At 69.4% G+C, this 57,671-nt stretch carries 46 protein-coding genes and 8 pseudogenes (2 of these 54 cut by a window edge); 28 read left to right on the forward strand and 26 right to left on the reverse strand.

Annotation, left to right across the window (positions count from 1 at the left end; translation table 11 throughout):
- The 6 genes from D1369_RS44310 to D1369_RS44825 form a co-directional block, all read right to left on the reverse strand.
- A protein-coding gene (locus tag D1369_RS44310; RefSeq protein ID WP_007379336.1) for a peptidoglycan-binding protein crosses the window boundary here: on the reverse strand, nucleotides 1-745 show its 5' portion. Its footprint begins 8 nt before the window's first position; 745 of the gene's 753 nt are visible here — the first part of the coding sequence; its start codon is at nucleotides 743-745; its stop codon lies beyond the left edge, outside the window.
- Nucleotides 746-904: 159 nt separating this feature from the next.
- Nucleotides 905-1,585, reverse strand: a complete 681-nt coding sequence (locus D1369_RS41075) for a peptidoglycan DD-metalloendopeptidase family protein (protein ID WP_007379335.1) — start codon at nucleotides 1,583-1,585, stop codon at nucleotides 905-907.
- 24 nt (nucleotides 1,586-1,609) lie between these two features.
- Nucleotides 1,610-3,139, reverse strand: a complete 1,530-nt coding sequence (locus D1369_RS41080) for an alpha/beta fold hydrolase (protein WP_037898577.1) — start codon at nucleotides 3,137-3,139, stop codon at nucleotides 1,610-1,612.
- A 13-nt stretch (nucleotides 3,140-3,152) separates the two neighbouring features.
- Nucleotides 3,153-3,821 carry an SH3 domain-containing protein gene (locus D1369_RS41085; protein WP_202476899.1) on the reverse strand — a complete coding sequence of 223 codons (669 nt, stop codon included), beginning with the start codon at nucleotides 3,819-3,821 and terminating at the stop codon, nucleotides 3,153-3,155.
- Between the two features lie 37 nt (nucleotides 3,822-3,858).
- Nucleotides 3,859-4,338 (reverse strand): hypothetical protein, encoded by a 480-nt coding sequence (locus D1369_RS41090; protein ID WP_007379332.1) that lies wholly within the window; start codon nucleotides 4,336-4,338, stop codon nucleotides 3,859-3,861.
- Nucleotides 4,339-4,445: 107 nt separating this feature from the next.
- Nucleotides 4,446-4,868, reverse strand: coding sequence for a bacterial transcriptional activator domain-containing protein (locus D1369_RS44825; RefSeq protein ID WP_346426748.1), 423 nt, complete (start codon nucleotides 4,866-4,868; stop codon nucleotides 4,446-4,448).
- A gap of 663 nt (nucleotides 4,869-5,531) precedes the next feature.
- On the opposite strand from D1369_RS44825, the gene D1369_RS41100 reads away from it, so the two are divergent.
- Nucleotides 5,532-6,059, forward strand: coding sequence for a hypothetical protein (locus tag D1369_RS41100; protein ID WP_007379330.1), 528 nt, complete (start codon nucleotides 5,532-5,534; stop codon nucleotides 6,057-6,059).
- 116 nt (nucleotides 6,060-6,175) lie between these two features.
- Here D1369_RS41100 and D1369_RS41105 read toward each other — a convergent pair whose 3' ends face one another.
- Nucleotides 6,176-7,039 carry a hypothetical protein gene (locus D1369_RS41105; RefSeq protein ID WP_007379329.1) on the reverse strand — a complete coding sequence of 288 codons (864 nt, stop codon included), beginning with the start codon at nucleotides 7,037-7,039 and terminating at the stop codon, nucleotides 6,176-6,178.
- A 169-nt stretch (nucleotides 7,040-7,208) separates the two neighbouring features.
- On the opposite strand from D1369_RS41105, the gene D1369_RS41110 reads away from it, so the two are divergent.
- Nucleotides 7,209-8,471, forward strand: coding sequence for an enkurin domain-containing protein (locus D1369_RS41110; protein ID WP_237557577.1), 1,263 nt, complete (start codon nucleotides 7,209-7,211; stop codon nucleotides 8,469-8,471).
- 85 nt (nucleotides 8,472-8,556) lie between these two features.
- Here the strand turns inward: D1369_RS41110 and D1369_RS44315 are convergent.
- Nucleotides 8,557-9,268, reverse strand: a pseudogene (locus tag D1369_RS44315) (transposase family protein).
- A 248-nt stretch (nucleotides 9,269-9,516) separates the two neighbouring features.
- Here D1369_RS44315 and D1369_RS41120 point away from each other — a divergent pair.
- From D1369_RS41120 to D1369_RS41150, 7 genes are all read left to right on the forward strand, one after another.
- Nucleotides 9,517-9,825 (forward strand): hypothetical protein, encoded by a 309-nt coding sequence (locus tag D1369_RS41120; RefSeq protein ID WP_158680099.1) that lies wholly within the window; start codon nucleotides 9,517-9,519, stop codon nucleotides 9,823-9,825.
- 117 nt (nucleotides 9,826-9,942) lie between these two features.
- Entirely contained in the window at nucleotides 9,943-10,329 is a 387-nt protein-coding gene (locus D1369_RS41125) for a hypothetical protein (protein ID WP_158680098.1), read from the forward strand.
- A gap of 9 nt (nucleotides 10,330-10,338) precedes the next feature.
- Nucleotides 10,339-10,677, forward strand: a complete 339-nt coding sequence (locus D1369_RS41130; protein ID WP_007379325.1) for a hypothetical protein — start codon at nucleotides 10,339-10,341, stop codon at nucleotides 10,675-10,677.
- A 29-nt stretch (nucleotides 10,678-10,706) separates the two neighbouring features.
- Nucleotides 10,707-11,780 (forward strand): WD40 repeat domain-containing protein, encoded by a 1,074-nt coding sequence (locus D1369_RS41135; protein ID WP_118083070.1) that lies wholly within the window; start codon nucleotides 10,707-10,709, stop codon nucleotides 11,778-11,780.
- Nucleotides 11,781-11,785: 5 nt separating this feature from the next.
- The gene (locus D1369_RS41140) at nucleotides 11,786-14,683 is read left to right on the forward strand and encodes a DUF6603 domain-containing protein (RefSeq protein ID WP_118083071.1); all 2,898 of its coding nucleotides are present in this window, start codon (nucleotides 11,786-11,788) and stop codon (nucleotides 14,681-14,683) included.
- A 40-nt stretch (nucleotides 14,684-14,723) separates the two neighbouring features.
- The gene (locus tag D1369_RS41145) at nucleotides 14,724-17,246 is read left to right on the forward strand and encodes a hypothetical protein (protein WP_118083072.1); all 2,523 of its coding nucleotides are present in this window, start codon (nucleotides 14,724-14,726) and stop codon (nucleotides 17,244-17,246) included.
- Nucleotides 17,247-17,277: 31 nt separating this feature from the next.
- Nucleotides 17,278-23,268, forward strand: coding sequence for a hypothetical protein (locus tag D1369_RS41150; protein WP_118083073.1), 5,991 nt, complete (start codon nucleotides 17,278-17,280; stop codon nucleotides 23,266-23,268).
- 35 nt (nucleotides 23,269-23,303) lie between these two features.
- Here the strand turns inward: D1369_RS41150 and D1369_RS44320 are convergent, their stop codons facing one another.
- Nucleotides 23,304-23,822, reverse strand: coding sequence for a glycoside hydrolase family 3 C-terminal domain-containing protein (locus tag D1369_RS44320; protein WP_240436139.1), 519 nt, complete (start codon nucleotides 23,820-23,822; stop codon nucleotides 23,304-23,306).
- 566 nt (nucleotides 23,823-24,388) lie between these two features.
- On the opposite strand from D1369_RS44320, the gene D1369_RS44325 reads away from it, so the two are divergent.
- From D1369_RS44325 to D1369_RS44330, 3 genes and pseudogenes are all read left to right on the forward strand, one after another.
- Nucleotides 24,389-24,592 (forward strand): hypothetical protein, encoded by a 204-nt coding sequence (locus D1369_RS44325; RefSeq protein ID WP_037898564.1) that lies wholly within the window; start codon nucleotides 24,389-24,391, stop codon nucleotides 24,590-24,592.
- Nucleotides 24,593-25,122: 530 nt separating this feature from the next.
- Nucleotides 25,123-27,108, forward strand: a complete 1,986-nt coding sequence (locus D1369_RS41160) for a beta-galactosidase (protein ID WP_118083074.1) — start codon at nucleotides 25,123-25,125, stop codon at nucleotides 27,106-27,108.
- A 186-nt stretch (nucleotides 27,109-27,294) separates the two neighbouring features.
- Nucleotides 27,295-27,387, forward strand: a pseudogene (locus tag D1369_RS44330) (AAA family ATPase); the annotation flags it as partial.
- A 33-nt stretch (nucleotides 27,388-27,420) separates the two neighbouring features.
- On the opposite strand, the gene D1369_RS41175 reads toward D1369_RS44330, so the two are convergent.
- Nucleotides 27,421-27,972 (reverse strand): adenylyl-sulfate kinase, encoded by a 552-nt coding sequence (locus D1369_RS41175; RefSeq protein ID WP_007379318.1) that lies wholly within the window; start codon nucleotides 27,970-27,972, stop codon nucleotides 27,421-27,423.
- A 351-nt stretch (nucleotides 27,973-28,323) separates the two neighbouring features.
- On the opposite strand from D1369_RS41175, the gene D1369_RS41180 reads away from it, so the two are divergent.
- Entirely contained in the window at nucleotides 28,324-28,938 is a 615-nt protein-coding gene (locus D1369_RS41180) for a class I SAM-dependent methyltransferase (protein ID WP_007379317.1), read from the forward strand.
- A gap of 302 nt (nucleotides 28,939-29,240) precedes the next feature.
- Here D1369_RS41180 and D1369_RS41190 read toward each other — a convergent pair.
- Nucleotides 29,241-29,324 (reverse strand): annotated as a pseudogene (locus tag D1369_RS41190) (YebC/PmpR family DNA-binding transcriptional regulator); the annotation flags it as partial.
- Nucleotides 29,325-29,657: 333 nt separating this feature from the next.
- Between D1369_RS41190 and D1369_RS41195 the strand changes: the two are divergent.
- A pseudogene (locus tag D1369_RS41195) lies at nucleotides 29,658-29,921 on the forward strand (XRE family transcriptional regulator); the annotation flags it as partial.
- 61 nt (nucleotides 29,922-29,982) lie between these two features.
- On the opposite strand, the gene D1369_RS41200 reads toward D1369_RS41195, so the two are convergent.
- Both D1369_RS41200 and D1369_RS41205 read right to left on the reverse strand, forming a co-directional pair.
- A complete protein-coding gene (locus D1369_RS41200) occupies nucleotides 29,983-30,951 on the reverse strand; it encodes a helix-turn-helix domain-containing protein (RefSeq protein ID WP_037898562.1) in 969 nt (322 codons plus the stop codon).
- Between the two features lie 10 nt (nucleotides 30,952-30,961).
- On the reverse strand, nucleotides 30,962-31,240 hold the full coding sequence (locus D1369_RS41205; protein ID WP_007379314.1) for a hypothetical protein: 279 nt from the start codon (nucleotides 31,238-31,240) through the stop codon (nucleotides 30,962-30,964).
- A 1,247-nt stretch (nucleotides 31,241-32,487) separates the two neighbouring features.
- Between D1369_RS41205 and D1369_RS41215 the strand changes: the two genes are divergently transcribed.
- The gene (locus D1369_RS41215; protein ID WP_342364936.1) at nucleotides 32,488-33,609 is read left to right on the forward strand and encodes an IS630 family transposase; all 1,122 of its coding nucleotides are present in this window, start codon (nucleotides 32,488-32,490) and stop codon (nucleotides 33,607-33,609) included.
- Here D1369_RS41215 and D1369_RS41220 read toward each other — a convergent pair whose 3' ends face one another.
- Entirely contained in the window at nucleotides 33,610-34,077 is a 468-nt protein-coding gene (locus D1369_RS41220; protein WP_007379312.1) for a GNAT family N-acetyltransferase, read from the reverse strand. It lies immediately after the preceding gene.
- Nucleotides 34,078-34,352: 275 nt separating this feature from the next.
- Between D1369_RS41220 and D1369_RS41225 the strand changes: the two genes are divergently transcribed.
- A complete protein-coding gene (locus D1369_RS41225; RefSeq protein ID WP_007379311.1) occupies nucleotides 34,353-34,544 on the forward strand; it encodes a hypothetical protein in 192 nt (63 codons plus the stop codon).
- Nucleotides 34,545-34,644: 100 nt separating this feature from the next.
- A complete protein-coding gene (locus tag D1369_RS41230; RefSeq protein WP_007379310.1) occupies nucleotides 34,645-35,160 on the forward strand; it encodes a putative immunity protein in 516 nt (171 codons plus the stop codon).
- Nucleotides 35,161-35,331: 171 nt separating this feature from the next.
- Here the strand turns inward: D1369_RS41230 and ligA are convergent, their stop codons facing one another.
- From ligA to D1369_RS41255, 5 genes are all read right to left on the reverse strand, one after another.
- The gene (gene ligA, locus D1369_RS41235; protein ID WP_037898558.1) at nucleotides 35,332-37,416 is read right to left on the reverse strand and encodes an NAD-dependent DNA ligase LigA; all 2,085 of its coding nucleotides are present in this window, start codon (nucleotides 37,414-37,416) and stop codon (nucleotides 35,332-35,334) included.
- 209 nt (nucleotides 37,417-37,625) lie between these two features.
- The gene (locus D1369_RS44665; RefSeq protein WP_007379308.1) at nucleotides 37,626-37,748 is read right to left on the reverse strand and encodes a hypothetical protein; all 123 of its coding nucleotides are present in this window, start codon (nucleotides 37,746-37,748) and stop codon (nucleotides 37,626-37,628) included.
- A 299-nt stretch (nucleotides 37,749-38,047) separates the two neighbouring features.
- Nucleotides 38,048-38,557: a hypothetical protein gene (locus D1369_RS41240; RefSeq protein ID WP_007379307.1), complete on the reverse strand. Its 510-nt coding sequence runs from the start codon at nucleotides 38,555-38,557 to the stop codon at nucleotides 38,048-38,050.
- Between the two features lie 496 nt (nucleotides 38,558-39,053).
- Nucleotides 39,054-39,707 (reverse strand): dihydrofolate reductase family protein, encoded by a 654-nt coding sequence (locus D1369_RS41250; RefSeq protein WP_007379305.1) that lies wholly within the window; start codon nucleotides 39,705-39,707, stop codon nucleotides 39,054-39,056.
- Between the two features lie 588 nt (nucleotides 39,708-40,295).
- Complete coding sequence (locus D1369_RS41255) at nucleotides 40,296-40,652, reverse strand: STAS domain-containing protein (RefSeq protein WP_050789647.1); 357 nt, start codon at nucleotides 40,650-40,652, stop codon at nucleotides 40,296-40,298.
- A 198-nt stretch (nucleotides 40,653-40,850) separates the two neighbouring features.
- On the opposite strand from D1369_RS41255, the gene D1369_RS41260 reads away from it, so the two are divergent.
- Complete coding sequence (locus tag D1369_RS41260; protein WP_118083075.1) at nucleotides 40,851-41,330, forward strand: ATP-binding protein; 480 nt, start codon at nucleotides 40,851-40,853, stop codon at nucleotides 41,328-41,330.
- Nucleotides 41,331-41,709: 379 nt separating this feature from the next.
- Complete coding sequence (locus D1369_RS41265; RefSeq protein WP_007379302.1) at nucleotides 41,710-42,555, forward strand: RNA polymerase sigma factor SigF; 846 nt, start codon at nucleotides 41,710-41,712, stop codon at nucleotides 42,553-42,555.
- Nucleotides 42,556-42,764: 209 nt separating this feature from the next.
- Here D1369_RS41265 and D1369_RS41270 read toward each other — a convergent pair.
- Nucleotides 42,765-43,349 (reverse strand): annotated as a pseudogene (locus D1369_RS41270) (class I SAM-dependent methyltransferase); the annotation flags it as partial.
- Between the two features lie 317 nt (nucleotides 43,350-43,666).
- Here D1369_RS41270 and D1369_RS41275 point away from each other — a divergent pair.
- Together D1369_RS41275 and D1369_RS41280 are read left to right on the forward strand one after the other, a co-directional pair.
- Nucleotides 43,667-44,962 (forward strand): pentapeptide repeat-containing protein, encoded by a 1,296-nt coding sequence (locus tag D1369_RS41275; protein WP_205574510.1) that lies wholly within the window; start codon nucleotides 43,667-43,669, stop codon nucleotides 44,960-44,962.
- A gap of 340 nt (nucleotides 44,963-45,302) precedes the next feature.
- Nucleotides 45,303-45,521 carry a hypothetical protein gene (locus D1369_RS41280; protein WP_037898556.1) on the forward strand — a complete coding sequence of 73 codons (219 nt, stop codon included), beginning with the start codon at nucleotides 45,303-45,305 and terminating at the stop codon, nucleotides 45,519-45,521.
- 39 nt (nucleotides 45,522-45,560) lie between these two features.
- Here D1369_RS41280 and D1369_RS41285 read toward each other — a convergent pair whose 3' ends face one another.
- The gene (locus D1369_RS41285) at nucleotides 45,561-46,178 is read right to left on the reverse strand and encodes a hypothetical protein (RefSeq protein WP_037902803.1); all 618 of its coding nucleotides are present in this window, start codon (nucleotides 46,176-46,178) and stop codon (nucleotides 45,561-45,563) included.
- A 357-nt stretch (nucleotides 46,179-46,535) separates the two neighbouring features.
- Between D1369_RS41285 and D1369_RS44335 the strand changes: the two are divergent.
- A pseudogene (locus D1369_RS44335) lies at nucleotides 46,536-46,828 on the forward strand (DUF6009 family protein); the annotation flags it as partial.
- 150 nt (nucleotides 46,829-46,978) lie between these two features.
- On the opposite strand, the gene D1369_RS41295 reads toward D1369_RS44335, so the two are convergent.
- From D1369_RS41295 to D1369_RS41310, 4 genes and pseudogenes are all read right to left on the reverse strand, one after another.
- Entirely contained in the window at nucleotides 46,979-47,950 is a 972-nt protein-coding gene (locus D1369_RS41295) for a gluconate transporter (RefSeq protein ID WP_272920839.1), read from the reverse strand.
- A gap of 147 nt (nucleotides 47,951-48,097) precedes the next feature.
- Nucleotides 48,098-48,229, reverse strand: a pseudogene (locus D1369_RS41300) (IS110 family transposase); the annotation flags it as partial.
- Between the two features lie 334 nt (nucleotides 48,230-48,563).
- A complete protein-coding gene (locus D1369_RS41305; protein WP_007379296.1) occupies nucleotides 48,564-49,463 on the reverse strand; it encodes an NADP-dependent oxidoreductase in 900 nt (299 codons plus the stop codon).
- A 127-nt stretch (nucleotides 49,464-49,590) separates the two neighbouring features.
- Complete coding sequence (locus D1369_RS41310; protein ID WP_037898554.1) at nucleotides 49,591-50,469, reverse strand: NmrA/HSCARG family protein; 879 nt, start codon at nucleotides 50,467-50,469, stop codon at nucleotides 49,591-49,593.
- Nucleotides 50,470-50,608: 139 nt separating this feature from the next.
- On the opposite strand from D1369_RS41310, the gene D1369_RS41315 reads away from it, so the two are divergent.
- A complete protein-coding gene (locus tag D1369_RS41315; protein WP_050789845.1) occupies nucleotides 50,609-51,394 on the forward strand; it encodes an AraC family transcriptional regulator in 786 nt (261 codons plus the stop codon).
- A 339-nt stretch (nucleotides 51,395-51,733) separates the two neighbouring features.
- On the opposite strand, the gene D1369_RS41320 is transcribed toward D1369_RS41315, so the two are convergent.
- Complete coding sequence (locus tag D1369_RS41320; protein ID WP_240436140.1) at nucleotides 51,734-52,042, reverse strand: hypothetical protein; 309 nt, start codon at nucleotides 52,040-52,042, stop codon at nucleotides 51,734-51,736.
- 446 nt (nucleotides 52,043-52,488) lie between these two features.
- On the opposite strand from D1369_RS41320, the gene D1369_RS41325 reads away from it, so the two are divergent.
- The 5 genes and pseudogenes from D1369_RS41325 to D1369_RS41345 form a co-directional block, all read left to right on the forward strand.
- Complete coding sequence (locus tag D1369_RS41325; protein WP_037898553.1) at nucleotides 52,489-54,801, forward strand: molybdopterin-dependent oxidoreductase; 2,313 nt, start codon at nucleotides 52,489-52,491, stop codon at nucleotides 54,799-54,801.
- A 134-nt stretch (nucleotides 54,802-54,935) separates the two neighbouring features.
- Complete coding sequence (locus D1369_RS41330) at nucleotides 54,936-55,487, forward strand: EF-hand domain-containing protein (protein ID WP_007379291.1); 552 nt, start codon at nucleotides 54,936-54,938, stop codon at nucleotides 55,485-55,487.
- A gap of 375 nt (nucleotides 55,488-55,862) precedes the next feature.
- Nucleotides 55,863-56,072: a cadmium resistance transporter gene (locus D1369_RS41335; RefSeq protein ID WP_240436141.1), complete on the forward strand. Its 210-nt coding sequence runs from the start codon at nucleotides 55,863-55,865 to the stop codon at nucleotides 56,070-56,072.
- Nucleotides 56,073-56,521: 449 nt separating this feature from the next.
- Nucleotides 56,522-56,901: pseudogene (locus D1369_RS41340) on the forward strand (transposase family protein); the annotation flags it as partial.
- Nucleotides 56,902-57,406: 505 nt separating this feature from the next.
- Nucleotides 57,407-57,671, forward strand: the start of a protein-coding gene (locus D1369_RS41345) for a polyketide synthase (RefSeq protein ID WP_050789646.1). It continues 920 nt past the right edge of the window; only the first 265 of its 1,185 coding nucleotides appear in the window; the start codon lies at nucleotides 57,407-57,409; its stop codon lies beyond the right edge, outside the window.

Raw genomic sequence — 57,671 nt, forward strand, 5'->3', positions numbered from 1 at the left:
GTGAGTCCACGAGCCGTCGCCATGTCTGGTTGCCCACGATGCCGTCCGCCGTGAGACCGTTGTTCGTCTGGAACCACCGCGCCGCCGCCGCGCTGTGAGGGCCGAACTTGCCGTCGACGTCCAGCGGTGGACTCCAGCCGAGTTCGTTCAGCCGCCGTTGGATGTTCTTCACGCCTTCCGCGACCGTCCCCGTCTTGGCGAAGGGCTGGTCGGCTTCCAGGCGTTCCTCGCGGCTCGGATGGTCGGTCAACCATTGCGCCAGGTCATCGGGTAGATCGTCCGGCCCGTGCTCCTCGCCGCTGCGCCATCCCTCCACTCGCTGGATCTCCTGGGCGAAGACGGTCCTCTGGTTGTCGTCGAGTTCGGCGAGTGTGGTGTCGGTGCTGACCTGCAAGGCGTCGGCGATGCGTTGTGCGTATGCCTGGGGGTCGTTCGCGCCGTGCCCGGCGGGAGCGTAGGCCCGCATCACGTCGAGCACCGTCTTGCCGCCGCGGTGTTCGAGGTATCGGCGGACGGCAGTGAAACCCGTGGCCTCGTCCGGGAAGATGGCGAATATGTCGTTGTGCTTTCCGGCGTAGGCGCCGTATTGCTCGGCCTCGCCGGAGCTGATGATGTTCCCCGGATTCTGGTCGTTCCACGACGCGGTCCCGCCGGTGCGCGTCACTTCCTCGAAAAAGACATGGTCGATGCCGAGGATGCTGATGACGTCGCCCGGTTCCACGTCGGATACGTCGGTCCAGCCCATGGTGTCCTCCCGATGGAAAGTCAGATGCGGCGCGGGGCGCGCTCGACCCGGATTCCGGAGCGGGGCAGCAGGTCGAAGGCGACGCCCATCAGGGTCTCGCCGGCTGCGCGGGCGCCCGGTAGGGGTTGTGGTGCGCCATCGCGTTCCTCCTTGGACCGCTCACCAGTTGGGCTTCGCGACGCTGCCGTAGGACCAACTGGAGCCCTTCGACATCTCGAAGTGCAGATGCGGTCCCGTCGCGTTGCCCGTGGCGCCGACCTTGCCGAGCTGCTGTCCGGCGGTGACCTTCTGACCGTCCTTCACCTGGCGCTGTGAGAGATGGCAGTAGGTGTAGACATGGCCGTTGTCGGCGTGCAGGCCGATCCACTGGCCGTAGGCCCCGCCGTTGCCGTTCGACCAGGCGACAGTGCCGTTGCGCACGGCGACCACGGGCACGCCCGTGTCGGCGGCGAAGTCCTCGCCCGTGTGGCGGCCGAAGCCGTCGGGCTTCCAGGCGTAGGGGCCGCGTGCGAAGAACGCGAAGGTCACCTTGTGGTGCGGTACGGGAGAAGGGACCCGCCGCTTTCCGCCGGGGCGTGCGGCGTGGGCGCAGTTGACGGCGAAGTGGGCGTGGTGGCCGAGGGTGGTGAGGGAGGTGCAGCCGGGGATGCCGTCGGCGTCGTGGCCGGTGAAGCCCTGGGCGCGTTGTTCGGCGCGGTAGGCGGCCTTGGTCTGTTCGCCGAAGAAGCCGGTGGGGCCGCCGGGGATGGGGTGGCCGCGGGCGATCAGGGCCTTCTGTACGGTTCGGATGTCCTCGTTGGTCTCACCGAACCGGACTCTGGACAGCGCGACGGTGACCATGACGGCTCGCCTCCTTTCGTGCCGTCAGCCCCAGGGGGTGACGGTGAGCCGGATCCGCGCGTCCGCCCCGAGGATCGGGGCGGCGGTGGCGGGCAGTTCGATGTGGTGGACCCAGACACCGTCAGCGGGGTTCTCGTCGCCGAGGGTGCTGCTGCCGCCGTCGGGCCGGTAGTCGCTGATCGGCCCCTTGATGGTCGAGTTCCAGGTGGCCCGGAGCACGGGCATGGCGGCCGGGTCGTCGCCACCCCCCACGTCGACGACGAGAATGTCGTCGAAGTCGGCGGTCTGCTCAAGGTGGTCGTTGAAGCTCAGCAGCCCGTCATGACGGTGCAGCGACAGGATGCGCAGGTGCAGCGCGTACCGCATGGTGCCCGAACCGCCGGTCCGCAGGCCGCTGTTGAGGAAGGTGTCCACCAACGGGACGCACGTCTCGCCGTCGTCGGTACCCGTCGGGCTCTCGGACAACTGGATGGGGCACCACTGGGCGCTGATCCGTTCGTGCGTGACGATCTGCAGGCCGCGCACCGACAGACGCACCTCTGCCTGCCAGGTCGTGTTGTCGCGTTCCGGCAGGTGGAAGTCGACGAGTTCCGCATCCACCTCGCAGTCCCCGAACAGGAAGCGCCGCAGGTTCTGGTAGCCCTCTTCGGAGTTGACGAGTCCGTAGGATCCGCTGTGGCTGCGGTGCACATGTGCCTGGTGTGCGCCGGGGACGTAGGCGTTGTCGATCTGCACCAGACCGTCGCTACGGGGCCCGACCGTGGCGGACGACAGACCGTGCGCCACCTCGTAGTCGGTCGGGTCGGTGCCGATCAGGCAGAAGACCCGGCCGAGCGGGAAGGCGAACGGCCGGTCGGGCGGCATCGCGCGGGCGTCCCAGGACTGCGGCGGTCCGTCGGGATCGGTGAGCGCCTTCGGAGTGAGGTAGTGGTACATCCGTTCCGGACCGAAGATGTCCGCGCCATTGATGCCGGTGACGTCACGCAGTCGCTCCAGTACGCCGAAGCCGACGTCGAAGGCGATGCCGCCGTGGGGGGTGCCGTAAGTGAACAGCTTGCCCACGTAGTCGGCCGGATCATGGCCGAGATCCGGGATGATCTTCTGGATCAGGCAGCGGCACACCAGCCCGCCCATGGAGTGGGCGACCAGGTGGACCCCGGGTGCCCCGGACTTCTCCTTGAGGGTCTCGATCAGGGTCAGCAGGTCCTGCGCGGCGGTCTCCAGCCGGAACTCGTGAGGGCCTACTCCCCAGGTGCTCGCGGATGTGTCGTAGAAGCGGTGAATCCAGATGGAGTCCGGTGGAATCGTCTCGTGGGTGGCCAGGTAGAGCTCCTGGCCACCGTCCACGAGGATGTGATAGCCCTCGTCCAGATGCAGCCGCAGCAGGGGGCTCTCGAACTGATAGAAGGACGGTTCGTCGTCCGCTCCGATACGGATGTGAGTGGAGCCCTCGTTGAACCCGTAGAAGGGGTCCGTCACGGCCTTGTCGATGCCGGCGGTGTTGCCGGCGTATCCCCGGACATAGACGATGGGCAGTTTCGCGGCCGGTGCCATGCCGTCCTCCAGATCAGCATTCACCCACGCCCGGAAGCCACGCGGCGGGGTGGTCGATGAAGATGTTGGACACGTATCCGCCGAGCAGGGGGACGAAGGACCAGGCATCGTTGGCATGGCCCGCGGTGCTGACCGTGTCCCCCCTTGTCTGGCACTGCACCCTCACCTGTGTCGGGCCGGGCAGCACGGTCACGACCGGGGCGTCGAGGCGGGGCTCCGCCCGGACGTTGACTCCGGTGCCCCAGGTGACGAAGTCGGTGGTCGGGACGACACCCCCGCCGTCCGGCGGCTCCCCGAGAACGGGCAGCTCCCAGTTCTGTGGGTCGTCGCAGAGCGGATCGGCCACCACCGACAGGTGGAAGTGTTTCTCGTGCGGGTTGGCCCCGTCGTACGGTCCCCACTGCCAGTCGTTGCGGGTGGCGATCCGACGGTTGGCTATGACGTACTTGATCCGCGGGTCGCGGCTGTCCAGCAGCTGGTCGGCGACCTCCTGGATGTCGAGGCCGTGGGCCGGGTCGTGGGTGAAGTCGCGCGCGGTGACGATCCCGGGCCCGTACCAGGGATTGTGGTCGCTGTCGCGTGTCTGGTGGGCGGCGTCGCCGATCCCGCCGTCGGAGAGTTTGCTGCGTTCCGGAAAGCGGGCGTCGATCTGATGCAGAAGGGTCTCCAGGCTGACTGCCACGCGCCACGACATGATGACCTCCGAGTGGAGTCGGTGTTCAGTCGACGTGGTACTGGACGTAGTAGTACGAGCGTTCCTCCTCGGAGTGGGCGAGCTTCGAGAGGCTGCCGCCGCCCTGCTCGTCCTCGCTGATGGTGACGGAGCGCAGCAGATCGTCGGCCGAGACGTCGTCCTGGTCCCACGCGAACACCTCCTGGGAACCGTCCGCCGTGAGCTGGATCCCGAGGGGGATCTGTGCGCCGGCGGCGGCGGAGAACGTCGAGTCACCCGGCCACACCGCGTGGTCCGCTCCGGCATGGGGATCGGTGGTGACGTACAGATCGGCCGGCTCCTCGTCGAGGGCGGACTGGATCGTCTGGCCCACGTCCTGGTTGCCGGTCAGTTGCCGCACGAGAGCGGTGCCCGGCAGGTTGGAGACCGGTTGCAGAACGCTGTCGATCACTCCCGAGAGGGGGAAGCCGGTCGAGGTCGACCGCCTCAGGCGCACGATCTCGTCGATGGTCGACGTGGCGGTCATGTCGTCCTCCGTTCGCGTCGACGGTCCCGCGAACGAGGCTACGAACGACGCGTCAGCGCGCTGTCAGCCTGTCGTCAGTCTCCCGTCATCGCCCTCGCGTCTTTTCCTCACCGGAAGAGGACGATCCCGTGCTGAGCCAGCATCCGCGTGAACTGGGGGGACGGTTCGACGCCCAGTTCCTTGCGCAGCAGCTGTCGGAACGAGCGGTATTGACGGACCGCCTCGATGAGATTGCCCTCCGCGAGGTGCGCCGCCACCGCGGCCCGGTGCGCGCTCTCCCGCAGCGGCTCCGAGCGTACGCTCGCCCACGCCGCCTCCAGAGCCAACGCCGACTTGCCCTCCCGTACGAGGGTCTCGGCCAGGGCGTCGAGCGCATGCAGACGCAACTGCCGCAGGCGTTCGCGCTCCAGCAGCACCCACTCCTCGTCCCAGCCGGGCAGCAGCTCCTCCGTGCCGACAAGTCCCGGCGGGAGCCGGGCGTCGAACGGGCGGGCGCAGCCCTGCACGACATCGAATGCCGTCTCGATCAAGGTGTGTACGTCGACATGCAGGGCTGTCCCGGTCGACAGTGAGTCTCCGCTGCACCGGATCAGTGCCTGATCACAGCGGGGCAGCTTCCACAGAGTGGTGCGCAGACTGCCCCTGGCATGGTCTTCCGTGACCTCTGGCCACAGCGTCCCGGCCAGCACAGTGCGCGACACACGCCGGTGCAGTCCGACGAACGCCAGCAAACGCTGGCCGTTGCGGCTCAGTTCGACAGGCTTGGCGTCATACTCAAGCCGGAACTGGCCGAGCAGACGCAAAAGGGGAGGGGACGTCACCTTGATCGCCTCGCTCGCCGTGGCCGGGCAGCCTCTTGGGAACCCTCGCCATAATTTCAGCCGGTGCGACCAGACCATGCAACTCATGCACCAGCGCGTCGATTAGAGCGTAAACCGTTGAACAGTCATCTCAATTGGTTGCCACTGAAACTATGGCCGACGAACAACTCGGAATTGCGGGTTTGCGGACCGACGGGCCCGGGATCAGACTCGATACAAGGGGCGGTGACAGGTTTCAAGGCTAGGTGTCATCCGGGTGCGAAAGCGGCTTTCCGTGCTACGAGTCCGGGGGTGTCGCGCCGGACTCCCCGCATGGGGCTGCTCACTCGGTGCGGAATCTCAAGAACCATTCGGAAAGCCTGGTGAGCAGTCATGACAGCGATAGACGACAAGTGGACCCAGGTGGCGTGGATCGGCGCGCCGGTGGATGCCGGAGGCGGTTCGGCGGAGATGCCCGAGCCCGACGGCCGCGGCCGATCCCGCGACTACCAGAACGGCTCGATCTTCTGGTCGCCGCAGACCGGAGCCCACGAGGTCCACGGCAGTATTCGGGTCTGCTACGCGCGGCTCGGCGGGACGCGTGGATTCCTCGGCTACCCCGTGACCGACGAGACGGGCACCCCTGACGGCGTCGGCCGCTACAACCATTTCGAGGGCGGCTCCGTCTACTGGACGCCGGCGACGGACTCGCACGAAGTCCACGGTGCCATACGGGACCTGTGGGCGAGCATGGGCTGGGAACGCAGCTACCTCGGCTACCCGGTCTCCGACGAGAGCGGCTCACAGCAGTCCCGCTACAGCCTCTTCCAGCACGGGCGTATCTCCTGGACGCCGTCAGGTGGAGCCGTAGCCGTACAGAGTCAGTCCTACGGTGACGACAACGTGGGAGAAGCCGTCTGAGGAGGAGTCGTCCGAGGACATGGCCGTCCAAGGCGATGACGCGGTGCGGCCGCCGCCCGAATCCTCGATGACCGGGCCGGTCGGCGACCGTCGCGCTCGCGTGCCGAGCGTCCGCGTCAAGCCTCCTCGAACACCAGGTCCTCGGGCGCCTGAGTCATGAGTACGATCTGGCCGTGGGTGACTTCGACCACGTTGTTCAGTCCGGTGCAGCGCCTGCCGGTGGACGCGATGGTGAAGCGGTCCTGCACTCCGGCGAGATAGGCAGGGAAGCAGGTCAGCGAGCCGTTGTCGAGCCGGAGGTAGTCGACGAGTCGCCGGAACAGCTTGGACAGGATCACGACGTCGTCGGTGAGCGAGGTCAGGCCCGTGACCTTGGCCCCGGTCGTGGTGGTGTCGCTCGGCCACAGACCTTGCGCCGGCGCCGTCCGTGCCTGTCGCACGGCGGCGGTCAACTCGGTGCGCAGGCTGGGGAACAGGCTTCGATAGAACGTGGGGTAGACCAGGCCGGTGGCGATCAGGTGATGGTTCACCGTCGTCCGGAGCAGGTCGACGTCGACGTCGACATCGGTACCGCTGGCGCCCTCGGGGGTGCCCCGCCCGACGAGGGCGACGCAACGGCCATGGATGTCGGCGCCGTTGGTCAGGATGAAGCCGGGCACCGTGTCGGGCGTCGCCGCCGTCACGGTCTCGTCCGGCCCCTGGTCGACGTTCGTGAACCCCAGCCACGTTTGGAGTTCGTCACGTGCGGCATGCGCGAAGTGGAGCGGCTGGTGCACACGGCTCGGCCCGTAGTGCGTCTCCAACGCGTCGATCGCGTCCAGCCGGAGCGTCGCGCGCCCCAGCGCATCGTGCTTGACGGCGCGTCCGCCACTTCCCACCAGGGCCCATTCTGTCGGGTCGTTCGGGGTGAAGTGGATGGTGTCGCCGTCCGGCTGTGTTCCCGTGATCTGGAACGATCCGTTGATGAGCAGCATCGTCATAGCGGCTCCCGAAGACTTGAACGGTTCGCGGGGGAAAGGCGAGATGCCTGCTGAACCACGCTATTCCCCAGTCGGGCGCTCTGCAATTGCTGCCGGTACCCGCCTCTTGGCGCGCTCCTGTTGGCGGTACGTCCTATGCTGAGACGGGGAGCCTTTGCTGGAGGTCGGGATGGCCGACGAGAAAGCCTTCAAGAGTTCACGAAGCCCGACAAAACTCCGAGGAAACGCAATCACCTTCGCTTTCCTGTGGGTTACGTCGCTCTTGTTCGGCCGCACGGCGAACCCGGATGCGCCGAAGCAGGATGATTCTTACGAGCAGACCGGACGAACGAACGTCGTCCAGCTCCCGAAGATCCCGAAAGGGCTGTCCAGAGTTCACAGGACGGCCTGGCGTGAGCGGGCCGCCGCGCGCATTCTCTACTTGGAGCAGCAAGCGGATCGCGAGAGATGCCGGGCGGTTGAGGACCAAGCTGAGCAACGACAGCGGGAGAAGACCCTGGAGGGGATGGCACGGCACCTGGAAGAGGCGGGCCATGCCATCCGCGCACCGCGCCGCCTCTTCTCCGGAGCCGCAGCCCTCGAAAGGACCTGGGCAAACCTGCGCGCGACCGACGTCATGCTGCTCGGGCTGTGCTCACAAGAGGACCTGATCAGCCGGAGCACCGACGTGCTGGGCTATGTCCAGCAGCACCTTGCTCCGGGCAACCCGCTTCGGGTGAGGGCGGAGGCGGTCGCGGAGGGCATGGAGGTGAAAGGGCCTCAGCCGGGGGACCGAGGGCTCCTCGTCCTGGCTCTGAGCGCCTCGTACGACGCGCTGGATGCCGAGGTCAGGAGGGTTCGCAGCCTCAGCGTCATTCTGCGGATCGCCACCTTCTTCGTGCTCCTCGGTGCGGCTGGGCTCGCGCTCTGGGGCTGGTACTGCCCCGGTTCGCTGAACCTGTGTTTCATTCCGAAGGGAGAGCTCAACGTCGCGTGCCCCTCCGGAGAGGTCCCTCGGAACGGCAATGATGTTCCGAGTCACTACGCCCAGCACACGGACGTGCTCGTCACCGAGGCGGGAGGGCTGGCCGGAGCGGCTCTCACGGTGATCGCGTCATTGCGCCGGATTCAAGGAACGAGCACTCCCTACATGCTGCCGCTGTCCGCGGCCCTGCTGAAATTTCCCACCGGGGCCCTGACCGCCTTCGTAGGGGTGCTGCTCATCAGGGGGGCGTTCATCCCCGGCCTGAGCGATCTGGATTCCAGCGCACAGATCATGGCGTGGGCTGTCATCTTCGGCGCTGCGCAGCACGTTGTGACGCGCTTCGTCGACGCCCGGGCCCGCGAAACGCTGTCGGACGTGGGGCGCGCGCAGACCGACCCTGTACCGGGCACGCCGGGGACGGAACCGGTTCCCGCGCAGACAGGCAAAGGACGCACGGACGACGCGTGAAGCACGCGAGTGTGCCCTTCGGCCGCATGTCGGTTTCCTCCAGCGACTCGCGCGCAGCCGCTTCGTGGGGGCTCGCCGGGGTCGATCACTCCGCCCGGGAGTTCCCTAGGACCGGTTCGCCGATCCCGATGTCCTCGAACAGCATCTGCTGTGGATGTTCGTGCCAGCCGCATTCGCCGACAGGCCGTTCAGGTACGACAGCAGACAGGAGGACGGCGCGAGTGGTCGCGCAACGGAGCTTACGGAGGAGCTGCGGGCTCGGATCTTCACGTGGGAACGGTTGACCGCCTGCCAGCCCAGCAGTTGATGCCGGCCTCCGGCGAGAGCGTCGATGATGCCGTTCTCACGGGCCGCCCGGACATCGTGGACCGCCCGGGCAGGGCAGCCGACGCCCACAGGCGACGTTCCCTGGGGACGGCGATGACCTGCACGTTCATGCCGTGATTCTTGTGTTTGCCGCCAATAGAAGGGCTGGTCGGCGGCGATCCGGTTGATCGGCGGCAGCGTCCCGTCCAGGATCACGAACGCCTTCGTCGACGCGGCCTTGACGGCTTCCTCGCGAGCGTGGGTGCGAGAACGGCCAGGAGTTCGACGGCTTCGGTGACGTAACGGTAGACGGTGGTGGTGCCGATGCCGAAGCCGGCCGCGAGCCACGTTGCGGAACACGCCGTGTCAGCCTTGGGTGTAGTGCCGAAGGCCCTCCGCCCGCCCACCCGCCACACCACGTGAGTTGACCGGTCAACCACGGCTGCTGTGTCATTCGCCGTCGCCAGCTGCCCGGTTTGACACTGCCGCAAACGCGACGCCTACTGGAACAAAGAGGCTCGACAAGACGGCAATCGAAACATTCCCCAGGAGTCTCGCTGTGCGTCAAACTCTTCCAGCAGCCACGTTGTGGGCGAGGACAGCTCATCTGACGGTACGGCAGTCTGCCTGACGCGCAGCCAACCCGTTGCCCGACCTTTCGGGCGGAGTAAGAAGCCATGAGCCCGCGAACTGGGACGGCCTTTCTGACTGCCGGAGCACAAGAACGAAGGAGAGCCCGATGACAGTCGATTCCAGAGGCAACTGGGACGTACATCAGACCAATGGCGCGACGGTGCATATGAACCTGGACCAGGACCGGGCAGGAAACGTATCGGGTGACGCCTTCGTCAACGGCGTTCACGGCGGCTGCCAGGGATTCGTCCGAGGCGACGACTTTCTGGTCACCATCGCGTGGGACAACGGTCCGAAGGGGCGGTACACGGGCCATCTCGGCCTCGACTTGCGTCTCTCGGGCGAAACCGTAGACATCAACAACCCGGGAAGCACGGCTACTTGGTTCTCGGACCCCTTGCCGGCGATGGTCTGAGAAGCGGGTGCCCATCGATCTTGGACCCCGCCGCCAGGCAGGGCGAAGACAGGCTCCAAGAGGCTCTTGACCCGCATGCGGCGAATACCGGCAGTACATTTTCGTGGTGAGCTTGAGGTGAATGGTCAGCCCGTACGCTTCATCACGAAGGAGCACGGCGTTCCGGCGCCCCGTCTGATGCGCTCCCGGCCGGGGCAGGGCTCCGCCGACGACCACTTCATCGAGGACGGCCAAGCCGCGTCCAGCCCAGCCAACCCGTTCCACGTCGACCTGGACTACGGACACCGCGACGCCGCGGTCGGCAACGGGAACCTCAACGACATGTATCTCGTCAAGCGACGCTCCGGAGAGCAGTACGCCGGCCGGGACACACCCGGGGGCGTTGGAGCGCCCGGCACCTTCTTCAAGACCGATGTCGACTTCCGCGGACATCTGATCGACGTGTGCAACGACGGAAGGGTCCTGTTCACCCGCGAGTGGACCGTCAACTGCCAGGTGTCGTGAGGAGCCCCTATGAACGACGAAACCCCCCGACTGGCCGGTGACTTCTGGGTCTACCCGTCCCTCCACGAGGTGACCGGCACGTCGGTGCGTGTCAACGTGGCGATAGCGGTGGAACAGCCCTTCGACCTCCAGGACTCCGACGTAGCCGTCGAACTCGTCGCCGGCGGACAGTCCCTGAGCGTCGCGGAAGCACCCGTCCCCGGCCCGCTGCCCGCCATCCAGATGACCGGCGCCAACGCGTACGCCCTGTACCGCTTCGACAACCCGGACGGTCTCGCCCCTGAGTCGGTCACGGTGACGGTGCGCGGCGGCAGCGCGACGTTCGACGTGTCACTTGCCGTCGGCTAGGCACATTCCGGCATGAGGAGGACCCGGTCATGAGCGAGCCCGGTACCGTCGCTCTTCGCGCCCCGCAGAACGGCTCGGTCCAGGCCGTCGCCTTCAGTCCGGACAACGCGCGCTTTGCCACCGGCGGCAGCGACACCCACCTGCGGGTGCGCTCGATCGGCATCGGGGCACCGCCGCTGGAGGTGCCCACCGACGGAGCCGTGTCCGGCATGGCCTTCAGCCCGGACGGCACCAGGATCGCCGTGTCCGACTTCGAGCAGGTGTTCCTGCGGGACAGTGCCACCGGCACGGCCCTGTGGCAGGGACCGCTCGACCCGGGCAACTCGGTGAACTCCGTGCGGTTCGGCCCGGAGGGGCGGCTCATCGTGGCCACCGACACCCTGGTCGCCGTACTCGACCAGGCCTCCGGAGAGATCAAGCAGCGCATCACCGTCAACCCGCCGCTGATCGCGGATGTGGACCTGAGCCGGGACGGCACTCGGATCGCGCTGGCCGTGGACGAACGCCACGGCGGAAACCACCATCACGCCGGATCCGCTCGGGTGCACGACGTGGCCACCGGCAAGGAGATCTCGCGGCTCACCCCGAAGGATGCCGTTTTCGCCGTCGCGTTCAGCCCGGACGGGCTGAACGTGTTGTGCTGCGCCGCGGACGACACCACCCGGATGTTCGAGGCGCAGAGCGGCAAGCAGGTGTGGCCCACTCCGGAGGACATCGACGACCAGGTCACCGCCCCGAGCTGCCTGGCCTTCGACCCCAAGGGCAAATGGACCGTGGTCGGCGGCTCCGACGGGTTCGCCCGGGTCCTGGACGCGGACACCGGCGTCGAGCGGGGCCGGGCGCCCAAGCTGAACCTCGGCCAGCCGGAGGACCAGAGCTTCGGAGCGGTCACCCATGTCGCGTTCAGCCCGAACGGCAAGCACGCGGCCAGCGCGTCCATCGACAACGTCGTACGGCTGTTCAACGTCGAGGGCAAGGAGCTGTACACCGTGTCCACCGACGAGGTACTGGCGTTGCGGTTCAGCCCGAACGGCCGCTGGCTGGGCGTCGGCACCATGAACGGCGCGCTGGTGATCGACAACGGCGAAGCGAACCAGGGGTGAGCCGCATGGACCCGCACGCACTCCTCCAGCAGGTCGCCGGCCAACTGTGCGCGCTGGCCAAGGACGCCGTCGACGGCCTGGTCCGCTCCTTGCCCGAGCTCGGCGAGGACCCCTCGGCAGCCGGGACCGTGCTCGCCGGGCGGCTGTTCGCCGTGCACGACAAACTGCCGCCCGGTAACTCGCTGGTGGAGCTGGTACGGGAGGCGCTCGGCGACCTCGACGCAGCCTCGCCCGTACGGCTGCACGGCTGGCGTCGGGCCCCCGGCGCGCCCCTCGGCGTGGCCCTGGTGTTCGATGGCCACGGCGGAGCCGCGGGCGGACGCGCCGTGCTCGGAGTGACCCCTGACGGACCGGTCTTCGACGTGGTCGTCACTCCAGGGACGGCCCTTACCCTGCCCCAGACGGTCCACGGGCCGTGGAGCGTGGAGGCGACCGTCACCGCCGCCCAGGGCTGGGACGCCGCCTTCGGGCCGGGCCTGCCGCCCGCGGCGCCCGGTGGCAGCGCCGCGATCCGGCTGCGCCGCACCGGCAGGCTCACCGCCGGAATGACCGACGGCCCCGGCGTGAGCGTCGACGGCGTCGGTCTGGCCGTGACCTCGGAGCCGGGCACCCCCGCCGTTGTCGATCTGGAGTTGCAGGGGTTCACCGCCGCCGTGCTGCCGGCCGCGCTCGCCCGTCTCCTCGGCATCGAGGGCGCGAGCCCGATGTCGGGTCCGCCCGTGTCCGTCGTCCTGCGCGCCGACCGGGCCGAAGGCCTGCGCTTCGCCGGCACCGGCGGCCTCACGGTCCCTCTCCCGCTTCGGCTGAACGCCCCGGCGGTGTCCAGCCGGGGCGCCGCCCTGGAGCTGACCGCGGACGGGGGCGAGCCACTGCTGGCCGTGTCGGTGTCGGCCAGCGCCGGGCTTCCGGGCCTGCCGCTGAGCGTCCACCTGGAGCGCGCCGGGATCGAGCTGCCCGTTACGTTCACTCCGGCGCACCCCCCGGGCCTCGACCCGAGCCGACTGCGCGAGCTGTTCCCGGACGGCATCGGCACCGAGCTGAACGTGCCGCCCATCTCCGGCGGCGGCCTGGTCCGGCGCACCTCCGACCAGGGCTACGGGGGGCTGATCTCCGTCGATCTCGGGGTGCTGCGCGTCCAGGCGGTCGCCCTGTTCCGGCCGCCCGACGGCCAGGCCCCCACCAGCTTCCTGGCGCTGCTCGCCGCCCAGTTCCCGACCCCCGGCATCCAACTCGGCCTGGGCTTCGCGCTCGACGCGGTCGGTGGTCTGGTCGGGGTGAACCGGCGCGCCGATGTCACCGCCCTGCAGCAGCTCGTCGGTGACGGCAATGCCGACCATGTGCTGTTCCCCGACCGCGCGGTGGAACGCGCCCCGGAGATCATCGGCTCGCTCGGCTCGGCGTTCCCAGTCGCTGCCGGGCGCGTCCTGGTCGGGCCGATGATCCGCCTCAACTGGGGCGGCCGGTGGGTGTCCCTGTCCGGGGCGATCATTCTCGAACTGCCCGCGCCGGCACGCGCTCTGCTGCTGGGACGGCTGCTGGTCGGGCTGCTCGACCCGGCCGTGCCGCTCATCCGCCTCCAGGCTTGTGTGCTCGGTCGGATCGAACCGGCCGTCCCGCTGGTCGAGGTGCTGGTGTCGCTGTCAGGTTCGTGGATCGTCGGGCTCGCCGTGCGCGGCGAGATGTATCTGCTCGTACGCGGCGGCGGGCAGCCGGAGTTCGTCCTGTCCGCCGGCGGATTCCACCCCCGCTACACCCGCCCGGCCCGGGTGCCCGCGCTGGACCGGCTCCAGGTGGACCTGGCCCCCGGCCAGGGCTGGGGGCTCCGCATGGAGGCCTATTTCGCGGTCACCTCCAACGCGGTGATGTTCGGCGGCCAGGTCCAGCTGGACGCCACGATCGCCGGCTGCGGGGTGACGGGCTGGCTGGGTCTGGACGCGCTGTTCGTCTTCGACCCGGTGTTCGCGTTCTCCGTGCACGTCCGCGCCGGAGTGGCGGTACGCGCCTTCGGGCGCCGACTGGCCGGGATCGCCCTGGACTTCACGCTGGAGGGGCCCGCCCCCTGGCATGCCTTCGGCACCGGCAGCATCGCGGTGCTGTTCTGGGACGTCGAGCTGGACTTCGACATCCGCTGGGGCTCGCCGCCCGCCGTGGAGCAGAAGGCCGGACGCCCGCCGATCGACGCGCTGACCCCCGAACTGGCGCAGTCGAAGGCCTGGGCGGCGGAGCGGCCGACCGCCGAACGCACCGCGTTGGTGTTCACCAGGGAAGCGAACGAGAAGCTGAACCAGGGCACCCTCGTGCACCCCGACGCCACCCTGCGCGTCTCGCAGCGTGTGGTCCCGCTGGGCGTGCCGATCTCCCGTTTCGAGCGGCGCCCGGTGCCGGCCCAGACCTGGACGATCAAGGAGATCACCCTCGGAACCACCCAGCCCGCCGCCGGACTCCCCTCGCTGTCCGAGCGGTTCGTGCCCGGAGAGTTCTTCGACCTCACCGAAGACGCCCAACTCAGCGAGCCCGCCTTCGTCAGCCGCGCGTGCGGACTGCGGGCACGCAGCGACGGCATCGTTCTCGGCGCCGGCCACCGCGTGGACGACGGCTATGAGACCGGCTACGAACCCCCGCTGCCCGAGCGGGAGTTCTCCTTGTGGCCCGGGCTGTTCCGCCTCGAGTCCGTCTTCGGTGCCAGCGCCGCCGAACGGCTCGAGCACTGGCGTACACCAGCGGCGACCATCAAGGTGCGCCCCGCCAAGTTGAGCGTTGCGGCCACCGATTCGCTTCAGCCGCTCCTGGACGACGTCACCCTGGTCGACGCCACCGCCGACGCCTGGGAGGCGATGAGCGGCCGACTCGACCAGCCGCAGGAGGCGTTGCGGCTCCTCGAGAGCTGGGAGGTCGGACGATGACCGCGCCCCGCCCCCAGCGCCGAGCAGGCGGGAGCGTCGTATGAGCACGCGCTGGTTCTTCTCCTCCGCGCGAGTCGGTGCCGCCGCCTCCGCCGACGGACAGGCGCTGCGCACTGCGGTGCGGTTCTTCCAGGACATCGACGGCCGCCGCGAGGAGCCGGAAGTGCGGGGACCGACCCTGTCGCTCGTAGGACCGGGCGAGGTGCTCGGCTTTGACCGCTCGATGGTGCTGCGCGAGGAACCGCCGCCCGGCACACTCGACGCGGCGGAGAACGTGCTGGCGAGCGTGGAACTGGTCCACGCCGACCTGCCCTGGCTGCTGTCCCCGGGCACGGTGGCCACTGCGGGCGGACCCACCCCGCAACCCTGGATCGCGCTGATCGTGCTGTCCGAGGACGAGGCCGCCCCACCTCGCCCGGGGCATCCGCTGCCCGTCCTCACCGCACCGGTCGCCGCGCTGCCCCTCTTGGCCGAACGGTGGGCCTGGATCCACGTGGAGGCACGGCTGCCCGATGACGTCACCGACCTCGACGCCGCCCGGCGGCTCGTCGAACAGCGCGTGCGCCATCACTCGGCGGATGTCGTCGGACGGCTGCTGTGCCCGCGTCGGCTGGCCCCGGACCGCGGCTGGATCGCCGCGGTCGTGCCCGCCACCGCGGCGGGCCGGGACGCGGGCCTGAACGTCGCACCCCAGGCGGCGGCCACCACGGACGCCTGGCCCATCCCCGGCCGGGACACCGTCGACCTGCCCGTGTACCACTGGTGGACCTTCCGTACGGGGAGGGCGGGCACCTTCGAGGAACTCGCCCGCCGGCTGCGCTTCCGGCCCGCCGCCGAGTCCGGCCTCGGCACCCGGACCATCGATGTCGGTCGGCCCTGGCCCGCCGAGGAGGCCGTCGGCCCGGCCACCGTTGCCATGGACGGCGCCCTGCGCCCGCCCGGCACTGCGGCACCCGAGACGTGGTCCGACCCCGCGGCCCAGGACCGGTTCCGCGCACTGATCCGCGAGCGGGTGGACGCACCGGCCCTGCTCCGCGGCGAGGCCGTGCCGGAGGGGGACGGAGAACCCGCCGGGGACCGGGACGTCGTCGCCGTGGCCCCGCCGCTGTACGGAAGCCATCACACCGGCGAGCAGACCGTGCCGGCCGAGCCCGACGTCTGGATGAGCACGCTCAACGTGGAGGTCCGCCGTCGGGTCGCCGCCGCACTCGGCTGCCGCTATGTGCAGTTGGAGCAGGAGTTCCTCATGGCCCGGGCCTGGGAACAGGTAGGCGAGATCCGGCAGGCCAACCGGCTGCTGGCGGTCGGTGAGCTGGCGGCCGTCGCCGCCGAGCGGGCCCAGCGCAAGCACCTCGGCCCGCTGGACGCGGCCGACCTCGTCACCGTCATGGCACCGGTGAGCGCGCGGGTGCCCGTGTCCGCGACGACACCGGACGCGGAGCCGACCACCCTGGCCGCCAAGCTGGCCTCGGCGCGGGAGGACCTGCCGGTCGGCACGGCCAGTACCTCGTTCGTCCGGCTGACCCGCGCCAACGGCGCGCTGGCCCGACGGGCCCAGCTCGGCACGGACGGCGAGCCGGCCGAGTCGTTCCTCGCAGGAAAGATGAAACTGATGGGGATGGTCAGCGACGACGCGCCGGAGGCCGGCCTGCCGGGCGAACTGCGCGCGGCGCTCAGCCCCATGCGGCTGCAACTGCTGCGGCTCGCCGACCGCATCCCCGCCGACTTCTGGGCGCAGCGCACGGAGGCCGACGACCGCCCCCTGCGGCCGATCATGGCCCACCCGAGGTTCACCGTGCCGATTGCCGCGGAACTGCTGGCCCGCTGGCCGGAATGGGCGCTGCCCGGCATCGGCGCGCTGCCGCAGGACTCGGTGACCCTGCTGGAGACCAACCCGGAGTTCATCGCCGCGCTGCTGGTCGGGCTGAACCACGAGTTCAACCGTGAGCTGCTGTGGCGGGAGTTCCCCACTGACCAGCGCGGCACCCCGTTCGCCCGATTCTGGCCCGGCGACAGCGCGGACGTCGAGGAGATCGCGCTGTGGCCGCTGGACGCCCCGCTGGGCAGCCAGTTGCGCACCGGCGGCGAGGGCGACCTGGCGTTGCTCGTACGCGGCGATCTGCTGCGGCGCTTCCCCGGCACCGCCCTGCTCGCCGTACGCGCAGTGGAAGGCAGGCTGCCGCCCGCTTTCGACGGCGTACCGGCCACGGCGCTGGGGCTGGACGAGTCCACGGTCCTGTACCTGTTCCCCGACCTGGACGCGGAGCGCGCCCGCGCCGAGGACTGGTTCTTCGTGTTCCGCGAACCCATGCGGGGCACACAGTTCGGATTCGACACCGGCGACCAGCCCGCCGAGATGGAGACATGGGCCGACCTCACCTGGCAGGGCATCGGTGTTCAGCCCGCCCGATGCGCACAGCTCGGCCAGGTGCCCGCCACGCCGACCCGGCTCACCCAGCCCGACCCGCCGAAGTGGGCCCGGGACTCGGCCGACATGGCCCGCATCGCCTTCCAGCAGCCGTTCCAACTGGCCTTCCGGGCCACCACGTTGCTGGGCGGCTGACCACCGTGCCGAGGACAGGAGCAGTGAGGACATGACGGATGCCTTCGCCGCCCGCGCGCGACTGGACCGGGCGCGCACCGAAGCGGACACCGCGCAGGCCCTCGCCGATGAGCAGGAGGCCGTCGTACGGCGTCTACGGGCGCACATCCAGGCAGGCCTGCCCGATCCCCCCTTCCCACCCACCGCCGCCGAGGCGCTCGCCACGGCCGAGGCGGCCCTGCCGGAACTCCAGAGCAGCGCCGAGGAGTTGAACCGCCTGGCAGCCGGGGCCCAGGAAGAGCTGACCCGGGCGCTGGCCGAGGGCGAGGCGCTGTTCCCCGAGAACAACACTGAGCCCATCGCGCTGCTGCCGGTGCGGGTCGAGACCATCTGGTGGGAGCCGAGGACCCTGCGGGTGCGGATCTACCCGGACCACATCCTGCTGTCCCGCTTCGAGCCCGCGCTCACTTCCGCCGAGGTCGCCGCCGGTACCGCGTACTGGCAGAACCCCGGCCCCGAGGCATGGCAGGACGTGCGCACCAAGCTGCGCCCGGCCCGCGCCTCCTGGGCGGTCCGCGCCTGCCGTCCCGGCGCCCCGGCGCCCACCCTGCGGACCGACGACCCCCAGGAGCAGCGTCCGCACGCGGTGGCCATGCCGAGGCGCTGGCGCTTCCTCGGGCTGTTCGAGGGCGAGGTGGTGGTCGACAAGCTGGGCCGACCCGTGCCCGACCCGCTGCCGATCGGCCTGCTGCGCGCCGAGGAGGAGGGCTGGGAGACCGACTGGTTCGAAGCGGTCAAGGCCGGCATGGGCATCGAGCTGATCGTCCCGCCCGAGAACACCGAGAACCTGGACCAGTTGCTGGTGGTCGGCGTACGCGACGATGCGCCCGTGGACGGCGCTGCCCGGCTGCGCGACCTGCTGCACGGCCACCGCTACGGCAGCGGCCTCGGCCTGCTGCCCTCCGGCACCGCCACCAACAACACCCCACGCTCCCGCTCGGGTTGGTCCTCGGCCCCAGCCTATCCCGGCCCGGACCCCGATCCGGGGGCGGGGGAGCGGCCGGTCGCCGACACCCTCGCTACCGCGCTGGGCGTGCCGGACGCCGGGTTCCTGCGCGGCTGCCCCGGCGCCGACGACGCCGCGCCGTCGGCTGTCGCCGCCCTGACCCTGCTCACCTGGCCCACGCTCGGCAAGGGCTTCGCCGAGGCCGCGCTGACCACGATCGACCTGGGCACGAGACAGCCGAGCGGTGTGTCTCCCGAGGGACCCTGGCGGGCCGTCCGTGAGCACATCGCCGCACACGTGCGCGGCCGCGGACCGCTGCCGATGCTGCGGGTCGGCCGTCAGCCGTACGGTGTCCTGCCCGTGACAGCGCTGGACGACTGGCGCGCCGAACACGCCGACGACGTCGACGGTGTGATCGCGCCCTGGCTCATGCGGCTGCGGGAACGCTGGCGGGCGGTGGTGGACCATCGGGTGGTGCAGGACAACGGCGATGAGGAGGTGACCATCCCGCGCGTCGAACCGGGCAAACCGGTGGACCGTGTGGCGGTGGAGGCGTTGCAGCGGCTGCCCGTGGCCACGGGCCTGGCCATGACCAGGATGAGCGGGCCGGCCCGCGCGGTGCCGTTCACCCCGCTCGACGAACCCCCCGCGACACTCGGTCTGCCCGCTCTGCCGCCCGACGGCCTTGCCCGCTGGACGACGACCAGCAACGGCTGGACCTCACTCGGCTGGAGCCTGGACGAGGCGACCGGCGTCCCGGAGTTCGTCACCCGGCTGACCCCGGACGCCGAGGCCTTTCCGGCCCGTGCGGCCGCCACAGCGGACTACCTGGGTGCCGTACGGGCGTTCCTGGCGGGGGAGTTGGACGCCACGGCGTACGACGCCGATTGGCCGGTGGAGTTGTCCACCGGACGCGAGACCCCCCCTCGGCGGAGCACGTTCTTCGACCTTCCGGGCCTGGAGGAGGAGCCGCCGACCGAGGGGGAGGAGCCGGTCGAGGGGGAGGAGCCGGTCGGGGACGCGGACGGATCCGAGGAACTCCCCGATGACGAACGGGACATGAGCGGGGTGCTCGACGCGCTGCTGTTCCTGCCCAACTGGTCCACCTTCCTGGGCGACTTCGACCCCGCCGGCGACCCCCTGCGGCAGGCCCTGGCCGTCACCGGCGACGTGGACCAACTGGTCGCCGATGTGCTGGACGGCCTGGACGAGAGCGAGCGAGCGGAACGCGTCGCCGCCGCCACCCGGGCCGCGGCCGCGCTGCCGCGGCTGGAGCAGGCCCTGCGCACTCTGGCCGCCGTACCGGTGTCCCAGCTCCCCGAGCTGCTCCTTGAGGTCATCGACGTCCACTCGCACCGCCTGGATGCCTGGATCACCTCACTGGCGTCGAAGCGGCTGGCCGAGCTGCGGGCGTCCGGCACCCAGGGAGTGCGGTTCGGCTGCTACGGCTGGGTGGAGAACCTGCGTCCGCCGGTGCCGAGGGAACAGCTGGAGATCCAGCTGGACGACGTGGCCACGACCGTGGAGGTGTCCGCGAAGGACGGCTACATCCACGCGCCGTCGCTGCACCACGCGGCCACGGCGGCCGTCCTGCGGTCCGGTTTCCTCGGCAACCCCGACGAGCAGAGCTACGCGGTCAACCTCACCTCCCGCCGCGCCCGCGTCGCCCGCTGGCTGCTCGGCGGGGTACGGCAGGGGCAGAACCTGGGTGCCCTGCTGGGCTACCGGTTCGAACGCGCCCTGCACGACGCCGAGTTGGATCACCTCATCGAGCGGTTCCGCCGCCAGTTCCCGCTGCCCGTCGTCCCTGAGACGGCGCCCGAGGGGACCGACGCGGACCTGTGGGCGCGCAGCGCGGAGGCGGTTTCCGCGCGCAACGTCGTCGACGGCATGGCCCTCGCGCGGGCCGGCGCCGGCGCCCCCGACCTGGCCAGCGTCATCGACCAGGCGCCGGTGGTCGGCGCGGAGAGCGACCGGGCGGCGGTGACTCCGCTGCTGGACGACCTCGCCGACGCGCTCGACGCCGTGGGGGACCTCGTACTGGCCGAGAGCGTCCACCAGTTGGTGGGTGGGAACCCGATCCGCGCGGGTCTGACCGCCGACACCCTCGGGCGCGGTGAGGACGTGCCGGACGCTTTCCGCGTCCTGCGCACCCCGCACCGGGCCCGCGCCCTGACGCACCGCATCGCCGCTCTGCTCCCAGCCGAACCGACCACCCCGACGGGCTGGCCCGCCGACCCGCTCGCCGCGCTGCAACCCGCGCTGGAGGCATGGGCCGCCCATCTCCTCGGTCCCGCGACGGGCTGGACCCTCGCCGGCCGACTCGGCGACGGTCAGACGGAGCCCCGCCCCTTCGAACTCACCGCCGACCGGCTGGGTCTGGGCGCCCTGAGCGCCGTACTGGACGCGGCCGGCGCCGAACCGGCCGCGCTGCGCAAGGCGGTTCAGGGCGCGATGGACGTCCCGCCGGAGACTCCCGTCGAGTTCACCGGACCTGGCTGGAGCGGACTGCACGGCAGGGCGACGCGGATCCGGTCCTTGCTGTCGACCGCACAGCCGCTGCTGCCGTCGCACCTGCCCGAGAGCGCGGCCGGCCGCTCGGTCGACACGACGAAGCTGCGCACCCGCCTCGCCGCCTTCGCCGCGAGCCCGTCGCTCGCCGGGCACCCTGCCAAGGAAAGGATCAGCGCACTGGCGACCGAGGAGGTCACACCCGACTCGACCGACGCCTGGCTCGCGCGGGCCCGCACGGAGCTGTCCCAGGTGCTCTCCGCGGACCTCCCGCTGCTGCCCGCGCTCACCGCGACGACCTCGCCGCCGATGGGCCGCGGCGATCTGCCGGGCGCCCACATGGAGGACTGGCTGCGGCGCAACGCGGCCGTACGCCCCACGGTGCGCAACCTGCACGAGACACTGCTGCTGGCCGGGAACCGGGCCGGACGAGTGGAACGGCTGTGCGCGGCCCAGCAGCCGACGACCGACGGCGACGCCTGGATCGGCGGGCCCTTCCCCGCCGGGCAGCGCCCGCCCGCCACGACCCACCTGGTCTGGCACGCACCGCACGACATCGCGGCGGACGCGGCAGTCACCGGAGTCGTCCTGGACGAGTGGATCGAACTCCTCCCCGGCTCCGAGCAGCCGCCGCCGGGACCCGAGCCTGCGCCGGAGACCGAACTGACGGGCGTCGCCTTCCACTATGACCGCCCGGACGCCAAGGCCCCGCACAGTGTGCTCCTTGCGGTCCCCCCGGACCTGGACCGCGGATGGACCTCCGACGGGCTGATGCAGGTGCTGCGGGAGACCCTGGAACTGGCCAAGCTGCGCGCTGTCGACCACCAGGACCTGAACGCGCTGAACTCGCTCCTGCCCGGCATCCGCATCGCCCAGCAGAGCGCGACCGGCCGGGCCCTGTCCCGGATCGAGACGAAGAGACACGACACCGACCCGGAGGGCCCCTTCCAGCTGCAGCCCCGGCACCGGGCCACCGACGTCGACGCAGGCCTCGCCGCCCGGGTGCACGATCCGCTGTGGCTGCTCACCCGGCAGTGGCAGTTCGGGGAGTTCGCCGCCCAGGACGCCGGATCCCCGGCCGTGGTGCGGATGAGCGGCAGCAGCGCGCCCGTCGATGCCTGGCGCCCGGCCGGGGCCACCGACTGGGTGCCGTACGACCTCGGCCAGGGCCCGCTGGACCTCCAGATCGAGGACGAGCCCGTCCAGGTCGACGAGCGGCTGCGCGCCGAGGGTGGCGCGGCGTTGCTGCGCATGTCCGATGACGCCGGACTGCTCGCCGCCGCCCTGACGGCCCTGGCCCCGCACCGACTTCGCACCGGGGAGGAGCCGGGCGTCAGTCTGATCGGCCTGCTCGACGGCGGTCTGCCCGACGCGGCATCGGTGGCGGCCGCGCTGGACGCGGGCACCTTCGACGCCGGACCCGACGCCCGCCTCGGCGAGGTGACCGCCCGCTGGCGGACCTGGTGGGCCGCCCAGCTGGCCGAGCACGGCCCGGACTGTTTCGACCCGCATCGTGGCGAATACGCGGCCGAACTGTCCACCGGCGGCACCGTCCTGCGGGCCGAGGAATACCAGGGCGACGGCCTGGACTGGTACTCCCTCGACGTCCACCCCGACCCCGACGCCGAGCCGGCACCGCCGGGACAGAGCCGGGCGTTCGCGGAGGAGGGCCTGCCCTCGACCGTGCGGTACGGGGGGCTCCCGGCCGACCGGTTCTGGGAGATGGAGGACGCTCGCGTCGACCTCAGCGCGGCGGACGTGTCCGCGCTGGACACCGGGCGGCTGCTGCTGATCTCGTTCGCCACGGTCTTCGGCAACGACTGGTTCCTGGTGCCGCTGGAGGTGCCGACCGCGTCACTGACCGTCCTGGACCGGCTCCTCGTACGGGACGTGTTCGGCCGCCACCACCTGGTCGAGCGGGCCGGCCGCGACGACCCGTCCTGGGCGATGTTCACCCTGAGCAGCCCCGATCCGGACCACCCGGCCGCGTCCGGGCTGCTGATCCTGCCCTCCGAACGCGGCCAGCCGGGACAGCCCCTCGAACGGGTCCTCCTCGCCCGCGACGAACTGGCCAACCTCGCCTGGGCGATTCAGCACCACTACACCGACGGCCGCGGCGAACCGGTCGACCGCCGCGACCGCTGGGCCCGCGACGCGCCGCCCGAAACGGCCGTACCCGGACCCGATGCGGTGCCCGCGTACGCGGTGCAGTCCATCGTCCCCGACTTCTGGTTCCCCCTCGTCCCCGAACCGGTGCGAGCCGGCCAGATCCGGTTCCGCCTGGCCACCCTCACAGGCCCCGGCCTCAATTCCCGCCCCGAGGGCCGTCTCATCACCCCCGGACTCTGGTTGCACGAGGAGGAGGTACCGCGCGAAGGAGTCCTGGTCGCCCGCCGCCCCGTCCTGGCCCGCTGGTCCGACGGCACCTGGCACAGCTGGGTACGCAGGGAGAAGACCGCCGGCACGGGGGAGACCGCGAGCGGCCTGGCGTTCGACACGGTACGGCCTACCGAGCCGTGGCCGTAACGAACGCCATGCGTGGTCGGTGGGCTATGCCTGCATCACCGATACACAAGGACGCTGCCCGCAACTGGCAGCGCATCGTCGACGCGGGCCGGCATTCCGAGCGGTCGGACACGTGGCTGGCGTACGGCGAGCAGAAGCACCCACGGCCAGTCGAGCCGCACCTTGCGGAAGCCGGCGAGCTTCAGCCGGGGCGCCTCGCAGCGGGCGTCCAGGGCGCGGGCGTAGAGCTGTACCCCCTCGCTTCCGGACCGCGTTCCGGTGTCGGAGAGCCTCACCGTGACGTCGAGCGTGCCGCCCTGCGCCACCGTCGCCGTGGACAGCCCCAGGTGATCGTGGGCGAAGTCGGCGTACGACAGGCCCTGGCCGAACGGGTACAGGGAGGCCGTGCGGTGGCACTGGTAGGTCCGGCCCGCCTTGATGACGTCGTAATCGAGGGGGTGCGGGAGCTCGTCGTCGCCCCGGTAACGCAGCCGGCTCGTGGGGTCGGCCTCGCCGAGCAGTACGGCGGTCGGTGCCCGGCCTGTCTCCTGCCCGCCGTGGGACGTCCACACCACGGCGGGCAGGTGCTCGTCGGCCCAGTCGAGGGCGCAGGGGGAGCTGCAGGCTGGACGGCGCCTCGGCGTCGCTGACGACGAACAACTCATGTCCGGTCGGCGGGGGCCAGCCGCGCAGCTCGATCTCGATGAACGAACTGACGTGACAGGGAAGGTCGTTGACCTGGTTGTACGCGGCCTCGCGCCGATCGTCGCGCCCGAGGCGAGGACGGGTCGGAAGGCAGCCAGGTCGTACTCCTGCAGGACGCGCGGGCGCAGGCCGCAGGAGGTGACGCAGCGGTCGTCCTCGTTGTTGCAGGCGAGGACGTGCTTGAGCACCGCGGCCGCGCGCAGGAAAGGGGCGTGGCCGCCGGCCAGGCCCGCGCAGGTCGCACAGCAGGTTCACCACGGGGCCCACGCCTGGAGGTTGTGGGTACCGATGCTGTTCGCCGTCGGGCGGTGTAGTGGAAGGCGCGCAGTTCGATGGAGACGGCCTCGGCGACCTGGTGGATCAGGTCCTCGTCCCAGGGTGCGCCGAGTCCCACGGCCTGTGGGAAGAGCCTCGCCTCGCTGAGCCAGGAAACGCCGTGCAGCGCCTCCGTGCCGGTGCGGAACGAGGCGATGCCGAGGCGCTCGACGGCCGGTGCGTACGGGTGCGGCAGCGCGATCCGCTCGTCGAGCGTGATCCGCCCGAGCAGGTCGTCGGCGCGCTTGTCGATCGGCGGCACCGGGCCGAGGAACGGAAGCCGGGCGGCGGGCAGGGACGAAGAACCCACGAGGAAGACCCCTAAGCAGGCTGGTTGCGAGCTGTCGAAGCGCTTCGACGCTTGCATCACAGCGACAGGCTGTCAACGAGCTGGGCCAAGGGAATTTTCTTGATGCCAGCCCTCTTGCCTCGCAAGAAACGTGTAACTAGCGTTTCCGGCCAGGTGAAGCGCTTCGACTGTCCGGGAGGGAAGGGCCGCCGCCTTGAGCAACGAGCTGAACCGCGGAAGCTTCGTCGGCAAAGCAGGGTCGACCCCGGCTTCGGCTCCGCGCACGGACAGACGGCTCCGCTGTCCCCGCAGAGGGCGGTGGTCGTCCTGACGCTCGTACCGCTGCTGACCATCTGCCCGTGCGGGCAGAAGCACTTCCCCACCGGCGTGCTCTCGGGCGCCCTCAGGGGATGAACCGGCCGCCCGCATGCGCCCCGCCCTGTGACCGGGAGCGGCTCCACCCGCCCATTACCCGCTGCTGGAGCAGAGCCGCCCCCTCACCACTGTCGGCAGGGCCGGAGCAGTCGCCCAGCAGTTGCCGAGTCCCTTCTTCCCGAGGACCAGTCATGACCATCCGCAACCTGACCAACCGCCTGGGCGGCTTCGCCTACGGCGGTGACTACAACCCCGAGCAGTGGGACGAACCGGTGTGGAAGGAGGACGACGCGCTGATGCGCCGGTCCAGGGTCAACCTGGCCACCGTAGGCATCTTCTCCTGGGCCCTGCTGGAACCGGACGAGGGCCGCTACGACTTCGCCTGGCTCGACGCCCACATCGACCGCCTCCACGCGAACGGCGTGGCCGTCGACCTCGCCACCCCGACGGCCTCCCCGCCGCCCTGGTTCACCCTGGCCCACCCCGACGCGCTGCCGGTCACCCCGGACGGCACCCGCCTCACCCACGGCAGCCGCGACACCTACTGCCTCACCGCGCCCGCCTACCGCACCGCGGCCCGCCGGATCGCCTCCGCCCTGGCCGAACGCTACGGAGAGCACCCCGCCCTCGCCCTGTGGCACGTCCACAACGAGTACGGCACGCTCTGCTACTGCGACCACACGGCCGCGGCCTTCCGAGGGTGGCTGCGCACCCGCCACGGCTCGCTGGACGCCCTCAACGAGGCCTGGGGAACAGCCTTCTGGAGCCAGCGCTACACCTCCTGGGAGCAGGTGCTGCCGCCGCGCGTAACGCAGTGGCACAAGAACCCCGGCCAGGCACTGGACTTCCACCGCTTCTGGTCGGACGAGATCGTGGCCGCCTACTGCGAGCAGCGCGACGCGATCCGCGCGCACAGCGACCGGCCGGTGACGACCAACCTGATGCTCCCCGCCTACCAGAACGTCGACCTGTGGGCCCTGGCCCGCGAACTCGACGTCGTCACGTCCGACCAGTACCCCAGCTCACCCGGTCTGGACGCCGCCGCCGACGCCGCCTTCCACGCCGACCGCACCCGCTCCCTGGCCGGCGGCCACCCATGGCTGCTGATGGAGCAGGGCACCAGTACCGTCTACGACCGCGACCGGGTCCTGGCCAAGGAGCCCGGGGACATCCTGCGCCACACCCTCGGACACATCGCCCGCGGTTCGGAGGGCGCCCTCTTCTTCCAGTGGCGGCAGTCCCGGGCCGGCGCCGAAACGTGGCACTCGGCGATGGTCCCGCACGCGGGCCCCGACAGCCGAATCTTCCGTGAGGTCGCGCAGGTCGGCGAGGCGGTCGCCCGTCTCGGCGAGCTGGCGGGATCGACGGTCACCGCTTCGGTGGCGGTCCTGCACGACGCGGACGCCTGGTGGGCGCTCGGCGTGGACGGCCTGCCCTCGGCGGACCTCGACTACCACGCGGCACTCGGCCGGGCGCACCGGGCACTGTGGGACGCCGGCGTCACCGTCGACTTCGCGCACCCCGAGCACGACTTGAGCCGCTTCCCGCTCGTCATCGCACCGGCCCTGTTCCTCCTGTCCGACGGGGCGGCCGAGAACCTGCGCCGTTACGTCGCCGACGGCGGAACCCTCCTCGTCCAGTACGCGAGCGGATACGCCGACGACCGCATGCACGCCCGCCTCGGCGGCTACCCCGCCGAGCCGCTGCGCGAGGCGCTGGGCATCCGCGTCGAGGAGTACCGGCCGCTGCGGCGGGACGAGCGGATCGCCCTGTCGGACGGATCGCACGGCACCGTCTGGAGCGAGTCGCTTCGCGCCGAAGGTGCGGACACGCTCGCCGCCTACGCCGAGGGCATGCTCGCCGGCGGCCCGGCGCTGACCCGTCACCGCTTCGGCACCGGAACGGGCTGGTACCTCTCGACCCGCCTGGACGACGCCGGCTACGCCGCCCTGGTCGCCCGGCTGCTCGACGAGGCGGGGGTGGGTCCCGCGGTGCCGGGCCTGCCCGCCCATGTCGAGGCCGTCATCCGACGCGCCCCGGACGGCCGTCGCTGGCGCGTCCTGATCAACCACCGACCCGAGCCCGTGCCCCTGCCCGAGCCCGCCCACGACCTGCTCACGGGCAGCACATTGTCCGAACTGCCGCCCGGCGGCTGCGTGGTGCTCCGTACCGCCTGACTGCCCCCCCGCGTCCCTCCCTTACCGTCAGGGCCCGCCCCCGCGCGTCCTGACCCCTACCATCGGCGGCCACCTTCTCGATGAGGGCTCGGCCGGCGACGGAGTCCTGCACGCTCGCGGCCGTGACCAGCACCCCGGCAGCAGGCCGACGGCGTCGATGACGATGCTCCGTTTGCGGCCCACGATCTTGTTGCCCGGTTGACCTACAACGGCACGATCGTCGAGACCGGCACCGATTCCTCCCGCCTCGCTCAGTCGCGTGCCAAGGCAGAACGGGCTGCCCTGACCCGAGCAGCGCCGGGAAGCTTGCAATCAGGCCACCATGGCGCGATGGCGCGCTTGCCGGACGATGCGATCGGCGGTCTCCTCGGGAGTGAGGGCCGCGGTGTCGAACCACCAGCCGACATCGCCGAGTTCGCGCTTCATTGCGGCATCAAGGTCTTCATAGCCGTCGAAGTCGAACCGCTCCCATGGATCACGGAGGGTGTTGCGGTACTGGCACGCCTTGATGCCCGGTGCGAGAACGACGAACAAGACCTGCCGGGCCGGGAGGAGAGAGACGAAGAAGTCCAGTTGCCGGCGGTCGGGGATCACCCAGTCGATCACGGGTGTGAAGCCGGCTTCGGAAAAGTTGTTTGCCAGCGTGCACAGGTTGCGGTTGCACAGCTCCACTTGCCGCGCTGCCTCGTCGCCGGGCTCGCCAAGGGCCCAGACAAGACCGCTGATAATCAGCCTGCTGATGAAATCGCCGTCAAGCCGGGCGGAGCGTGACAGACGTTCGGCAACGAGCCTGGTCACCGTCGACTTACCAGCACCCGGCATCCCCGTCACGATCAGGCAGTCCGGCGTCTCAGCAGTGATCACTTGCGCAATCGTGTCAGCGTGCCTGATGGTCGGCAATCGTTTTTCGAGGCTCGGTCATCGTGAGCTGTCCGCTTCGGAACCAGGGCCGAGAGCGCCCCTATGGTCGAGGTCGGTCACGACGAGTTGGCGTCCTGAGGTGTCTCACGCTGTGCTCCCGCGCGCCAGCTCCGGCGCGCAGCGTTCGTCGGATACCTGGCGCAGGTCGGCATATGCCGAGGGGCAGGCAATTCCCTACGATCTGCATGATCAGCTTCACGTAATTCCCCATCCCTGCGATCACGACTCCCCATGGGGACGGCGAATTCGTCGGTGTGTACTCGGCAGGCCATGACCGGCCTCTAGGCTGATCCGATGCGCCAGCCCGCCGCAGAGCCGTACTGGAACACCAACGTTGCCCGGCACCCGGGCATCCTCCGATCTGTTCCCGAGGGGTGCGGCGATGCCCTGGACGTTGGCTGCGGGGACGGACTGCTGGCGCGAAAGCTCGCCGGGCGGGCGAAACACGTCACCGGGATCGACAAGTCGCCGGACATGATCGCCTGTGCACGCGAGTCCGCTGCCGGCGACCCGCAACTCACCTTCGTCGAGGGAGATTTCCTCACCGCGGAACTTCCTGCTGCGGGCTACGACTTCGTGTGCTCGGTGACCACGATCCATCACATGGACTTCGAGGCGGCACTCGTCCGCATGCGTGAGCTGCTGCGGCCCGGCGGCACGCTGGTGGTGGTCGGTCTGGCCCGCGAGGCGAGCGTAACGGAGTGGGCGGCGTTGATCGCGGCAGCCCCGATCGTGCGGATCACGAAGGTGCTGCGTCGCGCGCGTGGCCCGCGTGGCATGCCGGTCGCCGACCCGCAGATGAGCTATGGGCAGGTGCGGGCTGCTGCCCGGCTACTGCTGCCCGGTGTGCGCTACCGCCGCCACGTGCTGCGCCGGTACTCGCTGGCCTGGGAGAAACCCGCCCGCTGATCCAGCATTGATGACGTTTTTCCTCATCCTGAGCGGTTTGAGCGCCAGTGATTCTCTAAGGCGGTTCCTCCTGATTCTCCGTGGGTAGCGCGGAGTCCGGGATGGACGGACCTGGTCGTCGCGGAGCTGTCAGTGCTCCTCGCCCCGTGGTTCGGCAGACCGATCCTAGAAATCCTTGATCATGACAAGTAGTTCCCACTGGATCGGTAGGAGAGCAAGAGCCATTCGACGACCTTACGGCCAGCAACCTGGCGAGAACTGACACGGAGGAGTAGGCCGAAACCGCTCAGTTCGCGGCAGCGTTATGTGTCGGCGTTCTCCATGACCTCGTCGCTCACCTCGAAGTTGGCGAAGATGTTCTGGACGTCGTCGCTGTCCTTGAGGGCGGCCCTCCCTCCGACGTTCCCCCGGAACGCGATGAGGCCCGGCGAGCATCCAGCTCACGCTGCCACCGCTGGCGACGGGGGTGGCTGCGTCCGGCTTGAGCCGCGGCCTCAGTCGGCAGACTCGCTGACGCGGACCCCTCCCGCCCGCTCGCCCCGCGCCGGGCGGGCGGAGAACCCGGCGTTCTCCAGGACGGCGATGACCGCGGTGTTCATCGCCTCCTGCGCGACCCGGAGTTCCCGCTCTTGAGCATGTCCTCGAGGTCAGCGTTCGACTGCTGGTTGATGAGCTGCCCCAGTTCCGTGTCCGGATCCGCCCACGGCGCGGACATGTGAATCGACACCCGCGCACGCCTCGGCTACACCGCGCTGATCGGGTCGACGGACCAGGACCGCATCCGGTACCTGACCGTCCCCCTGCCGCCTCGCTGCGCCGCCCGTCTCTTCGAGGCCCAGGAGCAGGGCGCCAGCAACGCCCGGCTCCACGAGATCGCGGCCGAAGCGCTCAAGGAGGTGTACTTCCAGGACGGCGGCCGCCGCGCTGGCAGGCTGGAAGAGGTCCGGTTCACGGACATCGAACACCTCGAGTTCGACCTGTAGCAGCCGCGCCCGAACAGTACGCGAGCCCTGGACCCCAGACGCTCCGGGGTTCACTCTTGCTCTATCCCACGAGGGTCCTGCTCCTGCTGTGCACCCAATAGTCGTGGGTTGCACGGCGCGCTGTGGCTCGGGGCTTCCTAGACGGTTCGAGCCTTGGCGTCAGCAGGCCGTGCGCTGTGTCATCCAGAACCCCCAAGAGACTCTCCGTCTTTCCGCTGCCCGTGGAAAGACGGAGCGTGGCAGTGTCAGCCCGCTTGTCGGACCGCATGCGCGGAGTGGCCGCAGCGGTCTCGTCATCGCTGAGCTGCTTGATGATCTCAGCCACGAGGCCTAGCTCCTCACGCGACCGCTCGGGACCCTCCGCCCCCTCGGCGTAGAGGTCGAGGAAAATCTGCCGCTCCTCGGTCTGCCACAGAAATCTGAGGGCGGCAGCAACGGTCTTCTCACTCGGCCTGCCGCAGATTTTGAACCAGGCGCGGAACCACGGCCCGAGGGCGGTGCCTCTGATCTCGCAGGCGTGGAGGAAGGCCACGAACTGCCGGAGATCGCGGGGGACGCAACGCCCCTTGCAGATGGCGTGGGCCGTGCTATGGGGGAGCTGGCCAGCAGAGCGGGCTTCCATCTGTCGTGACGGGGGACGGCCCGCGCGAGCCCAGGCGTCGCGCATCGCACCGCTGAGGTCGGCTGGGTCCCGCGCATACTCGGGCTTGGGCCGGACGGTTGAAGCCCGGGCCTCAACGCGCTTCCTGCGGACAGCTCGGTTCGCCTCCTCGTACAGGCTCGTTGCCTGCATGCGGGCCCATTCTCCCTTCCTGTCCAAGCCGCAACCCATGGCGTACGAGCGCATGAGGTTGTAGGCGGGCAAAGACACGCCGCTGGCGGCGCGCTTGAGCTGCGCGGAGGAGTAGTTGGTGCGCTCCGCCAACTGTCGGTACGTCAGACCCGCATCCCGGCGCATCGCGCGCAGGTGCTCAGCCAGGGCACCCAGGGCGGGCACAGTGTGGTCGACGGGCTTCTCCGGACGTCCCATGGCGCGTCCCTCAGTTGCCCGAACCGGACGTGAGGGCGGCGCTGATCAGACGTCGGAGTAGCCCCTGGCCCCCGCGGCGGCTGTTGAAACCAGCGGCAAGCAGGACGGCCACGCTCGTGCCGCCGGCTGCTGACAGAAGTACCACGATGTCCCGGACTGCGATCGGGGTGACGAGCCGCAGAACGACAGCGGCGGAGAGAAAGCCCAGGATCACCAGCGCCTGCGGCATGCCGAACGCCGACGCGCTGCCGTTCGAGTCGCCGCTAGGGACGGCCTTGTGCAAGGTCATAACAACCCCCGTGCATGTTTGTGAAGGGCGCCGGCCGTGAAAGCACCGCCGCCCCAGCTGTTGGCGTCTTCGAATCCGGGAGACCGCGGGACGGCTTGGCGGTGCCGCCCCGGATGCGATCGGGGGATCCGGGAGGTCCTTGCAGTCACGGGCCGCTGGCGTACAGCCCGTTGTAGTTGACGTGGGGACCGCCAGCCACAACGGTCCCAGGACCGGCCACATATCCGCTAATGGCCCAGTAGTTGGCTCATCCGCCGTCTAGGGACAGGACCGCCACCCCACGCAGAGCCACCTACCTGCGGCGATGTGATCGCTTCCGTGGGTTGGCTCATCAGTCGTCCCGCTTGGGATGGCTGCCATTCACGGGGATCGCGTCCACAGTGGAGACACTGCGCAGAAAACGGATTTCCGTTAAACCTGCTACGCAGCCCCCGCATTGCTGTTGGCGCTTCAATCTGGGGAACGAACAGGGTCGCGATTGGCGCGCGACCCACGCAGAACGGGCTGGTGACCTGCCGCTTGGCCGCGACGGGATCACCAGCCCGAGTCATACGCAGCTGCTCTCGTTCTTGATTCCGTCAGCCGCTGGTGGTGCTACCTGCTGCCCCCTCGACGTTGCTCAACGCCGTCTGCGGCCGCGGAAAGGCGGCCGGTCCGGGAGTGGCCGGCTGCCGACCGGGGGCAGGTGATCGTGGCCGACCGGCTGTGTGCGGCCGCAGCGCTGGGCTGGGAGGGCAGGGCGGAGCCCGGCTCCCTGACAGTTCGGTCGGTCGCCGTGGAGGTCTTCGTCAGGGAGTGGCATTCCGACGACGAGGTCACGGCCCAGACCGCGCACTCGGCCACCATCAGGCACACGTACGACGCCGCCGGAAACCTGCTCACCACCGCGCTCCCCCCGGCCAACGGATACACGGAGTCGCGCACACCTCAGCTGAAGAGGCCGCTGGAGGGAAGAGCATGTCGTAGTCCGGCATGTCCCCGACGGGGTTGTGCAGGGCGCGGGCAGGGGAGGGCCCCAGCTGGACGGGGGAGACCAGCCGGAGCCGTGAGTGGTGGCGAGGCGGCCGGGGGTCGCCTCTCGGCGGGGGCTCCATGGGGCTTCAGCCGAACGATCGTCCCCATGGGCTAGGGGGTGAGGCCCGGGGACACTGTCCCCTCCGCTAGTGCTCTGACCGGGAAGGTTCACCGGGTTGGTGGTCGTAGCGGTTGGATGTGCGGTGACGTTCGATCCGACCGCTGGAGGCGCGGTGGCTGAGCCTGTCCGTGTGCGCAGACTGACCGACCAGGAGGGGCAGCGGCTGCAACAGATCGTGCGCCGTGGCAGCACGAGTTCGGTGCGCTATCGGCGCGCGATAATGCTGCTGGCCTCAGCCGGCGGGAACCGCGTGCCGGTGATCGCACAACTGGTGCAGGCCGACGAGGACACCGTCCGGGACGTGATCCATCGCTTCAACGAGATCGGCCTGGCCTGCCTGGACCCTCAGTCGGCGGGAGGCCGTCCCCGCCCTCTCAAGCCTGACGACGAGGACTTCGTCATCCAGACGGCTACCACCCGCCCTGCGAAGCTTGGCCAGCCCTTCACTCGCTGGTCACTGCGCAAGCTCGCTGCCTACCTGCGGAAAGTTCACGGCCGGGTTATCCGCATCGGCCGCGAGGCATTACGCGGCCTACTCGCTCGCCGGGGCGTCACCTTCCAGCGCACCAAGACGTGGAAAGAGTCCCCGGACCCCGAACGCGAGGCGAAACTGGACTGCATCGAGGAGGTGGTGGACCGCTTCCGAGACCGGGTCTTCGCCTTCGACGAGTTCGGACCGCTCGGGATCCGGCCCACCACCGGGTCATGCTGGGCCGAGCAGGGCTGGCCCGAACGGCATCCCGCCACCTACCACCGCACCCATGGCGTCCGGTACTTTCACGGATGCTACTCGGTCGGCGACGACCGCTTGTGGGGCGTCAACCGCCGCAGGAAAGGTGCCGCGAACACGCTGGTCGCGCTGAAGTCGATCCGCGCCGCCCGGCCCGACGGCGCACCGATCTACGTGATCATGGACAATCTGTCCGCCCACAAGGGCACCGACATCCGCCGCTGGGCGAAGAAGAACAAGGTCGAGTTGTGCTTCACCCCGACCTACGCGTCGTGGGCGAACCCGATCGAGGCGCACTTCGGGCCACTGAGGCAGTTCACCATCGCCGACTCCCACCACCCCAACCACTCAGCACAGACCCGGGCGCTGCACGCCTACCTGCGCTGGCGCAACGCCAATGCCCGCCACCGCGACGTCCTGGCCGCCGAGCGCAAGGAACGTGCCCGCGTCCGTAGCGAGAAAGGCATCCGCTGGGGCGGCCGACCGCTTCCGGCAGCGGCTTGATCAGACAGGAACTTCAAATATGGTTTCGAGGCCGTCTTCCTCGTCCCATTGCTCTCCGACCTCCACAAAGCCGTACCCGGAAATCGTGGCCAGGGATGCGGCGTTGTCAGGACTGATCGTCACCCGCACGGTCCTGACTCCGGGTTCGGCAACAGACCGATGTATCAACTCGGCCAGAATTGCCCTGGCGTAGCCCTGACGGCGGTAGGCGGGGGCCACGGAGTAACCGAGCTCCACCATGCCTGCCTCATCTGGCGGCCCGTGGAACCCGGCATACCCCACGACGGCACCTTCCGGCTCGGCTACCACAGTCTGCGTGAGCCACCCCACGCAAGCCGGCTCCGAGATGAGCTGATTGATCCGGTACTGCCACACCCACTTCGCTGTGTCCGTGACGAAGTACTCGGTGAGAGCGACACCTGCTTCGGCGCTGGCTTGAGTCAGATCGTCGTTCAGCAAGGCGGTCATGGCTGTGCTCGATAAGTCAACAAATCGTACGGACCTCGGGCTAGTGGGGACTGTGGTCCGGAGCTCGGCTTTGTCTGTCACAGCGCGAATCGTCGTGGAGCGGACAGGACGTGTCCAACGGTTTTCGCGGTGGCCAATACGCGCCCCAACCAGACTGAGGCCCCACCTACTCGGCTCTACCCACGACCCGGTGAACCTTTCCGGTCAGAGCACTAGCTACATCTAGGTGAACGGTCAGCCGTCGCGGGTTGTTCCCGCCCAGACCTCGGCGGCCGTTGCGAGCTGCAGAACACGCCGTCCTATTCACAGTTGACGCCCTCACGCTGATCCACACGACCTCGCGCGGCTACTCTCGGGCGGTCAACAACCTCTTTCTGCAGGCCCTGGTCGCCGCGTTCGCCACCGGCAAGAACCTCGTTGACGAGGCGGCAGCCCGCGCCGCAGTGAGCGAGGTGGTCGGCGACTGAGAGCTCATCCCGTCCGGCCGGAAATCGGCCACCGGGTTGGCAGCGTGCGCGCGGTTCGCGGACGCCCATGCTCGGATGTGGGGCGGAAGGAAGGCCAACCATGATCCTCCCAAAGGTCAGAGATCCTCGCTTGGTGACGATCCGCCGCGGTGGCACCCTCACCGATTCGGATCACCATCTCCTCGCCCTCTGGGCAGCAGCCTGCGCGGAGCACGTCCTCGACCTTTTCGAGTCGGCTCAGCCCGAGGACCTACGACCGCGCCAGGCGATCGAGCATGCCCGCGCCTGGGTCCGTGGCGAGGTCAAGATGATGCAGGCCCGCGCGGCGGGCGGCCACGCAATGGGCGCGGCTCGAGACCTGCGCGGCGCAGCACGGCATGCCGCCTACGCCGCCGGCCAGGCCGCAGTCGTCGCCCACGTCGCCGCGCATGAGCTGGGCGCGGCTGCCTACGCGATCAAGGCCGCACGCGCTGCCGCGCCAAGAGACGAGAGTGAGGCCGCAGGACGACTCGAGTGCCAGTGGCAGCGCGACCAGCTCCCGGAGGCGATTCGCGAGCTCGTTCTCGACGACCAGCGATTGCGGAACGACATCTGCTGGTCAGTGTTTGACTGCTGAGGCTGGTCCACCGGCACCTTGCCGAAGAAAGCGACACACCTCACCGACGACGGCCCCGCCGGAACACCAACCGGCGGGGTGTGGCCGTCCGAGTTCGTCGGCATCGTGAACGCCGCCCTCGTCTGCATTTTCAACGTCGGGCAACAAGGTGGGGCGCACCAGCCGCCGTGGTCAGCTGGTGAAGTCGGCGACCAGGGCGGCGAATTCGTCCGGGGTGGCCAGGCGGATGCCGAGGTCTTCGGCCTTGGCCCGCTTGGATCCTGCGCCTTCCCCGGCGACGACCAGGGTGGTCTTCTTGGAGACGTTGGAGGAGGAGCGGCCGCCGGCGCGTTCGATGAGTTCGTTCATCTGGTTGCGGCTGAGTTTCTCCAGCGCGCCGGTCATCGCGCCGGTGACCACCACCGTCATCCCGGCCAGCGGGCCGCCCGCCGCCTTTGTGCCGCCGGCAGCGGCGTCGGTGTCGCCGGCCGCGGGCGGCGGGGTCACCCCGGGCTCGGTCATGTTCACCCCGGCCGCGATGAGCTTGTCGATGAGCGGGGCGAGTTCGGCGAGTTCAGCAACGATCGAGGGTGCTTTTTCGGTGCCGATGCCCTCGACCTGCTGCATCGCGTCCGCGTCTGCGGCGCGGATGGTGTCCATGGTGGCGAAATGGCGGGCGATACGGCGGGACATGGAGCGTCCGGTGCCGCGGACCCCGAGAGCACACAGCACCCGCGACAGTGGCTGGCCCTTGGCCGCGGCGATTGCGGTGAGGAGGTTGTCGGTGCTGGTGGCACCCATCCGCTCCAGTGCCAGGAGCTGGTCGCGGGTGAGAGTGAACAGGTCGGCAAGGTCGGTGACCAGGCCGGCCTCGACGAGCTGCACGATGCGGGTGACGCCCAGACCTTCGATGTCGAGCTGGTCGCGGCCGGCGGCGTAGGACAGGGAGGCGACCAGGTGGCAGTTGCGGCCCTGCTCGCACCGCCAGCGTTCCTGGCTGGTGTCGATGGCGGAGCCGCAGCGCGGGCACACCTCGGGGAAGGCGATGGGTTGCTCGTCCCCGGTGCGCAGGTGGGCAACCGGAGCCTCGATGCGGGGGATGACGTCGCCGGCGCGGTGCACCATGACATGGTCGCCCAGGCGCAGACCGCGGCGGGCGATGTCGGCCGGGTTGTGCAGGGTGGCGTAGGTGATGGTGGCACCGTCGATCTCCACAGGCTCCAGAACTCCGCGGGGGGCGACGATGCCGGTGCGGCCCACGTTCCACTCCACATCGAGCAGGCGGGTGATCTTCTCTACAGCCGGAAGCTTGTAGGCGATCGCCCAGCGAGGTGCACGCGACCCGGATCCTGCGGCCTGCTGGTCGGCGGCGAGGTCGGCCTTGATGACTATGCCGTCGATGCCGAACGGCAGCTCGGCGCGCAGGGCGGCGATCTCCCGCACGCGGTCCAGAACCTCCTCCACGGTGGTGGCGATGATCCCGGGGGCCGCCGTGGTGGCGGTGGTGTTCACTCCCATCTGCGCGGTCAGATCCATGAGGTCGCTGTGGGCGAGCCCGTTCAGCCGCTCTGTGAGCGCGGAGTCGGCGTCGGGCAGGGACAACAGGCTGTAGCCGAAGAACGTCATCGGCACCGTGTAGGCACGGTCCTTGGCGCGCAGGGTGCCTGCGGAAGCACCGCGCGCGTTGGCGAACGGCTGCCCGCCGTGCGCGGTGCGCACCTCGTTGGCGTGCTCGAATTGGGCCGTCGTCATGAGGACTTCGCCGCGCACCTCCACGGTTACCGGCTGGTCCAGCTTCTCGGGCAGGCCCTCAAGGGTGCCGATCGCGTGCGAGACGTCCTCCCCGGCGATCCCGTCGCCGCGGGTGATCAGCCGGGCCAGGCGTCCCTGGGTGTAGCGGGCGGCGATCGCGAGACCGTCAAGCTTCGGCTCGACGCTGAAGCGTCTCACCTCGTGGCCGATCCGTCTGGCCAGCGAGACCGTCCAGGCCGTGAAGTCCTCAGGTGAGAACACGTTGTCCAGACTCAGCATCGCCACCGTGTGCGGCACGTCGCCCACCACCGCCCCGCCGGCGACTTTCCCGGTCGGCGAATTGGGCAGCACCTGATCGGGATGGTCCGTCTCCCACGCGGCGATGCCGCGTACCAGTCGGTCGTAAGCATCATCGTCCAGCGCCGACGTGCCGCCCTCGTAGTAGGCCGCCGACGCTTTCACCGCGTCCTCGACCGCCTGCGCGTAGGCGGCACCATCCATGATCTCTGCAGCGGGAGTCGTCATGCCCGTCATCCTGCACGCCACCACTGACAACGCCCCGGCCTGCACATGGGACACGCCTGACGAACTGCGGCGCTGTCACCGCGGTGAGGATCTGCGCGGCAGGCCGATGGTCGGATCACGGGGGCCGGTGACTGAGGCGGAAAGTGCTCCGACCAGGTCGGAGCACTGGAGGGGAGCGCCGGGCGGAGTGTGTCTGCCGGCTCGAGCGGTCAGGCGGCCTGGCGGGCCTGGGCGGCGCTGCGCTGCGCGGGGGCCGTGGCCTTTTGCCAGGTGCGGCAGCTGGTGATGACGGCGTCGTAGGCGACGGTGAGGGTGGTCAGGGTGAGGGCCATGAGGGTGTCGCTGTGGTGCAGGACGGCCGCTGATCTCGTACTGGCCGCGCTTGATGTGACGGGGATGGGGTCGCGGTGACGATGGGTCCACCGGCAGCCTCGCCCTCCCGGCCATCGCCACCTCCGGCACCCTGCACTTCACCCAGGCACCGCTGACGCCGCGCCTCTGCGTATCGACGGCACCTGGGGCAACTGGGATGCGATCGAGGAACTCTGGCTTGCCGGTGAGCTACACGAGATACACCCGGTGCCGCCCACCGTGTGAGGCGGTGCGCGACCCGAGCATCCGTCAATGCACCTCAGTGCGAGGAATGGCAGGTGTTGTGGTGGGCGATGTCGAGGACGAAGCGCTCGGGGCGGTGCAGCTGCTTCGTCGTGTAGGAGGGCTTGCTGTTGAACGCGGCCCCGAAGGTGACGACGCCCTCGAAGTCGCCGGTCAGTGCGAAGCCCTTGAGTTTCGGCAGATTCAGCTTGATCAGGCGCGGGCCTTTGTAGACGGTCCTGCCCGCGTTGTTGTGGGCTGCAGCTGGGGAGAGCTTGATCTCCAGGAAGTGCTTCCCGGCCAGCGGGACCTTCTTCCCCGAGCTGTCGTAGCGGAGTTCCTTGACACGCGTGACAGTGGTCGGCGGCAGTTTGCCCTTCACATCGATGACGACCCGGTCGAAGGAGCAGTGGCCGGCGATCCTGGCGTTGACCACGAGACTCGTGGACGGTGCCGGGGACGTGGCGGCGGCAGATGCCGACGCGGCGGTGCCGGCCAACAGGAGTGCGCTCGCGGTGATGGCGATGAGGGGATGGTGGGTGTACATGACGCCCCCTTATGAGACGTCGGGGACTGGTTGTCACAGTATGAGACATATGTGAGGGTCATACGGTTGCACGCTTTGGCGAATGATTCTCATGTACTGAAGTGCGATCGCCGACCTCGACGGTCGCCGGCATAGCCGCGGTCAGCGCAGACCCGGGTGATCTGTGGCTGTGTGAGGCGCAGCCGCCAGCACACGTCGCGGTCCCACCCTTCCAGGACAGCGCGCACATCCTTGGGCTTCTGCGGCATCGCAGCGTCCAGGGCGACCTTGGCCCCGAAGGAATGACCCAGCAGCAACGTGCTGGCATCGGGTGCGTGGCGGGCAGCGAAGGCAGCCACCGCGGCCCGCACGGTCCAGCGCCAGCACCGAATAACCCAACCGCGCGCCTAATACCAGCACAGACACATCCGGGTGCGCCTGGCCATCGAAGTACCCGGCGTTCATTCCCCCGCCATGCAGCGCAACGATCACCGCGTGCGCAGAACCGTCCGCGATTTCACTTATCAAGCCGGACAGTGCAATACCGTCCGCATCGACGTTGACGGGCCGTACCCCCGGGGACATCTGTCTGTCGTGCACGTGCGGAGCGACCTGCGGCCGGGTGGCTCGGCACAGACCCCGGCCGGGTCAGGCAAGAGACAAGGGCAACATCGGGATAGCCGTCGTAGATGCGTTCTTCGCCCGTGGCCCCGGTGATCACCGGGAACATCACGACCCGGAAGCGGTCGACGAGTCCGGCTCGCAGCAGGGACCGGCACAGGCTCAGGCTGCCGATCGTGCTGAGGAGCCCCGAGCCATTCGACTTCATGCCGCGGACCGTCTCGACGGCGTCGTCGCGGACGAGCGTGGAATTGGCCCACGTCAGTGGCTCCTCAAGGGCGGAGGAGAACACCACCTTGGACGCCTGGGTGAGCTCGTCCACGGACGCCTCTTCTTCGGGCCTGAACTCGTTTTGACCCTTCGGTACCTCGCCTGCAGCAAAGCCCGACATCAGACGGTAGGTGTTCGCTCCCATCAGGTAGGTGGCCTCGGGCTGCTCGCCGAGCCATGCGAGGTACTCCGGACCCTCGAGGCCCCAGAACCCGGGCCATCCCTCACCCGATGCGTAGCCGTCGAGGGAGGTGATGAAGTCGACGAGAAGTTCCGACATGGCTGGTGTCCTTTCCTGCGGTGTCACGAGTTTGGACCGGCCCGAAGCCACAAACTCATCGGCCGGGCTGTGGCGTAACGAGAGCAGCCGTGCCCCTGCAGCCGAGCAATTCGGCAAACCTGGTCAAGCCTTCGGCGCGCCCGACCTCGCCCAGCGGCTCACCGTCTACCGGGAGCTCCAGCACCGTATGGAGGCCCTGGGGACGGTCCCCGAGACCGACCAGACTGACGTGGACACCCTGGTCAGCGCCGCCCGGCCGCCGGCCGTGCCCCGCGTCCCTGCGAAGCGCCACTCCGCGCCCACGCTTGCCCCTGTGCCCCTGTGCCCCTGTGCCCCTGTGCCCCTGCGCGGCGCGCACGACGCTCTGTCGGCTGCAGAGGCCGCCGAGGTCGGCCGATGTGCAGCGCGCAGGCGCGGCACTGGAGCCGCCAGGACGTAAGAACAGGCTCGATCGGCGGATCGGAGGTCGACCTGGCCTTCCTCCTTCCGGACACCGCGGCGCGGACGCTGCCGGGGATCGGCGAGGCCTCGCTGTTGCGCGCAGGGCGGGGCTGCTGCGCTCGGCCGCCGATGTGCGGTCGGCTGGGGTCAGGCGGCGTTCTGTGCCGCGAGGGCATCGTTCAGGGTGGGGTACAGGGGGATGATGTCGGCCAGGCCGACGACGTGCAGGAGGTCCAGCACGCGCGCCGGAGTGTGGGCCAGGCGCAGAGAGCCGCCCTTGGCATGGGCGGCGTTGTTCGCCGCGACAAGGACGTTGATGCCGCTGGAGTCCATGAAGATGACGTCGCGGAAGTCGACGACCGCGTGCCGGGGGAATTTGTCGTCTGCGGTGAGGGCCTGGCGGAAGGTGTCGGCTGTGGTGTGGTCGATCTCGCCGGCAAGGGCCAGGACGTGCACGCCGTCAGCGGTGGTGTGCTCGGTCACGGCCAAGTGGGCTTGGCGCATACCGTCTCCTGTCCGTCGTAGGCGGGACTCGCCGCTACGAGGCCACCACCACGCAAACGCATGCCGCCGCGCGATGTCAACCGTCCCCCCTGCCAGAGCGGCCTGAACAGGCTCGGGCGGGGCAGATGTCAGGGGCTGTGGTGCAATGGGAGGGCACGGCATGAATTCGTATGCTGATCATGTGAGACGGGCGGGTGCATGAGGCAGGCCGCGGGGGATGAGGGACAAACGGCCAAGGGCCGTGATGTGCTGTCGGCGTCGGCCGCCTTTGACGGCGATGCCTCTTGTATCGGCGCCGCACGGCATCTGGCCACCGGCTTCCTCACCAGGGTGCAGGCCGTGCACGGGCTGCCGGTGTCCGAACGGGCGATGGGGATGACGGAGTTGGTGGTCAGTGAACTGGTCACCAACTCGGTGAAGTACGCGCCGGGACCGGTCATGCTCGACCTGCAGATCAGCCAGGGCGCGGTGCGGGTGTCGGTATGGGACAGCGATCCGGTGCTGCCGGACGTCGCAGCCACCGATCCGCAGCGGGTCGGGCGGCACGGTATGGAGATCACCCTCGCCGTCAGCCAGGGCTATGAGGTCCACCGTGAGCCGGTCGGCAAACGCGTCACGGCACTGATCGCGCTGGCCGACGACCCCGGCGGGGGCATCGCCGGCCGCACTGCGCCATAGGGCCCGAAGGGGAGGCTGATGGGCAGGTCGGGCTCGATCCGGGGCGTGGACACGCCATGGCGTCGTCCCTACTCGTCGCCCAGGTACGGACGTCCAGCGAGATGGTGCTTCTGCCTGGTCGCACAGACGGACGATGGGAGGGGCGCCTGACCTGGCGGTGCCGGCAGCCGCTCGACGCGTCAGTCGGAGTCCCTGGCGTCGATCTTCATGTCTCCAGGCGCAAGTTGGCTTGATGGCTGCGTAGAGGCCGGGCAGATGCCGTGCAGGCGGGCGCCTCGACTTCTCCGTCGTGTGCATGACCTGCAGATGCCGGGGTAACCGCGCTGCTGTCGGCCCGTGTCAGGCCGGCAGCGTGCAGTGAATAGGGGAGGGAAGCATCATGACGACAGTGACTGCGGCGAAGACGGACACGAACGTAACCGGTCTGCCAGAGGTCGCCGACCCTTCCCAGGTGGCGCCGAAAGACGCCCGGCAGCTGACACGTCTGTTCTTCGACCAGCTGGCGGTGCTGGAGGAGGGCACGCCCGAGTACAGCTACGCGCGCAACACCCTGATTGAGATGAACATGTCCCTGGTCCGCTTCGCGGCCGGTCGCTTCCGCAGCCGCGGGCCGGAGGAGATGGAGGACATCGTCCAGGTCGGCATGATCGGACTGATCAAAGCCATCGACCGGTTCGAGCTCACTCGGGAGGTGGAGTTCACCTCCTTCGCCATTCCCTACATCGTCGGTGAGATCAAGCGGTTCTTCCGTGACACCACCTGGGCCGTGCACGTGCCGCGCCGACTGCAGGAGGCCCGCGTCCAGCTCGCCCGCGCCACCGAAGAGCTCCGCAGCCGTCTGGGGCGCACGCCGACGGTGAAGGAACTGTCGGAGCTGATGAGCCTGTCCGAGGAAGAGGTGCGCGAGGCGCGCCTGGCCTCCAACAGCTACAACTCCTCCTCCCTGGACGCGGCGATCAGCGGCAGTGAGGACGGTGAGAGCGCCTTGGCCGACTTCATCGGGGCCGAGGACCGAGCGCTCGAGCTCGTGGAGGACTTCCACGCCCTGGCCCCGCTGATCGCCGCGCTGGACGACCGCGACCGGCAGATCATCCACATGCGCTTCGTGGAAGAACTCACCCAGGCTCAGATCGGCGAACGCCTCGGCGTCTCCCAGATGCACGTCTCCCGGCTCCTCTCCCGCACCCTCGCCCGGCTGCGCGAAGGCATGCTCACCACTCATTGACAGCAACTCGCGGCCGGGTGCCCAGCCGCCTGCCCACACCGCTGCATGAGTGGTCGGGTCCGCGGCAACGGACGACTTTCGTGCCTCTCCTGCTGGCGTTGGGCGAAGAGGTCCTGGGGTCGCTGCAGGTGGCAGTCCAGGACAGTCGTATCGGGATGCGCTGGTCTGCGGGCCGGACTGAAGGTCAAGGAACCAACTTGAGCGCGCTCCGACTCTGCGGTGAATTCCTCTTCCGTCCAGTCGGCGCGCCTGGGTTCCAGCGTCATTCCGGCCAGCTCGGCCATCAGGTCGAGTTCAGCCGGCCAGATGTATCGGTGTGGGCTGCGAAACAGGCTGGCCTCACGGCCGGCCTCGGCGTTGGCCCGAAGTGGTGCGAGACGACCTGCTGGTGCAGGACATCGTAGGTGTCGAGCCCGATATAGCCCGGCGCCGACCCCAAGACCACGCCCCTGCTGGCCTGGCGGCAACTTGCGAAGTTCGGGGACCCACAGCTCGACTACGAACCGTCCGTCCGGCGTGAGGTGGCGTGCGGCATTTCGGATGCAGGCAACCTGCTCGGCCTGCGTGAGCAGGACCGAGATGCCCTTGTAGACGAGGTAGACGAGGTAGACGAGCTGGAACTCGCCCGGGACTCACACAGTGGCCATGTCGCCGACCACGACCGAGATGGCCGCCTCCTCTGCTTTGGTGCGGAGCTGATCGAGCATCGGCTCCGACAGCTCGACGCCACTGACCGGGACTCCGCGCTCCGCGAGCGGCAGTGCGCCCCGCCCGGTGCCGACGGCGAACTCCAGCCCGCCCGCCCCCGGTGAGCTCCGCTTGAAGCATGCACAGCGTTGATTGACCACCGTCCGAGGAACGTCAACGCCCTTTCTTCACAGCAGAGATGAGGGTGTGCCACGGCTGGCTCCTCCTCGGCCCAACGATGGCACCCCGAGAAGCATCGGCGATGTTCCATGTCCCGGCCAGGCGCATGATGTGACCTCGCCCTCTCCCGCGCCGGCTGGCGCCTCGGGCGGACTCACGCAGTCACAGTGATCACGACTCGATACGCGCCACAGGAGGGAGGGGTGGTTGGTGTGCCGCCCGCCGGTGGTTCACATTGGTGTTCATGACGACGAGGGGAACACCGCGGCCAGGAGCGCGTCGCGCGCAACTCCAGCGCATCGCCGGGCGGAGGCGACAGCTGCGGGGCACGCGAGCGCGGGCACCGTTGGGAGCGCGGCGGCCGGGCCAGCGCGCCGGAGCCGCTGAGCGGCACCGCGGGCTCACCGGCTCGGCCGCGGGCGGCGGTTCCCGCTCTGACGAGGCCGGCGGTGGCGCCGAGGGCGCGAGCTGGTGGGCCCGTCTGGAGCGCTCTGTCGGGCTGTTGGCCACAACTGCCTCCCTCGCCGTTGCCGCCTTCGCCTGGGTGTCGATCAGGCAGGTCGACAGCGAGCAGCACATCACGCGGGAAGGACAGATAGCCGACCGGTTCAACGCGGCCGTCGAACACATCGGCGACGACTCCGAGGATGTGCGCCTGGGCGGCGTCTACGCTCTCCAGCGCATCATGCAGGACTCCCCGCGCGACCAGCCCACCGTGATCGACGTCCTGTCCGCCTATATACGCGCACACGCCCCGAAACCGACGAAGGAAGTACCCGCCCCGGCGTCTCCGCACCGGGATGTCGCGGCGGCCCTGTCGGTGTTGGGCGCCAGGGACGGTCGGCATGACGGTACGGCTGTCGTGGACCTACGGGGGGCCTATCTGCGTCATGTCAATCTCAGTCACGCCGACCTGACAGGAGCGGATCTCCGCCACACCGACCTGCGCGACACGGTCCTCGACGGCGCGGACCTGAGTGAGGCCAACCTGACCGAGGCCCGACTGAGTGACGCGAGGCTTGCCGACATGGTGATGCACCGAGCGAATTTGACCGGTGCGGAGCTGCGGGATGTCGACGTGATCGGCTCGGACTGGAGCGGGGCGACGCTCACGCTCGCGCACATGCGCGCCGCGTACCTGGACGGTACGGACCTGAGCGGCGCCAAACTGTCGTTCGCGGATCTGCGCGAGGCCGTCATGCCTGTGGTGGATCTCCAGAAGGCCGAGCTCGGACTCACCGATCTGCGGGACGCGATCCTGTCGGGTGCGGACCTGCGCAACGCACGGATGAACAAGGCGGACCTGCGTCGTGCGACGCTGGGTGCCGCCGACTTCACTGGAGCGGACGTCTCCGAGGTCGATCTGCGGGGGGCGGATCTGGTAGACGCCTCCACGGAGGGCCGTTACAAAGACTTGCCGGACAGAAGCGTCAACATCACGGTGCAACAACTCCTGTTCGCGAGGCTCGACAAGGACACCCGACTGCCGAAGCGTCTCGCCGCGGACCCAGATCTGAAGAAGGCGACGGCAGGCCCCTAGTGAGACGGTTTTGAGTTCGCCCATCGCCACTTGCGTCGTCTTCCATGCCGCGTACCGCGCCAGCATTGCCAGCACAGAGGGGTGGCTGCGCCTCCTCAACAGCGAGCACGGCGACCAACTCATCGGCGTTTCCCCCCTTGTGGGCCCAGCGCCCCGCAAGGAATCGGGTTGTGGGCAACTGCCGTGACCTGGAGGTTCTATGAGCCACCCCCAACCCCCTTAGAAGGCGCCACGACCTGCCAAAACGCTGTTTTCGATCTTGCTTTCCGCGTCGTGATTCTTGAGCCGTGCCGAGGCGCCCGGCGCACCCACATCACGACAACGGGAGGAAGACTCCACCGTGTTGACGCACCTCGCCAAGCTCGCCCAGGTCGTTCCCGCCTTGCTCGGGCTGCTCTGGCTCGTCGCTCTCGCGTCCCATCCGATCGCCCCGTGCAGCCCGTCCGCCGAGCACCCCGCGCAGCCCCTGCTCGCGTCACGTGAGCCCACCGGCTTCCGTTCGGGAACGGTCACGGCGACCGTTCCCGAACGCCTACGCAAAGTTCCCATCTCGGACTGATGGCCCTTGACTTGCTTGTTCAGGGTTGAGAACCGGCACTCAGTACAGCTTGTTCACCGCCGTGACGGTGGTGGCCTTGAAGTCGGCCACCTGGGCGTGCTGGAAGGTGCCCATCTGACCCCAGCGGACGACCGTCACGGTGGCGCCGTCGCGGCCGACCGAGAAGAGGCCGATGTCGGAGGATCCCGAGGTGGAGGCTGTGTGGATGCCGTAGACGTCGGCGCCCTCCTCGACGTTCAGTCGGCCGTAGTACTTCTGCGTCGCCGTGATGTCAGGGTCCTGCTGCATGAGCTTCTTCGCGCAGCCGGCCAGGTCCTTGCGCAGCAGCGCCGCGAAGTCCTTCGCCCACTGTTCGCTGCGCCCTTCGACCGTGAGCTGCTGGGCGTTCGTGTCGTACTCCGTCCAGTACTCCCGGTGCCAGGTGGTGGAGGGCAGCGCGTCGCCCACGCACATCGGCAGCGGGTCGGGCTGGCCGGCCGTGACGGCTCCGGCGTACCACGGCGAGGACGGGTGGGGCGGCAGGTCGGCCGGCTCCAGGAACCGGGGTGTGTCGGAGGCCGGCGTGGCGGCGGCGGCCGGGACAGCGGCTGCGGTGATACCGGCCACGGCCGCCAGCGCGGCCACGGTGGTACGGATGCGTCGGGTACGGATCTGCATGGTCTCCCCCATTGGTTCCCCCGTCGAATGCGCGGGCTTGTGCCCTTGCCCCCCGTACGACCCGCCACCACCCGTGGCGGTTGCCCTGTACGTCCGCTACGGATCCGTCCCGATTGTCACCGTCCTGCCACCGGGTTCGAGGACGGCATCCACCACCACCGCGGGTCGGGGCACGGCCCCGCGGCCGTGGCGAGCCCCAGCCCCACCTGCCCGCGAGGCACTCCGACTCCTGCTCGGTACCCTCGCCAACGCCCTCTACGGGGCCCAGACGCTGACCCGTCCGGGGCCGTGCCACGCAGCGGCTGGGATGCCGACATCGGCGAACGGGCCACGGACACGGAGCAGTTCATGCGGACCACCCGCAAAGGCCGACCCCCGTACCGCCGGCCCGGACGCATGGTCGGCTACGCCATCCTCGGCCCCGACGCCAAAGCCTCCCGCGCCTCGGGCACCTTCCGACGCCGCGTCTTCTGGCTCCAGCCCACGACCGCGACAGCGAAACCGATGGCCTCTACGCCAACAGCGCCCCCGCCGAAGCCGTCGACCCCCGCACCCTCCAACCCCGCGTCAAGGGCTACAAGACCGAACGTTCCGAAGGCGGCCCACCCTCCGCCGCCATGCAGGAACCCGGCATGCAACTCCCGCTATAGCCGCCACGCCTGAGCCCGCCGAGCACAACTTCCTCCAGCGCACTCGGGGGCCTCGCGCGTTGCGCGCCACGCCTGTCACCTGTCAGGGACCAGCGCGAAGAAGCTCACTGAGCGGTGTGCGCCTTCACGATGCACACCGCTCAGTGGCTGTCAGGCGAAGACGGACAGGAGGAGCGCCATTCCGAGGCCGAGCACACTCACCAGGGTTTGCACCACGGTCTGTGTCTTCGTGGCCTGTGTGAGATCCATGCCGAAGGATTCCTTGACCAGCCAGAAGCCGGCGTGGTTCACGTAGTTCAGCCCGAGGGAGCCTGCCCCGATGGCCACCACGAGCAGTGATGCCTCCAGGCCGCCTCCGCTGACCATGGGGGCGATGATGCCGGTGGCGGAACCGGTGGTCAGAGACAGCAGGAGGGCGATCAGCCAGCCCAGTACGATGACGTTCAGATGCGCCCCCTTGGCGGCGGAGGCGATCGCGTCGCCGATGCCGGAGTCCTGGAGAACCTGCTTGAACGCACCACCGCCCCCGATGATGAGCAAAATGGTGGCGATGGACTTCAGGCTGTCCGTGAGGGAGGCGCGGACCTCCTCGCCGGTACGGTCCGTGCCAAGAGCGGTCACACCGAGGGCGAAGAGCAGCCCGGCGAGCATCGCCACGACGGGCTCGCCCAGGAAGGTCAGCGCGGAACCCACCGTGCTCGTCTCGTCGAGCACCGTTTCGGCGAGGGTCCGCAGCAGCATGAGGCCGACGGGGACGAGCACCGCGGTGATGGCCAGCCCGGTCGGTATCCCGGAACGGGACGTGACGTCCGTATCCGCCGATGACGCGTTCGGAGCGCCCACCGTCACACTGACCGGCGACTTCTCCCGGACAGACCGCGACGCACCGGTGAACTGCGCGACGAGAGCCTCGTCCGGGCGAACCTCGGCAAGGCGCGGCGCGATCCAGCGGGCGTAGACGGGGCCGGCAAGGATCACGGTGGGGACGGCGCAGACGAAGCCGACGACCATGGTGAGGCCCAGGTCGGCGTGGAGGCCGGTCATGGCGGTGAGCGGCCCCGGGTGCGGCGGCAGCATGCCGTGCAGGGTGGACAGCGCGGCGATGGCCGGTACGCCGAGCAGATGATGCTCATGGCCGCGGCGTTGCTAGCCACGCACCTCAGCACCGTGGGGACGCTCGCGCTGCCGCTGTGGGCGCAGGTGCCGATCGGGGTGGTGGCCGGCTTCGGCATCACGGGCGTGGCCGGCGGGGGTGTCCCTATGTGGTTGTCAAGCCGCAGCTGCGGCGGGAGCTGGTTCGGGATGCCGGTAGTGGGTGCCGTTGCGCAGCATCGCGTAGAGGACGTAGCAGCGTCGGCGGGCCAGGCAGATCAGCGCGGCGTTGTGCTTCTTGCCTTCGGCGCTGGGGACGGTGCAGATCCCGGCCCAGCGGCGCCGGAGCACCCAGCGGGTCCCACTGGCTTCGCCTCCTGCGAAGTGATCCGGGCCTGTCGCCGAGGCTTTCGCGGTTTTGCGCGCGGACTTCGACGGCGGCTGCGGCTCGCTTGGCCGGCTCGGCCCGGCTCGGCCCGGCTAGGCCCGGCTCGGCCCGTCCGCTCGGTTCGCCCGTCTGAGCTCGGTCCAACCCGGCTGGCTCGGACCGTCAGGCCGGACACGTCCCGCTGACTCGGCGTGCTGGATTGATCGGTCTGTCGCGCGCGCCCGGTCTGCGCCGGGCACGAAGCCGCGCTCCCGTTCAGCTGATGGCGAGCGTGAGCTTCCCGCCGGGGTGACCGTCCTCGCTCTCGATCTGCGCGGCGGCCGCGTCCTCGAGCGGGTAGCTCTTGCCTTGCGCGACCCGGACCCCGCGGTCGGTGACCCAGCCGACGATCGCGGTCAGCACCTCCGGCGACTGCTCGGGACTCGAGTAAGGGATCCCCAGCTCGTAGGCGGCCTCATCGGCGATGGTGACGATCCGGTCCTTCGTGCCCCGCAGCTTGACCGACCCGGGCAGCACCCCGTGCCCGGCGGCGTCGAACACGGCGTCCACCGGTCCCGGCGTGGCCTCGCGAACCCGCTCCTCCCAGCCGTCGCCGTAGAGGACGGGCACGACCCCCAGCGACTTCAGGTCGTCGAGGTTCCGGCTGCCGGCGGTGCCGATGACGGTAGCGCCCTGCGCGACGGCCACCTGCGCGGCGAAGCGCCCGACCGTGCCGCTGGCGCCGTGGACCAGCAGCGTCTCGCCTTCGCGGACCTCGAGCAGTCCGAGGACGCGAAGCGCGGTCTCGCCGGCGACCGGCAGCGCCGCCGCGTCTGCCCACGAAATGCCTGCGGGCTTGGGCGCGAGCGCCTTCGCCAGCGCGTACTCGGCGTAGCCGCCGGTCTCGGGCCAGCCGAGCACCTCGTCGCCGACAGCGAACTCCGCGCCCTCGCCTGCGGCGTCGACGACGCCGGCCACTTCGAAACCGGGGGTGTGAGGGAAGGAAACCTGGAAGTTCTGCCGCTTGGAGCCGTTGCGGATCTTCCAGTCGAGAGGGTTGATCCCGGCGGCCTGGACGGCCAGCCGCACCTGCCCCGGGCCGGGTTCTGGCACCGGGACCTCGGACAGCTGCAGGACTTCCGGCCCGCCGTAGGCGGAGAAGGTGATCGCTCGCATGGGTTCTCTGCGTTCCTCGAGGTGTGACTTCGAATGTTGGCGGATGCGTTGCCGTGCCCAGAGCGCCGAGACCGTGGGCACGATCGCGGGGCGTTCCGATCGCGGGGCGCTCATCGCGGCCGGAGGCTCAGGAACCAACCACGTTCGTGGGCGCGGTCCATCCGGTGGATCGGATCCACTCGGCCAGGTCCAGGGTGGCCGGCTCGATCGCCCGCACAACCGCAAGATCCGACGGGTGTTCCGCCGCCTTCGCGAACTGGCGGAACATCGCCCTGTCGAGGTCGCTGGGAAGCACGCTCAACGGGAGGGCCTCGTAACGTGCCGGGAGCCCGGCGCGCGCGCCGAACGCCGCGGCGATCTGAGGGCCCGTGAGCTCGTCGCCGACGAGCTCGACGGCTCCGCCGGGTGCCTCCGCGGTGTCGAGCAGGAGCGCGGCGGCGACCCGGCCGACGTCCCTGAGCGAGATCATCTTCAGGGCAACGTCCTCCGGCAGCGGCAGCCTCAGCACGATCTCTCCGTGCTCCAGGCTCGGTGCCATCTCCTCCATGAAGGGGGCCGGGCGAACCATCGTGGCCCTGAGGCCGGACTTCCTCAGGTGCTCCTCGATCGAGTGCTTCGAGTCGTGGTGCGGCACACCCCACTCCCGGTCCGCGCCGATGACCGAGTTGAACACGACGTGCGGGACGCGTGCCGCGACCGCCGCGTCGACGAGCGCGGTGCCGATGCGGATCTCCGTCTCGACCTCTTCGAGGCTGTTCGCCTCCGGGGTCATGAAGGAGAACCCCTCGACCGCCGTCAGCGCGGCGGCCAACGACGCCGGGTCGTCGGTCCGGATGGCCGCCAGTTCGACGCCGCGGGCGGCCAGCGCCTGAGCCCGGTCGGACTGAGGGTTGCGGACCAGGGCCCGCACCGGGGCCTTGTGGTCCAGCAGCGCGTCGACCACGAGCCCGCCCTGTCGCCCCGTCGCGCCGAAGACTGCGATCGTGCCGGTCGTCTGTGTGTTCATCGCTGCCACCCTTCACCAGCGGCCTCGACCTTGATCTTTTGTGACATGTCTCTACGGTGCGGTCTGCGGCGCCAGGCGCACCACCGGTATCACGCCAGGTTCTTCCGATAACCCGCCAGTGGCGGGTAGCCTCGACGGCGTGTCCGACTCCAGCGGCGAGCCGAGCTTCTGCACCGACGATGCGCCGTTGTCGGTGCCGCTGGCCCATGGCGCCGAGGTGGCCGCGCACTTCCACGACTACGGCCAGCTCCGCTACGCCGCGCGTGGGGCCCTGGTCACAGCCACCCAGGTGGGCACCTGGGTGACGCCGGCCAGTCGGATCATGTGGGTGCCGCCCTTCGCGGTGCACAGCAGCAAGGCGTACGGCGAGACGGACATCCGGGTGCTGTCGCTGCCCGTGACGCTGACCGGACAGCTGCCGGCCGAGCCGTCGGTCTTCGTGGCGAGCGCGTTGCTGCGCGAGGCCTATCTGGCGCTGATGAGCGAGGGCGAGCCGCTGGAGAGCCCCCGTGCGCGGCTGCTGATCGACGTCGTACTCGCCGAGCTCGCCCGCGCCGCACAGGAGCCGCTGCGCCTCCCGGAGCCGAGCGACCGGCGTCTCAAGGCGGTCACCGACCTGCTCCACATGGACCCGGCAAGCCCGGCGACCCTGGCCGAGCTGGGCCACCGCGCCGGCGCCAGCGAACGCACCCTGAGCCGACTGTTCGGCAGCGAGCTGTCGATGAGCTTCCACCAGTGGCGCACCCTGCTGCGCATCCAACGGGCGCTGATCGAGCTCAGCGACGGTGCCTCGGTCACCGCCACGGCGATCCGGCTGGGCTGGTCGAACCCCAGCAGCTTCATCGACGCCTTCACCGAGCTGGTCGGTCAGACACCCGGCCGCTATCGCTCGTCGGCTCGGTCCTCCGGCAGCTCCCATGGGTGAGAGGTCGGCGGGGTAGCCGTAGTTCCTGGCGGAACATCGGTAGCAGCCCAATGGTGCGGGAGCTCACGCTGGGGGGGTGTCCCAAGGCATGACCAAGAGCTCGGCGATCGACGGCGTGTGGGCCCTGCCATTCTTTCCGCTGGGGGAGGACGGCAGGGCTCCGCGTGGGGGAGTGGGCCGGGCGTGCAGTTGACGATCGACACGCAGGCCGACAGCTACGAGCAGGTGGTCGCGGCGGTGTGGGCTGCGTACGGGCGCGGTGCGAAGACGTGCAGGCCCGACCTCATGCCTTGTGTGGCACGCGTTCAGCGCGTACCGCCCCGCGTGCTTCCGCCCGTGTCACACCGTGTGCTGCAGCCAGCGCTGGAGGGTGATGTTGGTGCTCGGGGGCAGGGTGCTGAGCTGGTCGATGGCGTCGCGGTCTTCGGGCCGGGGTGGGATGCCGGCGGCGGTGAGTGCGGCGTGCAGGGCCAGGCGGCGTTGGTCGCGGGGGGTGATGGGGATGCTGAGGCGCTCGGCGGGGTTGGGTGGTGGCAGCGGGTGGTCCGTGTCCTGTCCGGCGGCTGGGGGCCAGGTGCTTTCCTCCGGGTCGGCGGCGTAGGGGTCGACGAAGGTGTGCGGCGTGTGGTGGTCGAAGGCGAGGCTCACGTCGGTCTCCTTCAGCAGGGGGTGGATGTGCAGGGGGAGAGCCTCAGATGACCGTGTGGGGTTGCGGTTGTCGGGCGATGTCACGCCGACGGCGTCATCGTCGGCTCATGGTCTCTTCCGACCAGCACAATTGAGGACTCTCAGGGTGCCCCGGGAGCATCACGTGAATTCCGCGCCGGCTCCGGCCCCCAACGTCCCTCGGCTACCTCGGAACGACGTGGTCCAGGACCTTGACCCTGATCGCACGACGGTCTGGGCGCGGCCGACACAAGGCGCTCCGGGCTCCGGTTGAGCAGTGGCAGTCGGAGTCGTGCGCGCTGTCAGGGTTGGGCGGCATCCGCCAGGGGGAGCCTGTGTCCTGCGGACCCTGACTGTCGCGTAACCCCTGTGGTGCAGCGGCCGTTGTCCGAGAGCCGGAGTAACTTCAGGGATGGAGTTGATGCACGGTGGAACGACGCATGCCGGTGGCGACGCACTGGGGCAGTTTCGTGGCCGTGGTCGACTCGGGTCAGCTGGTGCGCATCGAACCCCGGGGTGACGACCCCGCGCCGTCGCCGATCGGCCCGGGCATGGTGACGGCTGCTGAGGACAGTGCGCGTGTGCTGCGCCCCGCGGTGCGCAAGGGATGGCTCAATGGCTTGCCGCGCGTCGATGAAACGGCCAGAGGTGCGGACGCCTTCGTAGAGGTCAGCTGGGACGACGCGCTCACGCTGGTGAGCGAGGAACTGCGCCGAGTGCGCGCACAGCACGGGGACAACGCGGTGTTCGGCGGCTCGTACGGCTGGGCCAGTGCGGGCGGGTTCCACAATGCGCAGGGTCAGCTCCAGCGGTTCCTGGCACTGGGCGGGGGCTACACGGACTCGCGCAACACATACAGCACCGCCGCTCTTGAGGTCATCCTTCCGCATGTGATCGGCGGGGCTCCGTGGAGCTATCAGTCCCGGATGCCGATGTGGGACGAGATCGCCGAGAGCTGTGAGCTCGTGGTGGCGTTCGGGGGGTTGGCACTGAAGAACAGTCAGATCAACCCTGGCGGGCTGGCCCGGCACCAGACCCGGGACCTGCAGCGGAAGTGCCGTGAGGCCGGCGTGCGGTTCGTGAACGTCAGCCCGATCCGCAGTGACACCGCCGACTTCCTGGACGCCGAGTGGCTGCCGGTCATCCCCAACACCGACACCGCCCTGATGCTCGGCATCGCGCACACGATGCTGGTCAACGGCTGGTACGACGAGGACTTCCTCACCCGCTGCTGTGTGGGGTTCGACCGCTTCGCCTCCTACCTGACCGGCGACGTGGACGGCGTCGTCAAGGACGCCGACTGGGCCGCGAGGATCACGGGCATCGACCGCGACACGATCCCCGATCTTGCCCGCCGCCTGTTCACGCAACGTTCCCTCATCATGGTCAACTACGCCATTCAGCGGGCGGACCACGGTGAGCAGCCGATCTGGATGTCAGTCGTGCTGGCGGCCATGGCGGGTTCGCTGGGCCGGCCCGGCTGCGGCTGGGGCGCGGGCTACGCAACGATGGACGCAACCGGTGTTGCCCCGGGCCGCCCGTCTGTGGCGTCGATGCCGCGGGTGGCGAACCCTGTTGCGGACTTCATCCCGGTCGCCCGGATCGCCGACACCCTGCTGGAACCGGGTGCGACCATCGACTACGACGGTCAGCGCCTGACCCTGCCGGACCTGCGCCTGATCTACTGGTGCGGAGGAAACCCCTTCCACCACCACCAGGACCTGCACCGCCTCACCCGAGCCTGGCAGCGCCCGGAGACGGTGGTCGTCCATGAAGCCTGGTGGAACACCACAGCGAAGTTCGCCGACATCGTGCTTCCTGTCGCGACCAGCCTGGAGCGTGACGATTTCGCCGCGGGGTTCTCCGACCCTCACCTCGTCGCGATGCCCAAGGTCCGCGAGCCGGCCGGCGAGGCACGCACCGACCACCAGATCTTCGCCGCTTTGGCTGCCCGGCTGGGCTATGAACGCGAGTTCACGCAGGCGCGATCCGAGATCGAATGGGTCCGGCACCTCTACGCCCAGACACGGGCGAACCTCGGCGACGAAGCGGCCCTGCCGGACTTCGACGACTTCTGGCAACACGCCTCCGGTGTCGAACTGCCGGCACTCAGCGGGCCGTTTCCCGGCAGCTTCGAAGCACTGCGCTCCGATCCGCAGCGCTTCCCCCTGACGACGCCGTCGGGCCGGATCGAGATCTTCTCCGAGGAGATCGACTCGTTCGGCTACGACGACTGCACCGGGCATCCGACGTGGTTCGAACCCGTGGAGTGGCTTCGCGCCGACCTGGCGGACCGCTTCCCCCTGCACCTGATCTCGAATCAGCCTGCCTCACGCCTGCACAGCCAGTACGACAACGGTGGCCACAGCCTCAAGTCAAAGATCCAGGGCCGCGAGCCCGTAACGATCAACCCGCAGGATGCGGCATCACGCGGTATCGAGAACGGCATGATCGTGCGCGTCTTCAACGACCGAGGTAGCTGCCTGGCGGGCGCGATCCTCTCGGACGCCGTCATGCCCGGCGTTGTCCAGCTGTCCACCGGAGCGTGGTGGGACCCGGCCCAGCCGGGCCGGAGCGGAACCCTGGACCGCCACGGCAACCCGAACACCCTCACCGGGGACCGCGGGTGCTCGCGTCTGTCACAGGGACCCAGTGCGCACAGTGCTCTCGTCGACGTCCAGGTCTACGACGGACCGGTCGAGGAGGTACGCGCCTTCACGCCACCACACCTCGAACACTAAAACGAAGCCACCTCAACGACGGGCGGGTTTGCCGTGCTCAGCCTCGTCGGGCGCCCGGCCGGTAGGTCCGGCCGGCGCCCAGCCTCCACTCGGACGATTGCATCGCCGTAACTGCGTGAATACGGTGCGCAGTCATGACTGCACTTCAAGACCTCAAGTACAGCCAGTGGTTCAGGGGCGCCGATGTCGACGGCGACGGGTTCATTACCCAGCACGACGTCCGCAGGATGAGCGAGCGCTACATCAACGCCCGCGAGAGCACGCCTGACGCCGAGACCGTCCGCCGGCTCACCGAGGGGATGGACCAGTTCTGGTCGAACGTCATCGCCCCGATGGATCAGGACGGTGACGGGAAGGTCGATGTGCGGGAGATGACCGCAGGCTTCAAGAGTGTCCTGACCGACCGCGCGCTCTACCCGCAGCAGATTGCGCCGGTCACCAACTGCTTCTTCGACCTCGTCGACCTCAACGCAGACGGCAAGATCGACCAGGCCGAGTTCCAGCAGATGTTCGACGCGGTCGCCGCCGTCCCCGGCGAGGACTGCGCCGCCGTTTTCGCCGCTCTGGACCTCGACGGTTCCGGCGGACTGGACCGTGACGAGTTCCACCAGGCACTCGAAGAGTTCTTCTACGGCAACGACCCCGACGCCCCCGCCAACCACATCTTCGGCAAGGTCATTACCTGACAGCCCCGGATACGCCCCCGGACCCGCGCTCGTACCAGGGTCTGCTCCCTGGCCGGCGGCCGCGTGGCGGCGTGGGTCGCGTAGTGCCTCAGGGCGTCGGATGCAGTGGGTTAGGCAGCGGGCACCCTTGGGGCGGCTCGTCAGCTGGGCACGGCATTCGGCCTGGTGCACCGCTCCTTAGGCCGCGGTGCCGGTCGGCCGCCGAGCCGAGCGGAAGAAAGGCCGCATATGGCCCTGGTCCACGAGATGCTCACCGAGGGTCACTCACGTCGGGCGATCGAGACGGCACATGGGGCCTCAGCACCGGCGGGCCGCGCCCGCTGGAGGTCGCCGCGGTCACCTTCGCCAACGGGGGCGACAACATCGGCGTTCTACGTGCCCGTTTTCGCCACCGCCGGCATCGGCGGTATGACGGGGTACGTGGCGGTGTTCCTCGTGTTGGTGGCCGTCTGGTGCTTCGCGGGCAAGTTCTCCGCCACCCGACCCGTCGTCGCCAAGGCACTTGCCCGCTGGGGCCACATACTGCTGCCGCTGGTCTTGATCGCTATCGGCTTGCTGATCGTCATCGAGGGCGGCGCCCCATAAGCGCCTCCAGCAACGGCGGTCAGCCACGCAGCCAACTGCGCACCTCGGCCTCGCCCGGTATCCCAAAGCCCGCAGCCGCATGCCAGTTCACGCACGGTCGATGACCGCCGGATCCTTGATCGATGCGGCGATCTCACGCAGCCGACCCGCTGCCACGCACGGCACGCCGGCCACCGGTTCTCCGGGCGAATCACCGCTTGTGCGCGGCGCCGCCACTGCGCCACCACGTGCTGAGATGCTCGACGAAACACCCAGCAAACGGATCTCCCCTGTTTCTGCCGGGCCACAGCGCGCACCGCAGCCCGGCCACGTCGGGCTGACACCGCTGAGATGTTGTCAGTGGCACTACCCAGGCCGCGAGTCAGGCGTCGTTCGGCTTCCTCGTTGGGCCAGTGCCAGGCGCTGCCTTCGGAGAAGCCGCAGCGTACCTGGCAGAGGTGGACGATCCACTGGGCGAGAACGACTTCGTCATCGTCGACGGGACGCTGATTCCCACCGGCCGCATCCGGGCCGACGAGCCGAGCTACTCGCAAAAGCACAAGAAGCACGGCATGAACATTCAGGTCATTGCGAGGCCGGACGGCACACCGCTGTGATTCTCGAGGGCAACGCGGGGGCGGACTCACGGCCTGGCCGCGGCTCGCGCCCACGGAATCATCCAAGTCTGCCTGGCCCGGCAGATCCTCATCCTGGTCGACCGCGCCTACCAAGGTGCCGTCGCCCAACTCGAATCCTGGCGTCTGCTACGAAGGGCGCGCTGTCAACCAAGCGCCTCAGCCGCATCGTCCGTGCCGTCCACGCCCGCCTGATCTGCGCAAATACAGGATGAAAGAGGCCCCGTAGGGCTGCTGACACAGCTCGGTTGAGCCAGGCCGGAAGGCGGACCGGGCGGCCCAGTTCTGGCCGCGGCCCCGTACCGGTGGTCGTCGGTCGGCAGGTCGCGGGCGGGCTCGCGCAGGTCCGGTTGGGACCGCGACCGCTGCCGGGGCCCTTCCCCGGCCCATGAGTTCGACGTACTTCTGCACCACCGGCTCCTCGTCGTGGAGGACAGCCAGGCCGCGGTGGCGGCGATGGCGAGGTCCACCGGTGGCATGTCAGGCAGGCGCGGCACCGCGCCGGCCCCCTCTGCACCAGTGTGCGCCGTGTCACGCATCGCAGAACCTCCCAAGTTGCCCAGATCACAGCGCAAACACCCCTATGGCATCCATGCTCGAAACGGACACAGAGTCCTAAATCTGAGCGCACTGTCGTGGACTTGGATGAATCTTCCCCAAGTGACCTATGACGGGGTGCCCGTGACATTCCATCTCGTTCCCCGTAGAAAGGCGCCAATCATGGCCGCTTACCTGTGCCCGCCTGCCGTGATCCACGGCAAGCACCCCGTGCGGACCAGCCAGATCGTGGACGAAGTGCGCGGTCGGCACCCGAACGCGGCGTGGGCGCCGCGGATCGACGGCATTGCGGCCAGTACGGGCATCGAAACCCGTGGCTGGATGCTGCCGTTGGAGGCCGCTGTTGCGCCCGGCAGCGGAAGCGGCCTCCCGGCCGCCGGCATCAGGCCGACGCGAGAGGCGCTGGCCGGTGACGGGTTCACCGAAC

Origin of the sequence: Streptomyces sp. CC0208 (assembly GCF_003443735.1) — a bacterium.
Lineage (GTDB): Bacteria > Actinomycetota > Actinomycetes > Streptomycetales > Streptomycetaceae > Streptomyces > Streptomyces sviceus.

Coding starts and splice junctions, on each gene's coding strand:
- D1369_RS41230 (WP_007379310.1), top strand. CDS start 34,645: ATGATCCTCCCAAAGGTCAGAGATCCTCGCTTGGTGACGATCCGCCGC.
- D1369_RS41330 (WP_007379291.1), top strand. CDS start 54,936: ATGACTGCACTTCAAGACCTCAAGTACAGCCAGTGGTTCAGGGGCGCC.
- D1369_RS41080 (WP_037898577.1), bottom strand. CDS start 3,139: ATGGCACCGGCCGCGAAACTGCCCATCGTCTATGTCCGGGGATACGCC.
- D1369_RS41110 (WP_237557577.1), top strand. CDS start 7,209: ATGGCCGACGAGAAAGCCTTCAAGAGTTCACGAAGCCCGACAAAACTC.
- D1369_RS41285 (WP_037902803.1), bottom strand. CDS start 46,178: ATGCAGATCCGTACCCGACGCATCCGTACCACCGTGGCCGCGCTGGCG.
- D1369_RS41150 (WP_118083073.1), top strand. CDS start 17,278: ATGACGGATGCCTTCGCCGCCCGCGCGCGACTGGACCGGGCGCGCACC.
- D1369_RS41200 (WP_037898562.1), bottom strand. CDS start 30,951: ATGGGACGTCCGGAGAAGCCCGTCGACCACACTGTGCCCGCCCTGGGT.
- D1369_RS41255 (WP_050789647.1), bottom strand. CDS start 40,652: ATGCGCCAAGCCCACTTGGCCGTGACCGAGCACACCACCGCTGACGGC.
- D1369_RS41240 (WP_007379307.1), bottom strand. CDS start 38,557: ATGTACACCCACCATCCCCTCATCGCCATCACCGCGAGCGCACTCCTG.
- D1369_RS41140 (WP_118083071.1), top strand. CDS start 11,786: ATGGACCCGCACGCACTCCTCCAGCAGGTCGCCGGCCAACTGTGCGCG.
- D1369_RS41205 (WP_007379314.1), bottom strand. CDS start 31,240: ATGACCTTGCACAAGGCCGTCCCTAGCGGCGACTCGAACGGCAGCGCG.
- D1369_RS41160 (WP_118083074.1), top strand. CDS start 25,123: ATGACCATCCGCAACCTGACCAACCGCCTGGGCGGCTTCGCCTACGGC.
- ligA (WP_037898558.1), bottom strand. CDS start 37,416: ATGACGACTCCCGCTGCAGAGATCATGGATGGTGCCGCCTACGCGCAG.
- D1369_RS41145 (WP_118083072.1), top strand. CDS start 14,724: ATGAGCACGCGCTGGTTCTTCTCCTCCGCGCGAGTCGGTGCCGCCGCC.
- D1369_RS41260 (WP_118083075.1), top strand. CDS start 40,851: ATGAGGCAGGCCGCGGGGGATGAGGGACAAACGGCCAAGGGCCGTGAT.
- D1369_RS41305 (WP_007379296.1), bottom strand. CDS start 49,463: ATGCGAGCGATCACCTTCTCCGCCTACGGCGGGCCGGAAGTCCTGCAG.
- D1369_RS41090 (WP_007379332.1), bottom strand. CDS start 4,338: ATGACCGCCACGTCGACCATCGACGAGATCGTGCGCCTGAGGCGGTCG.
- D1369_RS41265 (WP_007379302.1), top strand. CDS start 41,710: ATGACGACAGTGACTGCGGCGAAGACGGACACGAACGTAACCGGTCTG.
- D1369_RS41130 (WP_007379325.1), top strand. CDS start 10,339: ATGAACGACGAAACCCCCCGACTGGCCGGTGACTTCTGGGTCTACCCG.
- D1369_RS41100 (WP_007379330.1), top strand. CDS start 5,532: ATGACAGCGATAGACGACAAGTGGACCCAGGTGGCGTGGATCGGCGCG.
- D1369_RS41135 (WP_118083070.1), top strand. CDS start 10,707: ATGAGCGAGCCCGGTACCGTCGCTCTTCGCGCCCCGCAGAACGGCTCG.
- D1369_RS41310 (WP_037898554.1), bottom strand. CDS start 50,469: ATGAACACACAGACGACCGGCACGATCGCAGTCTTCGGCGCGACGGGG.
- D1369_RS41180 (WP_007379317.1), top strand. CDS start 28,324: ATGCGCCAGCCCGCCGCAGAGCCGTACTGGAACACCAACGTTGCCCGG.
- D1369_RS41105 (WP_007379329.1), bottom strand. CDS start 7,039: ATGACGATGCTGCTCATCAACGGATCGTTCCAGATCACGGGAACACAG.
- D1369_RS41120 (WP_158680099.1), top strand. CDS start 9,517: ATGACAGTCGATTCCAGAGGCAACTGGGACGTACATCAGACCAATGGC.
- D1369_RS41220 (WP_007379312.1), bottom strand. CDS start 34,077: ATGACCGCCTTGCTGAACGACGATCTGACTCAAGCCAGCGCCGAAGCA.
- D1369_RS41250 (WP_007379305.1), bottom strand. CDS start 39,707: ATGTCGGAACTTCTCGTCGACTTCATCACCTCCCTCGACGGCTACGCA.
- D1369_RS41075 (WP_007379335.1), bottom strand. CDS start 1,585: ATGGTCACCGTCGCGCTGTCCAGAGTCCGGTTCGGTGAGACCAACGAG.
- D1369_RS41275 (WP_205574510.1), top strand. CDS start 43,667: ATGACGACGAGGGGAACACCGCGGCCAGGAGCGCGTCGCGCGCAACTC.
- D1369_RS44665 (WP_007379308.1), bottom strand. CDS start 37,748: ATGGCCCTCACCCTGACCACCCTCACCGTCGCCTACGACGCCGTCATC.